Source organism: Oscillospiraceae bacterium, assembly GCA_035380125.1.
Lineage (GTDB): Bacteria > Bacillota > Clostridia > Oscillospirales > JAKOTC01 > DAOPZJ01.
Genome location: DAOSWV010000007.1, coordinates 57,672 through 112,599, shown reverse-complemented (window position 1 = coordinate 112,599; position 54,928 = coordinate 57,672). Strand labels below are relative to the sequence as shown.

The 54,928-nt window shown below is 50.8% G+C and carries 51 protein-coding genes (1 of these 51 running past the window's edge); 38 read left to right on the top strand and 13 right to left on the bottom strand.

What is annotated here, in order from left to right; genetic code table 11:
* Positions 1–95 precede the first annotated feature (95 nt).
* Both PK629_04025 and PK629_04020 read left to right on the top strand, forming a co-directional pair.
* Positions 96–1,706, top strand: a complete 1,611-nt coding sequence (locus PK629_04025; GenBank protein HOP10642.1) for a leucine-rich repeat domain-containing protein — start codon at positions 96–98, stop codon at positions 1,704–1,706.
* A gap of 147 nt (positions 1,707–1,853) precedes the next feature.
* Positions 1,854–2,918, top strand: a complete 1,065-nt coding sequence (locus tag PK629_04020) for a hypothetical protein (protein HOP10641.1) — start codon at positions 1,854–1,856, stop codon at positions 2,916–2,918.
* A 64-nt stretch (positions 2,919–2,982) separates the two neighbouring features.
* On the opposite strand, the gene argH is transcribed toward PK629_04020, so the two are convergent.
* The 4 genes from argH to PK629_04000 are packed head-to-tail and all read right to left on the bottom strand — an operon-like array spanning position 2,983 to position 6,874.
* Positions 2,983–4,374 (bottom strand): argininosuccinate lyase, encoded by a 1,392-nt coding sequence (gene argH, locus PK629_04015; protein HOP10640.1) that lies wholly within the window; start codon positions 4,372–4,374, stop codon positions 2,983–2,985.
* 30 nt (positions 4,375–4,404) lie between these two features.
* Complete coding sequence (locus PK629_04010) at positions 4,405–5,568, bottom strand: aminotransferase class I/II-fold pyridoxal phosphate-dependent enzyme (protein ID HOP10639.1); 1,164 nt, start codon at positions 5,566–5,568, stop codon at positions 4,405–4,407.
* On the bottom strand, positions 5,568–6,053 hold the full coding sequence (locus PK629_04005; GenBank protein ID HOP10638.1) for an Lrp/AsnC family transcriptional regulator: 486 nt from the start codon (positions 6,051–6,053) through the stop codon (positions 5,568–5,570). The genes PK629_04010 and PK629_04005 overlap by 1 nt, the downstream gene beginning before the upstream one ends.
* Positions 6,054–6,073: 20 nt before the next feature.
* Positions 6,074–6,874, bottom strand: coding sequence for a PHP domain-containing protein (locus PK629_04000; GenBank protein ID HOP10637.1), 801 nt, complete (start codon positions 6,872–6,874; stop codon positions 6,074–6,076).
* Positions 6,875–7,087: 213 nt separating this feature from the next.
* On the opposite strand from PK629_04000, the gene PK629_03995 reads away from it, so the two are divergent.
* The 8 genes from PK629_03995 (at position 7,088) to PK629_03960 (ending at position 16,248) form a co-directional block, all read left to right on the top strand.
* Positions 7,088–8,155: a uroporphyrinogen decarboxylase family protein gene (locus PK629_03995; GenBank protein HOP10636.1), complete on the top strand. Its 1,068-nt coding sequence runs from the start codon at positions 7,088–7,090 to the stop codon at positions 8,153–8,155.
* Positions 8,156–8,233: 78 nt separating this feature from the next.
* Positions 8,234–9,148, top strand: coding sequence for an effector binding domain-containing protein (locus PK629_03990; protein ID HOP10635.1), 915 nt, complete (start codon positions 8,234–8,236; stop codon positions 9,146–9,148).
* A 159-nt stretch (positions 9,149–9,307) separates the two neighbouring features.
* A complete protein-coding gene (locus PK629_03985) occupies positions 9,308–9,583 on the top strand; it encodes an IreB family regulatory phosphoprotein (protein ID HOP10634.1) in 276 nt (91 codons plus the stop codon).
* Between the two features lie 115 nt (positions 9,584–9,698).
* The gene (locus tag PK629_03980; protein ID HOP10633.1) at positions 9,699–11,255 is read left to right on the top strand and encodes a hypothetical protein; all 1,557 of its coding nucleotides are present in this window, start codon (positions 9,699–9,701) and stop codon (positions 11,253–11,255) included.
* Between the two features lie 177 nt (positions 11,256–11,432).
* Positions 11,433–11,879, top strand: a complete 447-nt coding sequence (gene mscL, locus PK629_03975; protein HOP10632.1) for a large-conductance mechanosensitive channel protein MscL — start codon at positions 11,433–11,435, stop codon at positions 11,877–11,879.
* Entirely contained in the window at positions 11,876–12,904 is a 1,029-nt protein-coding gene (locus PK629_03970) for a M23 family metallopeptidase (protein HOP10631.1), read from the top strand. The genes mscL and PK629_03970 overlap by 4 nt, the downstream gene beginning before the upstream one ends.
* Positions 12,901–14,562 carry a hypothetical protein gene (locus PK629_03965; GenBank protein ID HOP10630.1) on the top strand — a complete coding sequence of 554 codons (1,662 nt, stop codon included), beginning with the start codon at positions 12,901–12,903 and terminating at the stop codon, positions 14,560–14,562. The genes PK629_03970 and PK629_03965 overlap by 4 nt, the downstream gene beginning before the upstream one ends.
* Positions 14,563–14,577: 15 nt before the next feature.
* Complete coding sequence (locus tag PK629_03960) at positions 14,578–16,248, top strand: hypothetical protein (protein HOP10629.1); 1,671 nt, start codon at positions 14,578–14,580, stop codon at positions 16,246–16,248.
* Between the two features lie 12 nt (positions 16,249–16,260).
* On the opposite strand, the gene PK629_03955 is transcribed toward PK629_03960, so the two are convergent.
* From PK629_03955 to PK629_03945, 3 genes are all read right to left on the bottom strand, one after another.
* Positions 16,261–16,815, bottom strand: coding sequence for a hypothetical protein (locus tag PK629_03955; GenBank protein HOP10628.1), 555 nt, complete (start codon positions 16,813–16,815; stop codon positions 16,261–16,263).
* Between the two features lie 56 nt (positions 16,816–16,871).
* Complete coding sequence (locus tag PK629_03950) at positions 16,872–18,062, bottom strand: DNA polymerase IV (protein HOP10627.1); 1,191 nt, start codon at positions 18,060–18,062, stop codon at positions 16,872–16,874.
* 284 nt (positions 18,063–18,346) lie between these two features.
* Positions 18,347–19,969 carry a DUF4038 domain-containing protein gene (locus PK629_03945; protein HOP10626.1) on the bottom strand — a complete coding sequence of 541 codons (1,623 nt, stop codon included), beginning with the start codon at positions 19,967–19,969 and terminating at the stop codon, positions 18,347–18,349.
* Positions 19,970–20,177: 208 nt separating this feature from the next.
* On the opposite strand from PK629_03945, the gene PK629_03940 reads away from it, so the two are divergent.
* Complete coding sequence (locus tag PK629_03940) at positions 20,178–21,578, top strand: Ada metal-binding domain-containing protein (protein ID HOP10625.1); 1,401 nt, start codon at positions 20,178–20,180, stop codon at positions 21,576–21,578.
* 270 nt (positions 21,579–21,848) lie between these two features.
* Positions 21,849–23,543: an adenine deaminase gene (gene ade, locus PK629_03935; protein ID HOP10624.1), complete on the top strand. Its 1,695-nt coding sequence runs from the start codon at positions 21,849–21,851 to the stop codon at positions 23,541–23,543.
* Positions 23,544–23,627: 84 nt separating this feature from the next.
* On the opposite strand, the gene PK629_03930 is transcribed toward ade, so the two are convergent.
* From PK629_03930 to ispE, 4 genes are all read right to left on the bottom strand, one after another.
* The gene (locus PK629_03930; GenBank protein ID HOP10623.1) at positions 23,628–24,035 is read right to left on the bottom strand and encodes a PaaI family thioesterase; all 408 of its coding nucleotides are present in this window, start codon (positions 24,033–24,035) and stop codon (positions 23,628–23,630) included.
* A 12-nt stretch (positions 24,036–24,047) separates the two neighbouring features.
* Entirely contained in the window at positions 24,048–25,037 is a 990-nt protein-coding gene (locus PK629_03925; GenBank protein HOP10622.1) for an alpha/beta hydrolase, read from the bottom strand.
* Positions 25,038–25,077: 40 nt separating this feature from the next.
* A complete protein-coding gene (locus PK629_03920; GenBank protein ID HOP10621.1) occupies positions 25,078–25,239 on the bottom strand; it encodes a hypothetical protein in 162 nt (53 codons plus the stop codon).
* A 73-nt stretch (positions 25,240–25,312) separates the two neighbouring features.
* Complete coding sequence (gene ispE / locus PK629_03915) at positions 25,313–26,158, bottom strand: 4-(cytidine 5'-diphospho)-2-C-methyl-D-erythritol kinase (GenBank protein HOP10620.1); 846 nt, start codon at positions 26,156–26,158, stop codon at positions 25,313–25,315.
* 178 nt (positions 26,159–26,336) lie between these two features.
* On the opposite strand from ispE, the gene PK629_03910 reads away from it, so the two are divergent.
* From PK629_03910 to PK629_03790, 25 genes are all read left to right on the top strand, one after another.
* Positions 26,337–26,888: a DUF6106 family protein gene (locus tag PK629_03910; protein HOP10619.1), complete on the top strand. Its 552-nt coding sequence runs from the start codon at positions 26,337–26,339 to the stop codon at positions 26,886–26,888.
* A gap of 16 nt (positions 26,889–26,904) precedes the next feature.
* Positions 26,905–28,440, top strand: a complete 1,536-nt coding sequence (locus PK629_03905; protein ID HOP10618.1) for an NAD(P)H-hydrate dehydratase — start codon at positions 26,905–26,907, stop codon at positions 28,438–28,440.
* 94 nt (positions 28,441–28,534) lie between these two features.
* On the top strand, positions 28,535–29,911 hold the full coding sequence (locus PK629_03900; GenBank protein HOP10617.1) for a hypothetical protein: 1,377 nt from the start codon (positions 28,535–28,537) through the stop codon (positions 29,909–29,911).
* A gap of 261 nt (positions 29,912–30,172) precedes the next feature.
* Entirely contained in the window at positions 30,173–30,577 is a 405-nt protein-coding gene (locus PK629_03895; protein ID HOP10616.1) for a division/cell wall cluster transcriptional repressor MraZ, read from the top strand.
* A gap of 2 nt (positions 30,578–30,579) precedes the next feature.
* Positions 30,580–31,509: a 16S rRNA (cytosine(1402)-N(4))-methyltransferase RsmH gene (gene rsmH, locus PK629_03890; protein ID HOP10615.1), complete on the top strand. Its 930-nt coding sequence runs from the start codon at positions 30,580–30,582 to the stop codon at positions 31,507–31,509.
* Between the two features lie 66 nt (positions 31,510–31,575).
* Positions 31,576–32,154, top strand: a complete 579-nt coding sequence (locus PK629_03885) for a hypothetical protein (GenBank protein HOP10614.1) — start codon at positions 31,576–31,578, stop codon at positions 32,152–32,154.
* A 216-nt stretch (positions 32,155–32,370) separates the two neighbouring features.
* On the top strand, positions 32,371–34,650 hold the full coding sequence (locus PK629_03880; protein ID HOP10613.1) for a penicillin-binding transpeptidase domain-containing protein: 2,280 nt from the start codon (positions 32,371–32,373) through the stop codon (positions 34,648–34,650).
* A 39-nt stretch (positions 34,651–34,689) separates the two neighbouring features.
* On the top strand, positions 34,690–36,129 hold the full coding sequence (locus PK629_03875) for a UDP-N-acetylmuramoyl-L-alanyl-D-glutamate--2,6-diaminopimelate ligase (GenBank protein HOP10612.1): 1,440 nt from the start codon (positions 34,690–34,692) through the stop codon (positions 36,127–36,129).
* Positions 36,130–36,144: 15 nt separating this feature from the next.
* Complete coding sequence (gene mraY, locus PK629_03870) at positions 36,145–37,161, top strand: phospho-N-acetylmuramoyl-pentapeptide-transferase (protein ID HOP10611.1); 1,017 nt, start codon at positions 36,145–36,147, stop codon at positions 37,159–37,161.
* Positions 37,162–37,199: 38 nt separating this feature from the next.
* Positions 37,200–38,441: a putative lipid II flippase FtsW gene (gene ftsW, locus PK629_03865; protein ID HOP10610.1), complete on the top strand. Its 1,242-nt coding sequence runs from the start codon at positions 37,200–37,202 to the stop codon at positions 38,439–38,441.
* Between the two features lie 11 nt (positions 38,442–38,452).
* On the top strand, positions 38,453–39,580 hold the full coding sequence (locus PK629_03860) for a UDP-N-acetylglucosamine--N-acetylmuramyl-(pentapeptide) pyrophosphoryl-undecaprenol N-acetylglucosamine transferase (protein ID HOP10609.1): 1,128 nt from the start codon (positions 38,453–38,455) through the stop codon (positions 39,578–39,580).
* Positions 39,581–39,639: 59 nt separating this feature from the next.
* The gene (murA, locus tag PK629_03855) at positions 39,640–40,902 is read left to right on the top strand and encodes a UDP-N-acetylglucosamine 1-carboxyvinyltransferase (GenBank protein HOP10608.1); all 1,263 of its coding nucleotides are present in this window, start codon (positions 39,640–39,642) and stop codon (positions 40,900–40,902) included.
* Between the two features lie 19 nt (positions 40,903–40,921).
* Positions 40,922–41,743 (top strand): FtsQ-type POTRA domain-containing protein, encoded by an 822-nt coding sequence (locus tag PK629_03850; protein ID HOP10607.1) that lies wholly within the window; start codon positions 40,922–40,924, stop codon positions 41,741–41,743.
* Between the two features lie 116 nt (positions 41,744–41,859).
* On the top strand, positions 41,860–43,062 hold the full coding sequence (gene ftsZ, locus PK629_03845; GenBank protein HOP10606.1) for a cell division protein FtsZ: 1,203 nt from the start codon (positions 41,860–41,862) through the stop codon (positions 43,060–43,062).
* Positions 43,063–43,123: 61 nt separating this feature from the next.
* Positions 43,124–44,011: a serine/threonine-protein phosphatase gene (locus PK629_03840; GenBank protein ID HOP10605.1), complete on the top strand. Its 888-nt coding sequence runs from the start codon at positions 43,124–43,126 to the stop codon at positions 44,009–44,011.
* A gap of 107 nt (positions 44,012–44,118) precedes the next feature.
* A complete protein-coding gene (locus tag PK629_03835; protein ID HOP10604.1) occupies positions 44,119–44,640 on the top strand; it encodes a FumA C-terminus/TtdB family hydratase beta subunit in 522 nt (173 codons plus the stop codon).
* A 26-nt stretch (positions 44,641–44,666) separates the two neighbouring features.
* On the top strand, positions 44,667–45,290 hold the full coding sequence (locus PK629_03830) for an SIS domain-containing protein (GenBank protein HOP10603.1): 624 nt from the start codon (positions 44,667–44,669) through the stop codon (positions 45,288–45,290).
* 62 nt (positions 45,291–45,352) lie between these two features.
* Complete coding sequence (locus PK629_03825; protein ID HOP10602.1) at positions 45,353–46,324, top strand: helical backbone metal receptor; 972 nt, start codon at positions 45,353–45,355, stop codon at positions 46,322–46,324.
* Positions 46,325–46,345: 21 nt separating this feature from the next.
* On the top strand, positions 46,346–47,719 hold the full coding sequence (locus tag PK629_03820; protein ID HOP10601.1) for a potassium transporter TrkG: 1,374 nt from the start codon (positions 46,346–46,348) through the stop codon (positions 47,717–47,719).
* Positions 47,720–47,753: 34 nt separating this feature from the next.
* Positions 47,754–48,389, top strand: a complete 636-nt coding sequence (locus tag PK629_03815; GenBank protein ID HOP10600.1) for a TrkA family potassium uptake protein — start codon at positions 47,754–47,756, stop codon at positions 48,387–48,389.
* Between the two features lie 14 nt (positions 48,390–48,403).
* On the top strand, positions 48,404–49,075 hold the full coding sequence (locus tag PK629_03810; GenBank protein ID HOP10599.1) for an NAD-binding protein: 672 nt from the start codon (positions 48,404–48,406) through the stop codon (positions 49,073–49,075).
* Between the two features lie 28 nt (positions 49,076–49,103).
* The gene (locus tag PK629_03805) at positions 49,104–50,288 is read left to right on the top strand and encodes a hypothetical protein (GenBank protein ID HOP10598.1); all 1,185 of its coding nucleotides are present in this window, start codon (positions 49,104–49,106) and stop codon (positions 50,286–50,288) included.
* A 3-nt stretch (positions 50,289–50,291) separates the two neighbouring features.
* Positions 50,292–50,495: a DUF896 domain-containing protein gene (locus PK629_03800; GenBank protein ID HOP10597.1), complete on the top strand. Its 204-nt coding sequence runs from the start codon at positions 50,292–50,294 to the stop codon at positions 50,493–50,495.
* Complete coding sequence (locus PK629_03795; protein ID HOP10596.1) at positions 50,492–51,199, top strand: GNAT family N-acetyltransferase; 708 nt, start codon at positions 50,492–50,494, stop codon at positions 51,197–51,199. Before PK629_03800 ends, PK629_03795 begins: the two co-directional genes overlap by 4 nt.
* Positions 51,200–51,334: 135 nt before the next feature.
* The gene (locus PK629_03790; protein HOP10595.1) at positions 51,335–52,018 is read left to right on the top strand and encodes a hypothetical protein; all 684 of its coding nucleotides are present in this window, start codon (positions 51,335–51,337) and stop codon (positions 52,016–52,018) included.
* A 72-nt stretch (positions 52,019–52,090) separates the two neighbouring features.
* Here the strand turns inward: PK629_03790 and PK629_03785 are convergent, their stop codons facing one another.
* A complete protein-coding gene (locus PK629_03785; protein ID HOP10594.1) occupies positions 52,091–52,924 on the bottom strand; it encodes a sugar phosphate isomerase/epimerase in 834 nt (277 codons plus the stop codon).
* A gap of 31 nt (positions 52,925–52,955) precedes the next feature.
* Complete coding sequence (locus PK629_03780) at positions 52,956–54,368, bottom strand: MATE family efflux transporter (GenBank protein ID HOP10593.1); 1,413 nt, start codon at positions 54,366–54,368, stop codon at positions 52,956–52,958.
* A 163-nt stretch (positions 54,369–54,531) separates the two neighbouring features.
* Here PK629_03780 and PK629_03775 point away from each other — a divergent pair, with 163 nt between their 5' ends.
* Positions 54,532–54,928 carry the 5' portion of a DUF2804 domain-containing protein gene (locus PK629_03775; protein HOP10592.1) on the top strand. 602 nt of this gene lie beyond the right edge of the window, so the window shows 397 of its 999 coding nt (coding positions 1–397); it begins with the start codon at positions 54,532–54,534; its stop codon lies off the right edge, out of view.

Here is a 54,928-nt window from a genome sequence, read left to right as displayed (position 1 = left end):
ATGTAATGTTTTTCGATCCGCTAATCGTCATGCAAACAAACGGGGAGATTATAGAACTTATTAATGTCAATTAAAATGGAAGGGGAAATATAAGTTTGAAGAAGAGTTTTTTTCTGGTCGGGCTTTGCCTATTCATGATAACCGGCTGCGCGCAGCAGCCGGTTTCGGAGATTTCCGAAATTTCTTTTGTCTCTTCGTCAAGTCAGGCGGAAACAATTTCTTCGGAATCGACAGTTTCGGAGGAGTCATCCATTGCTCAGGAATCGACAGTTTCAAAAGAGTCAAGCATTATTCCAGAATCGAATACTGCTGTTTTTGAATACGGTGATTATGAATATGAAATTGTTGGTGACAGCATTACTATTGTGAAATACAATGGTGACGATGAGGAGCTTGTAATTCCTGATACGATGGACGGGCTTTCGGTGACCGTGATTGGAGAGGGCGCATTCAAAGAAAATGAAACCTTAAAAAGTGTGGTAATTTCGGACAATGTTATCCTAATTGATAAAGCCGCTTTTCGCAAATGTACAGAGTTGGAAAGCGTTCAATTTGGGGAAAGTGTTGAAGAGATAGGCGAAGGTAGCTTTTCGGCCTGTCAAAATCTAAAGCAGGTTATTGTAAATAATAATTTGAGAGTGATAAAAGATTCAGCTTTTTCTAGTTGTGATAAGCTTACAACTCTTGATTTACCGGAAAGTGTAGAAAGTATTGGCACAGGAGTCTTTTCACAATCAGGTATAAAGAATTTTAAATTTCCGCAAAAAATCAAGGAAATAGGAAACGGAACATTTTATCTATCGGATTTGGAAACAGTCACATTACCCGAAAATGTTGAAGTGATCGGAGGAGCATTTGCAGAGACGAAAATTACTGAGATATTTATCCCTGACAGTGTCATTTCAATCAGCGATTATGCTTTTGATGAGTGTCCGAGGGAATTGATTCTGCTATACGACAACAATTCACTCGTTCCGCAATATGCGGAAGAACACAACATTTTGTGTTTTCAAATAGATGAATATGATCCGGTTCTGGCGGTGGAATTGGTGAATGGAGAACCACTGAATGACGAAGAGGATCAAGGAATCAGTCAGGAGGACTATAACCTGGTTAAGAGGCGTAACAATACGAATGCTTATTTAAATATGTTCGATGTTTATGTTTCAAACGAATATATTAACTTTTGGTACAATGAAGAATTGACCGATGAAACGATTAAAGCAAAACTAACAAAGACAGCAACATTGCTTTATCAATGCGGAATCACAGATTTCGACCCGGCGGATATCGAAAATGCGGATTCTGATTATCTTGATAAGTTGGCGATCTTTACGATCTATACAAGATCAACTGAAGAAATTGAAGACGAGGATGAAAAAGGAACGTCGGGTGTTTTTTTTGAAAATGATAGGAAGTTTATTGCAAATTATACGATATTCTTTGGAATCGAACCCGATTTTTCGAAAATTACGGGTTATTCAGAGCAGCAAAAGGGGATTTGGTATTACCCGAAGGAGTTTTCGGAGGTGCAGACCGAGGTGTTGGCGTTTTCAGGCGACGCTGAGAAAATGGAATATACTTTGACGCTGCGTTTTACTCCGGAAACCGGAACGCCTATTGAAAAAACATTTTCTTTTATAATGGCGGAAGAAGATACGGTAGGCGGTGAACAATACAGGATTACTTTGACGGGGATTTATTAAATAAAGGGATTTTTCTTAAAGAAAACCACGAATGACGCCGGAGCATTTTGCTTCGGCGTCATTTACAATATGGGAAAATTATGCTATACTACAGGCAAGAGTTAGTGCCTTTTCATTGTTGCGAATTTGCGGAGTAGGGGATATTTGATGAAAAAAGCATTCTGTATATTGCTGATACTTATATTTCTTTGCGGATGCGCGGCGACAAATTCCGTATCTAGTTCTGAGAATTCTACAAGTTCGACAAGTTCTTCAAGTTCCGCAGATTCCACAAATGCAAGTTCTAAAAGTTCTTTAAGTTCCGAAAATGCAAGTTCCGCAAGTTCTGAAAATACTGAAGAATCCGAAGCAATAGATATGAGCTTAGATTCTGTTGGCGGTGAGAGCAGCGACGATGTCATTGATTTTATTAATAATCCCCGGGACAATCCGTTATATGAGGATATGCACATTATTTTTCGATTTGAGGAGCAAAACGGGCAGTTATTAATAACAGGTATCTCAAGTGGATTTGAAAAGCAAGGGCCGTTTCTTGCTCTCGATGACCCGGACAATATATGGCAAAAGTTCAATTCAAGCGAGTACTGCCAACGGGCGATTATATTTCTGTGTGATGAAGACACTATCAAAGAGTGTTTCCGGGAAAACGGCGTTGAGAACATCCAAGAGATTATCATTTTAAATTTAGATGGTATGGGTAATGAAGTGGGTTATGCCATAACAGCGATCACAGAAATGCAAGTGTATTTTATGACAGTACCTTTATCGAATGAGAAATACGGGGATTATATATTTCAAAAGGTCTATACACAGGATGAGTTTTTGAAAATTTTTGGTCCACGGCCTGCAAAAGTTTTTATAAATGAACAAGAAATAACATTTTTAACGACACCTTTATTGGGTTACGCTTACCTTGAAATGGATCTGTTTGAATTTTTAGATGCGTTGAGTGTTCAATATACTTATGACAAGGATAATAATATAATCAGCTCAAATGAAGTAACCTTACAAATAAAAGAATACAGTGGTGGTGCGTATAGTGTGGAGATATTTAAAGATGATAGCGAATATGCGGATGGTGAGGGCGGCGCTAGTTATGTAAATGGGAAATATATCGGAGATATGTTGTTTTGTATTGAATTATGCCGCGTTTTGGGATATGAAATGGATTTTCGATATGATGATTATAGCGTGCGGATTGCAAAAAGTTGATCGGCATTTGAAAATCAAACAAAAAAGCGCCATTACGGCGCTTTTTTCGTGCATTTTTCCCTTGTCAGCAAGACGAGTCGGAATATCCGTTCAGCTTGTCGCGCAGGTTTTTCAACTGAACGGCGACGGCTTCCGGAGCGGGACCGCCGTAACTCTTGCGTTTACTCACGCAGGTATCAAGTTTGATTGCTTCAAAAACGTCCTTTTCGAATTTCGGAGAGAAGGTTTGGTATTCTTTCAAAGAGAGGTCTTCAAGCCGTTTTCCGGTTTTGACGCAGTGCTTGACCAGCTCGCCCGTAACGTGGTAGGCGTCGCGGAAGGGCAGGCCTTTTCCGACCAGATAATCGGCGCAGTCGGTGGCATTGATAAAGCCGTCGGCGGCTGCGGCACGCATCTTGTCGGCGTTGACTTTTGCGGTCGAAAACATCGGTGTGAACGCGGTCAGGCAGGCGCAGACCGTGTCGGTGGCGTCGAATATCGCCTCTTTGTCCTCCTGCATGTCCTTGTTGTAGGCCATCGGCAGCCCTTTCATCACGGTAAGCAGCGCGGTCAGATCACCGAATACCCGTCCGCTTTTACCGCGGCAGAGTTCGGCGATATCGGGATTTTTCTTTTGGGGCATAATCGATGAACCGGTACACCAGGCGTCGTCAAGCGTCAAAAAGCCGTAGGCAACCCCCGACCAGAGGATGATCTCCTCGCAAAAACGCGACAGATGGGTCATGACCGCCGACAGGCAGAAGCAAAACTCCAGCGCAAAATCGCGGTCGGAGACGCCGTCCATCGAGTTTTCGCAGACCGCTGGCAGTTCCAGCAGTTCGGCTTCATAAAAACGGTCGGTGGAATAAGTCGTTCCAGCCAGCGCGCAGCTTCCGATCGGCGAAACGCAGGTGCGTTTGCGGCAGTCGGAAAGCCGGTCGATATCCCGTAAAAACGCCTGTGCATAAGTGAGTATATGGTGTGCGAAAGTCACCGGCTGCGCGGGCTGCAGATGGGTATATCCCGGCATGACGGTGTTGATGTTTTCTTCGGCTTTGTCGGCAATTACGGAAACCAGCGTTTTCAGCAGACCGGTGATCTTGTCGATGGAATCACGCTGCCACAACCGCAGGTCAAGTGCGACCTGATCGTTGCGGCTTCTAGCGGTGTGCAGATATTTGCCTGCGTCGCCGATGCGTTCGGTCAGCACCTGTTCGACGAACATGTGAATATCTTCGGCCTTCGGATCAATCGAAAGCGTACCGCATTCGAGGCCGTTTTTAATCTCATAAAGTTCCGCGACGATCTTTTCGCCGATTTCCGACGGGATGATGCCGCGGGCAGACAGCATTCTGGCATGGGCGATGCTGCCCTCGATATCCGCTTTCCAAAGCCGTTGGTCAAAGCGGATCGAGGAATTAAAATCATCGGCGATGCCGTCTTCATCGCGTTCAAAGCGCGCACCCCAAAGTTTCATGTAAAAAACCGTCCTTTTCGGATATATGAATTACAGTGTTTTGATAAAGGCCTCAATGCGGCCGAGCGCCGTAGCGAGATGGCTGATCGAATACGAACAGGAAATACGTGCGAACCCTCTGCCGCTTTCCCCGAACGCTTCGCCCGGGACGATGGCGACGTGCTGCTGTTTGAGCAGCTCCCCGCAGAAGTCCTCACCCGAGAGTCCGAATGCGTCGATTTTCGGAAAGACATAAAACGCGCCCTCAGGTTCAAAACAGGGGAAGCCCATCGAACGCAGTGTGCCGACGACCAGACGGCGGCGCATATCATATTGACCGCGCATGTCCTCGATGTCGGCGTCGCCGTTGCGTAGAGCCTCGATGGCGGCATACTGAGCTGTTGTGGGCGCGCACATGATGGCGAATTGGTGCAGCTTGGCCAGCTGTAAAGCAATTTCTTTGGGCGCAGCAGTATAACCCAACCGCCAGCCTGTCATGGCAAAAGCCTTGGAAAATCCGTTGACCACGACGGTGCGTTCCCGCATTCCCGGTAGCGCGGCAAAACTGACGTGTTTATGCCCGTAAGTCAGTTCGGCATAAATTTCATCCGAGAGTACGATGATGTTTGTGTCTTTCAGCACCTCGGCGATCTGTTTTAATTCGTCTTCAGTCATAATTGCGCCGGTGGGGTTATTGGGGAATGGCAGAATCAGCAGTTTTGATTTCGGCGTAATCGCGGCTTTGAGCGTCTCCGGGGAAAGTTTAAAATTGTTTTCCATTTTGCAGGGCAGAGTGACGACCTTTGCGCCGCACATTCTGGCCAGCGGTTCATAGCAGACAAAGCACGGTTCGGCCAGCAAGACCTCGTCGCCCGGATTGATAAAGGCGCGCAGGGTAATGTCGATAGCCTCAGAGCCGCCGACAGTGACGACCACTTCGGTATCCGGGTCGTATGTAAGATCAAATCGGCGCTTTAAGTACTTGGAAATTTCACCGCGCAGTTCGGTCATGCCCTTGTTGGCGGTATATTTGGTCTTGCCCTGTTGCAGGGAGTTGATGCCCGCCTGCCGAATGTGCCACGGGGTTTGGAAGTCGGGTTCGCCGACGCCCAGAGAAATTACGTCGTCCATTGCCTCGGCAAGGTCGAAAAACTTTCGAATACCCGAGGGTTTCAACGATTGCACCGTCGGGTTGAGCAGTTTTTGATAATCGATCACAGGATGACCTCTCTTTTCTCTTCCGAATCACTGTCTGTGAGGAAACAGACGCTGCTCTCTTTGTAGCGCTGAAGCACAAAGGTGGTATCGGTCGAGGTCACTGCACCGAGCGGAGAGAGGCGTGCCGAGACAAAATGCGCCACATCACGTAAATTTTTTGCCGACATCGACAGGGTCATATCATAGCTGCCGGAGACAAGATAAACGCTGTCCACCTCGGGCATCGCCATAATCTGACGGGCGACGGCTTCAAAGCCCTGGTCGGGCTGAGGAGTGACCTTAATCCGGATAAACGCCTGAATAAACTCCTTGCCTGCCTTTTCCCAATCGATGACAGCACGATAGCCGCAGATAACGCCCTTCGCGGTATATTCGTCGATTTTTTTCGCGACGGCGTCTTCGGTTTCGCCGGTCATCAGCGCCAGCTGAGCTACGGTCAGGCGCGCGTTTTGTTCGAGCAGAGAGAGAATGTTCATTGCCATGTCAAGTCAACTCCTTATTTTTAATCAAACCGTACTTGATGCGGTTCTCTTTTGTGATAAACGGTAAAAGATTCGAAACCGAGGGATTTGGCGAGTTCCGCTCCTACGCGGCAATGATCGGCGTACTGCGCCTTGTGGTCGTCGGTACCGATGGTGATCAATTTTCCGCCGAGGTCTTTATAAGCGGCTAAAATCTTTTTGGTCGGCATCGGCTCAAAACCCTCGGGGACAGGGGAGAGGTTGATCTCCAATGCTTTGTTGGCCTTAATCACCAGTTTTAAAACGTCTTTGACCGCATCGGACCAGCGGGTCTCGTCTACCTGCAGACCCTGCCGGTACATCTGGCGAAACGGATAAGTCATATGTGCCAAAACATCGAAATCGCCCCATGCGATCACGTCGCACAGCAGATTGAAATATTCATCTAAAAGCAACAGGTTTTTTCCGCCGGTAAAGTCCACAAAGTAAAAATCCTCTTTATGGGGAACTTCATGCTGGCTGGCCAATACCACGTCGAAGGGCAGGGCGGATATCAGTTCGGAGGCGTTTTCGGGACAAAAGACCGGCTGGCCGATCTCAATGCCGAACGCGATGTCAATGCCGTTGCCCTTTTGGGTCTCTAAAAATCGCTGCTGTTCGGAAAACTGCGTCAAAAAATTGTCGAGCCGGTTAATTTCGGGGTCGTCGGCGCTGAAGTCGGCGTGATCAGTGACAGCCATGTAATCAATTCCGGCCGTCCTGCGGCTTTCGATCAGCGTCTCGAGCGGGCAGTCGGAGTCGAAAGAGATATTTGTGTGGGTGTGATAGTCCTGCAGGGGCATAAAGTACCTCCGATCTTGGAACGCAACCATTTTAACATATTATCGCCGTATTTACAACATTAAAACAAAAGACCCGAAAGGTGCTTTCAAGACCGGGCTGTTCCAACAAGAACAGGACACCGGAGTACTTTCCGAGTCATATTAATCATATTGTCCGGCAATGGGTTTTGTGTTATGATAATAAAACAATCTCGAAAAGAAGGGATCACCGAAATGAAAGATTTCCGCAACAGTGTTTATAAAACCGATGCAGAAAAGGCACGGTTAGACACGCTGTTTCAAAAATGGCAAGATTTTTGTTTTGATTACGAAAAAGCGGAGCCCAAAATTATCACGCACGCGCCTCTTGCGTTAAAATACACCATCGGTGAATGCGTGCGCGATCCGGCGGCGTCGATGGAGAATCAGATTGACATTTTCAAATATCACGCCGAGGTCGGCGATGATTATTATCCGGCCTTGCGTGCCAATTTCGGTACTGTGCCGATTGCCGAGTCCTTCGGCTGCGAGATCTATCGGCGCGAAAACGAACAACCGTGCACCGAGAGCATCGTCGTCAACAACGCTGAGGAGATTGACGCGCTAGAGATTCCCGATGAAAAAAGCGGCAGTTTCCCCGAAATTGACCGACACTATGAGTTTTATCTCGAGAATCTGCCCTACGGCGTCGGTTTTATGCTGCCCGATCTGCAGGGGCCGTTCAACAACGCCCATCTGCTGCGCGGCAACGATATTTTCACCGATTTTTACGACGAGCCGGAATCCATCGAAATTTTGTTGGAAAAAGTGACGCAATATCAAATTTTAATGACCCGGCATTATCATGAACTGTGCGGCATCGGCAAGGGGATTTTATACGACTGGGGCGGCATTTGGCGGGGGAATCTGCGCATTTGCAACTGCACACTGCACAACGTCTCGACCGAATTTTATGAGACCTATATCAAGAAATACGACCGCATGCTGCTGGATGCGTTCACCGAAGGGCGCATCCATTACTGCGGCACGCACGACAACGGGCAGATGGCCTCGTTTTTCTCGATTCCGAATCTCTATGGCGTCGACTTTGACGGTGCGCACCACAGCATTTGGGAACTCGCAAAGCGCACGCCCGAGCGGGTCGCACTGCTGCCGTACATGAACCCCGAGCGGGTCGCGCCGATTCTGGCCGGAAAAATCCCCGAAAAGCGCAATGTTATTTATGAGATATACGCCTCCTCGGTTGAAGAAGCCAAGGTCATCTGCGCGGCGATGAAATCCGCGTTGGGCATAGCGAATTGATACCCACAAAACCCGGCGGTAAAAGTTGCGACTTATCCCCGGGTTTTCGCTATACTTTGATCGAAAGGAGGGACGATCTTGGATTGGCTGACCCGAATGAACGCGGCGCTTGAATATATCGAGGCAAATCTGGCCGGGGAAATTGACAGTGAGATTGTTGCGAAGAAGGCCTGCTGCTCATCTTCCAATTTTCAACGTATTTTTTCCTACATCACCGACCTCTCGCTGGCAGACTATATCCGCAAACGGCGGTTGACACAAGCTGCGGTCGAATTGCAAAGCAGCGACGTCAAAGTTATCGATCTTGCGCTCAAATACGGCTATGAATCACCGGTATCCTTTTCGCGGGCGTTTGCGGCGATGCACGGGGTCACTCCGACGGCAGCGCGCGCCGAAGGCGTCACCCTGAAAGCCTTCCCGAGAATCTCCTTTCAAATTACGATTAAAGGAGAAACCGAAATGGATTATCGTATTGAGACAAAAGAGGCCTTTCAGGTCTTCGGCATCGAAGAGGTATTTCGATCCGACGGCATGTTCCGTTTTGACGGAACAGGAGAACCGCCCAAAACCCCGCACGAACTCTGGGATCAATGTCAGTCGGACGGAGAATATGACCGGCTGGTCAAAAACGCAGGAGAGGTGCCCGAATTTGTCGGCAAAAATCGCTGTAGGGTGCATGGTATCTGTGACTACCGCAAAACCCCCGCCGACACGTTCCCGTATATGCTCTGCGCATTCCGGGGCAAGGACAGCGATATGAGCGGCTACACGGTCGCTGATATCCCCGCGTACACCTGGGCCATATTTCCGTCGAAGCTGTTTGACTGGAACGATGTTGGCAGCGTCATCAATACGCTGTATAAAAACTTCTTTTCGGGATGGCTTGCGACGGCGGAATACGAACAAGCAGACGGGCTCAATCTCGAGGTTTACGGCGGCGATGAGAAAAAGGGAACTGTCGAACTCTGGTTTGCGGTGAGAAAAAAAGTATAACCCTCTTCATGGATATCCGGGCGGTTTGATCGTTCGGATATTCTATTGTCTTGAATTGGATGATTGTGCCAAAAATTAAATCGGTATATTGCAATTCGGGCGGGCATAAGGTATAATAACATTATTCATAATAGCAAATGTCTCTGGGAGGTGCGATGCATGAATGAAAACAATACGGCTCCTCAGACCCCGTCCGAGCCGACCAAGCCCTTTTTAATCCCCGGCGATAAGGACGGCGAGATGAAACAGATTCTGACCGCTGTTTTTGACGCGATGGCGGAAAAGGGATATAACCCGATTAATCAGATCGTCGGCTATATCCTGTCGGAAGACCCCACCTACATCACCACCTATAAAAACGCTCGTTCTTTGATTCGAAAGATCGACAGGGACGAGCTGATGACGGCATTGATAAAATCTTATCTTGCTGATTAAAAAGGCATGCCGACGGAGCTGATATCAACCACAGTAAACGGCAGGCCTTTTCGGCTTGCCTTTCTCTTTGACGAGGTTGATTTGCGGATTTTCAATTAAGTAAAGGAGTGCCATTATGAGCGGAATTATTTTCAACGAGGACTGCAATCACTTTGTATACAGCCGGTTTCGCAGCCACATCAAAGTGGGTTTGAAGGAACTGCACGAATTTGTTGATCAATATAAAGATACCGGCATCACCGATTTTTTCTTCAACGTGAACGGCAGCATCGGCTGGTTCCCCAGTGAAAGCCGCGATAACGCCATCGGGAATTATGAGCGGATTAAAAAAGCCGGCGGTGATCTCAGCGGGGAATATCCTGACGCAAACGGCGGCTACATCGAGACACTCAAGGATATTTATTACGGCCAGGGTCTGGATATGTATACGATCTGGCTCGCCAGACTGCGTGAGATCGGCATCAATCCGTGGATATCCCTCCGCACCAACGACATCCATAACAATGACGACGAGGATAATTTCCTGCATTCGAGCTTTTTCCGCGAGAACAAAGAAAAACGCCGCGGACAGCACCATAGCGTCGGCGCCTGCGATTATTACGACAACGCGCTCGATTTTTGCTACCCCGAGGTTCGGGACCACCTGTTTGCGCTCGTGGCGGAAGTACTCCGAAAATTCGATATGTACGGTCTTGAGATGGACTGGATGCGCGAGATTTATTCGCTGCGCATCGGTTGTGAGGAACAGGGCGCAAAATTGATCACCGAGCTGATGGAACGCATCCGCAAAGAAGCCGATAAAGCCGAGAAAAAGTGGGGCCATCCGATTCAAATTGCCACGCGGCTGCCGGCCGACCCGCTGCTCGCTTTGCGGCTCGGGTTTGATTTCTTCACTTGGGCAGATGAAGGTCTTGTCAATCTGATCACGATCACCCCTCGTTGGGCGACTTCTGACAACGATATGCCGCTTGATCTGTGGAAAAAGATTCTGGCCGGAAAATCGGTAAAACTTGCCGCCGGACAGGAATTTCTGATTGATGCCATGTTCACCGAGCCCAAAAAGTCCATTATGGTCAACAGCGTTGAGACCGCACGGGGGACAGCCGCAGCCAATTTGGCGATGGGCGCCGACAGCGTATATTTGTTCAACTACATGGACGACCTCTCCGGACAAAAACCTTTGTTCAAGGGAGAACAATATAAGCAGCTGCTCTGCGAACTCGGTTCCGAAGAAATGCTCATGGGTAAACCGCGCCGTCATATCGTGACTTATTGCGATGTAAAAGCGCCCGGCGTGCCGCATAAAAATCCGCTGCCGGTGGAATGCGCGCGCAGAGGCAGCGGAAATCCGGCTTATGTCGGAAAGCCCGAATACAAGACCTTGCGCATTCCGGTCGGCAAGGTTTCTTCGGATGCGAAAATGCGCCTCGTGCTGGGCGTTGATGAGGGCAGGGGCCTTGCAGCAGAGGATTTCGACGTCTTCCTCGACTCCGAAAAATTAAGTTATATCGGAAAGGTCGCTTTACCGGCGCCGTATTATCCGGGTTTGGAATATCACGCGTTCGAAATCATCAACAAGCCCGGTATGCCCGTTGCACACATCGCCGAGATCGCAGCGATGCGCGAGCCGTTCACGATCAAGTGGGCAGAGGTTGCGATCAATATTCTGTAATACGAAGGGCAAAAAATCGTTCGGAATGGAAAACATTTTTGTCGATTTTGCCATATTTGTGGTTGACAAGCGGTCTTGAAACATTATATAATAATTTTACGCTTGTATGCGTATGCGTATGCGACACACGCGTGTGCGCGCGTGCGGTTTTCATCTCACCGGAAAGGGCTTGATCCGATGAAGAAGTTTTTCGGAGAATTCAAAGAGTTTGCGGTCAAAGGCAACGTATTCGACATGGCCATCGGTGTCGTCGTCGGCGCTGCGTTCGGGAAAATTGTCTCTTCCTTTGTCGCAGACATCATTACACCTCCGATCGGTGTGCTTTTGGACGGCGTAAATTTCTCCGAATTGAATCTCGTACTCAAAGAAGCCGTAGGCGATACGCCTGCAGTAACACTGAATTACGGCAACTTCATTCAGACGATTGTCGATTTCATCATCATTGCCCTGTGCCTGTTCTTTGTCGTAAAGGCTGTCAACGGTATGCGGAAGCTGGCCGAGGCGAGGAAAGAGGAAGAAAAGAAGGCGGAACCACCCGCACCGGCAGTACCATCCAAAGAAGAAGTCCTTCTCACCGAGATCCGCGATTTGCTGAAAGATCAAAAAGAGCTGCTAAAGAAATGAGACGTTTTGTCTTTGCGGCCGTAGCCTGTATGCTGTTCTTCTGCGGCTGTACAGCAAGCGGGACAACTTCTTCCCAAACCGGAAATCCCGTGATTTTACCGGCCTCGGAGACGCAGACCAAATCGAGTTATCCGGTATCCTCGGAATCGGAAATTCAAAGCCAGTCGTCCCAAAATATTTCTTCCGACACAACGGCTCCCGTCACGCTGGAGGTTTCCTCGGAAGAAATCCGCCCCGGAGAATTTTTGATCATACGGGTGGGAGGAAGCGGCGAAAATGCCCTTTGGGCACGGTTCAGCGAAGTGACCTCAAAGGTTTTTCCGCTGATTCAGGAAGACGGATTTTTCATCGGTTTCGTGCCACTGTCGAGCACGACCACCAAGACCGGGGATGTTGAGATCCTTCGGTCGGAAGACGGAGAATACGAGGTCATCGCACACAAAGCCATCCAATTTATTGACAGAACCTTTGACAGACAGGATTTAACGGTTGTTTCCGGTTCGTCGACAGCGAATGCGGGCAGCAGTTCAAATCTCAGCGACGATAAGGAAATCATCGAACAGGCGACGAAAACTTCCCCACAGGAGCTGCTCTTTACCGGCGGATTCGTCATGCCGGCCCAGGGGCGAATCTCCACCCAATACGGGATGCGCCGCTATACCAACGAAGAGTACAGTTCGGCACATTCGGGATACGACATCGCCGCCGATGAAGGCGATCCGGTCATTGCCGCCGGAGCAGGACGCATTGCATATGCGGGAAATTTAAAATTTTATGGCAATACAGTGATCATTGCTCACGGTTTCAACATATTTAGCTATTATAATCATTTATCGGTTATATCCGTCGAGACGGGGCAGACGGTCTCAACGGGTGAAAAAATCGGAGAAGTCGGCTCCACGGGATACGCCACCGGTCCTCATCTGCATTTCAATATCAAAGTAAATGGCGTCAACATCGATCCTGCGGTACTGATCGGTACCGATGACATATACACACAATTGGAAAGGATGATCAACCAATGAAAAACCCCTTGCTCTATCCCGCGAGCAAAGAACAAGTCACATTTGACGTTGTCAGACGGGATAAGAACATTCAAAACCTCAGATTGGAGGCATTGGTCGAGAATATGTTCCTCGGCACCGGATTTACGCTGTCGATTGAACAGCTGTACGACCTGACGACGAACGATGCCGATACGATCGCATTCCGCAACGGCATGATCGCCGACCTCATTGCCAACCCGAAGCTGGAAAAGGCCTTCTTCCTGATTCCGTCTTCTTTGGCCTATCTGAAGGAATTCACCCGCAAGATGGAGCACCGTGACAACATTATCTGCCAGATCGCTTTGAAATATCGCCGTCTGTCGCTGTATGCCAATCTGATGAACGCGCTGCGTGAAGCGTTTGCGGATCCCGAGGTAAAAACCTCTTCCGAAGCGATCGAAGTGCTCAAGAAGATGGTCAACGACTATTATGACAGAGACGAAATCGATCCCATGCTTAGCGATTTCTCAAAGGTTGATACATCCTGGCTCGATATCCGCGGTTTTGCTTTAGGTGCAAACCTGAAAAACGGTTTGATTCTGCAGTCGATGACTGTTGACGAGTTCTCACCCGAACAGTATGACAAGAGCTCGATTTTCGTCTATTGGAAAGACGAACCCATCAAAGGCGTTTCGAACTTGAAATCAATGCCGAACATCTCCAATCTCGGTCTGTTCCAGAACGAGGCGCTGAACATGATCCACGAATATTACAAGGGATCGGTTAAAGAGATCAAGAGCATTTGTTCCAAATACAAGCCGCAGGGCCTTCAGGAATTTCAGAACGTCGACGAGGCTTTCTCCTTCTACGCCGGCGCGCTCAATCTGGTTCGCCGCCTGCGCGATCAGGGCTTCACGATGTGCCAGCCCAAAGTGATCGATTCCGACAAATTCCTGCTTCATGCCACAGAGATGTATCCGATCCTGTTGGCGCTTGACCCCGATAACGATACCATTAAAAATGACATCAACTTCCCGGTCGAAGGTAAGTTTTATTTACTCACAGGTGCTAACAGTTCCGGCAAGAGCACCTACATGACCGCTACCGGCCAGTTGATTTGGCTGTTCCAGTTGGGGTTCTATCTGCCGGCTGATGAAGTCCAGATTTCTCCGGTTCAGTCGATCTTTACGATCTTCTCCGGCGGTGAGACCGACAACTACGAGGACTCCCGAATGGGTGAAGAAGTCCGTCAGATCACAGAGATGCTGCCGAATGTCACTTCGAACTCGATCGTCATCATGAACGAGCCGCTGACATCCACCAGCCCGATGGAAGGTTCCCAGATCTGCGCCGACTTAATCAAAACACTGCTTGACAGCGGCGTTTCCGGTATTGTGGCGACTCACTTCTACGAGTTGTACGACTTCCTTCCGGCGATTGAAAAAGCGCATCCGGGCAAAACCGGCAGCTTGATCACGCTGACTAAACCCAATCCGGACAGCGACATCGCAATCCGTACTTATAAGATCAAAGGGGGCGCCCCGCAGAAGAAGAGCTACGCGCTCGAAGTTGCGGCATCCCACGGTATCACTCTGCGTCAGATCATGCACAGATTCGAAGACAGAGACATCAAACTCGGCATCGATAAACCGACTATCATGGAACTGCATGAAGACGGCGACGCCGACATGAATTAAAGGGGGCACAACAAGATGTTTGATTTACTTTGGATGACGGAAGATCCTGTTGTAAACCGCGTACCAAGCTTCGATGATCTGTTCATCGAAAACCTCGACCTCAACTTCCTGGTCGAAGCCATGTTTGAAGGCATGGACAGCAAGATCAATGCACTGCATTTGTGCAATCTGTTTGCGTTGGACGCGAATATTGTCCGTGAGCGCCAGAACCTCATCAAGAGTTTGCAGCGTCATCCCGATTTGCTGCAGCTGTTCAAAGATCTCCTCAAAACAATCGGCGATTGGCAGGATTTCTTCTCAATCCCGAACATGGATGATTCCACCAGCGATCTTGAAGCGTTCTTTGCAATGAACAAATACGCTTTTGCGGAGACCTATTTCGAAATCCTCGAAAAACTCTATACCACCTTGGGCAAATATCAGGATGAAGAAGAACTCGGTTATGGACTCAAACAGTTTTACGCATACGTCAAAGAGTCTTATGAGAGCGACGGCTATAAAAAGATCATCGAGGCCTGGAAAGAACGCCTGCCGGCTCTGGATGAACCGAAGAGCATTACGCTGGGCTTCAACTTCAACGAGAGTTTCGAAATCACCCATGTCAAACTGCTCTCGGTCAATGAATATTGCTATATTGATTCCCGCGAACGTGAGCCGAAAAACGGCGCTCCGTTTAAACGTGGTCTGACTGATTCTTATCGTCTCAAGGACGACCTTGCAAACCATTCGGGCTTCAGCATGGGTGATATGACCAAACAAACCGCCAGCTCTCAGAGCGCAACCCATGCCAGTGAGGGTGTGAGAATGTCCAACTTCGTGCGCGGCGCACTCGGCGCCTGCGTCGGTGAAGCCGGCCTGCGCGTGCGTGACTTCTTGAAACAGTCCACAAGATGGATTTTGAACCTCAAACAGTCCCTTACATTCTACATCGGCGTCTTCAATTATCTCTCTAAGATCGAAGCCCTCGGCGGCGCCTATTGCTTCCCTGAGATCTACGACGACAAGAGATATTATGCCAAAGAGCTCTACCTGCCGCTGCTGCTGTTGGTCCTCAAAGGCAGCCGTCCTGTCATTCCTAACGACATCGACTTCGTTCCCGAGGGACAGTTCGCACTGCTTACTGGTGCTAACCAGGGTGGTAAGACGACCTTCCTACGTTCGGTCGGCGTCGGCCAGCTGATGTTCCAGCTCGGTATGCCGGTAGGCGCGAAAGAGGCCAAGATGGGTCTTGTCGACAACATCTTCACGGTCTTTGCGCTCAAAGAAGAGGTTTCCACCACCAAGAAGGGCAAGTTCGACCAGGAAATCGCCCGCGTCGGCAACATGATGAACTACATCACCTGCAATTCGATGGTTCTGTTCAACGAGCCGTTGACCGGAACCGGTACCGCAGAAACCCTGATCATCTCCCGCGAAATCACCAGCACAATCAAACTGCTCGGTGCGCGCGGTATCTGGGTTACCCACTTGCACAAATTGGCCAAGGATATCCACCGCCTCAATTCCATCCTCAGCGGTGCGCCGCTCAAGAGCTTGGTCGTTCAGATCAAACGCCACGAGAGCAATCAATATAATGTCCCGACCTATCACCGGATCGAGAAGGAACCGGAGGGCACCTCGCACGCTTATGATGTCGTCGAGCGTTTCGGACTGAAACTCGACCGCGTTGATGTCAACGATAAATAATCTGAAGCCATATCAAATAAACCCCCGGAGCATTTTGCTCCGGGGGTTTTCGGTTTTACCGGAAAAGCGGACAAGACCAGCCGCTGTAGATCGGCGGGAATCCGTTTCCGCCCATTTCTTCACCGGGTTCATCGTTATCGTCTGGGTCTCCATGACCTCCGGAGCCTCCATGACCTCCGGGGCCTCCGGGGCCTCCGGGGCCGCCAGGGCCGCCAGGGCCTCCGGGACCGCCAGGGCCTCCGGGACCGCCAGGGCCGTCAGGACCTCCGGGACCATCGGGGTCATTAGGGCCGAAAGGACCCCAAGGGTTGAACCTGCGGCAGCAGCAACAGCAGCAACAGTAGCAGCAGCGCGGGAAACAGTAGTGATGGTGATGATGGCAGGGATTCGGTCTCTTGTCTTTGCAGCAGCAAGGATCGTTGGGCCTTCTATCTCTGCATTGGATGCCTTGGCTGATAATCGGCATTCCTCCGCAGCAAACGGTGGGTTCGCGGAAAATCGGCATACCTCCGCAGCAGACAGTGCGGTTTTGATTGCAGCAATTAGCCATACAAATATCTCTCCCAAAATATTTGGCAGGCCTGCCGCTATATCATATGTGAACGCAGTAGAAAGGGATACAATCAATCAGTGTCGAGGGTGTTGGCATATCGGAGCGCATCACGGCCGTATTTTTTTCGGATACGGTCTTTTGTTTCCTCCAGTTCATGCATTTTTTCCCGTTTATAATCAGCTTGGGAAAACAGGGAAAGCTGTTCTTTGGCATCACAGGGGACGAGATTATGGGCGGTCACGGTGATTGACCGGATCAATTTTCCGTCGCGGTAATTTGCCGTGATGATCTCCATGGCGATCTCGATCAGTTCCTTGGTAATATCGGTGGGGTTTTTGGTCGGTTTTTGCCGGGAGATCGTATGAAACTGCGGATCCTTGAGCGCAACATTAACGGTTGTGCAGCGCATTCCACAGGCCCGCAGGCGTCCGGCGACCAGTTCACAGAGTTCCGTAACGCAGTTTCGCAGCTCCTGCGTCTTGGATAAATCATGGGGCAGGGTGGTGCCGTTACCGACCGATTTGACCTCGTGCGCATGTTCAAACGGAAGCACGGGGCTGTCATCAAGGCCGTTGGCAAAGTCGCAGGCAGCCGGACCGCCTTTTCCAAGCGTTTTATATAATAACTCACGGTCAGCCAGTGCGAGTTGTCCGATCGTGCGGATGCCGATTCTGCGCAGCGCTTCCGCAGCATTTCCCCCGATATAAATCATAGCATCGACCGGCAACTTCCAGACGATGTTGCGAAAATTTTCCCGAGTGATCACCGTGACCGCGTCCGGCTTTTTATAATCGCTGCCGAGTTTTGCAAAAATCTTATTAAACGAAACACCCACCGAGATAGTCAGCCCAATCTCGGATTTGATCCGTTTTCGCAGGGTTTCTGCGATATCCGGACCGGAGCCGAAGAGCTTTTGGCTGCCGGTGACGTCAAGCCACGATTCATCGACGCCGAACGGTTCGACCTGTTCGGTGTATTGCTGGTAGATGTCGTTGATTTTCAAATAGTATTTGTGATATTCTCCGTGTCTGGGCGGAACGAGCACCAGCCCGGGGCATTTTTTTCGTGCCTGCCAGATGGTCTCGGCCGTAACAACGCCGCTTTTTTTAGCCAATTCATTTTTTGCCAGAATAATGCCCGAGCGGGTTTGTTCGTCACCCGCAACCGCCATGGGAACGTCGCGGTACTGCGGATTGTGCAGACATTCGACGGAGGCGAAAAACGCATTGCAGTCGCAGTGCAGAATCACCCGATCACCCATCGTTTTTCACCTCCTTCGTCATTGCGAGGGGCTTCAGTCCCGTGGCAATCCAGACCGCGCGGTTAATCCGGATCGCTCGTTAATCTAGTTCGCTGGTTCATCCATACGCTTATTCTCTGGATTGCTTCGTCTGAGCGCGAGGCTCTGACTCGCGCTTTTCCTCTGCAAAGACGGAGCAAGGCCTCTTATGATTCATGGAAGGGTAATTTTTACTGAAGATCAAATTACGAATTTATTATAATGCAGTCAATGTCCTATATAACGGACACGTGTCCGCCGGACGTTTAGTCCGCTCTTTGCAGCACAATCACATGGTCGCCGAACCAGCGGTTGCGCGGCGGTGTCCAGCTGCCGTCCGCTTGCGGGGTGATTACACCGTAGTCCTCAGTTACCCCGGAGATCGGATAATAACGCATGGCTTTGTATTTCACATTCGGCTCGATGTTGGTAATCGTGTTCTCACCCCAGAAATCACCGCCGAAAAATGGGCAGAAAATTACACGGATTTCCCCGGGAATACCCGCGCAGAACATCCCGTCGAGATCGGTATAGGAGCAGGGCTTTTTAACCCACTCGGGATGCCGTTCAAACTTGTGCCACGGAAACTGCGTCAAAAATTTCTTGCTTTCACCGACCTGCTTGGAACCGGGCAGTTGATAGGCCTCCTGCCACGGGGTATCGCCCCAGGTGGCACCGTGCGGAGACGGGCCATAGGGTTTACCGATGCTGTTCAGCTGCCAGATGCCGTTTGCGCCGTAGGTGTGACCGCAGCAGCCCGTGAGCACATTGGCCCAAAAACAGTATCTCTGGATATCGGGCCCGCTCGAACCGCAAATGCCCTCGTAGTTGACTTCGGCGTCAATGACCGGCATTTTCTTGCGGTCGACTGCTGCTTTGACCTGTTTGATGGTCGGCAGCAGGGAGAGCGGCCCGGCGTGTCCGGTCTGGAGCATATCTAAATCGAGCAGGGTCTCATCCTCTAATTGCTCATGCCCGTTTTGGGTCGGGTGAATCGTAATCAGCCGCTTAAACGGGTCGTTTTCTTTGACATGGCGCGTCAATTCGGTCCATTCACGGCGGGCTTTTTGAATATATTGCTCATAGGTGATCTTGCCCGAGACTAGATCAGGGTCGTCATAAAACGCCATGTTGGCTTCGCCGGCGAGGCACCAGACGACCGGATAGGCCGCCCAGCGCGCAATCAGGTAATCCCAGTGCCTGCGGATGTTCTCAACGCCCGCGAAGCCCGTGAAAAAGCCCCAGCAGCCCACGATACAGGGTACGATGCCTTGTTCGATCAGATATTGAATCTTTTTATCAGCTGCATCAAAGTAGGCCGGATTGATCGCATTAAATTCCGGGTCCCACGGGAAACCCGCTTCGTTCGCGCCGCGCTCGTCGAACGGCTCCATGTCGGGATAAAGCCCCGCGATAATTTGAACCACCGAAAATCCCTTTTCGACGCGGTCGGCAGTCAGTGTTTTAAAACCGTCGGGCCAGTCGAGACGGGTCGTGAAGGCCATCCACCAAGTGTCTCCGAGCCAGAAAAAAGGCGTACCGTCCGCGTGTTCGAGGTATTTGTTGCCGTTGTTCTTTCGAATTGCACCGTGCAGATAGAGCGGATTCTTACCGATGTAGGGCGTTACTTCAACTTCACCCGTCACGCCGTTTAAGCCGGTATTTCCACCGTCGCTGCATTCCGTGACAAACCGATGTATCCCGATCATCGTCGAGCTGTACCGGATGCGCCAGATGTCGCTGCCCGCCCAAAAAGCCGAAACCTTTTTCATGCTGCCGTCGGGTGCGGTAAATACGGCAAACAAAGAGATTTCATTAAAAGGGCCTTGATATGTTCTCGCGGATTGCAAAGTGATTTCTGCGACTTGATTTTGATGGGTCCGGTACAAAAAAAATCCCTCCTGTGTTTTTGAACATCTTAAGCTCATTATAACAACCCTATATTTCTTTTTCAAGTCCGATTTATAAAGTGAAGTCCGTTTTATCGCCCACCTCCCGTGGTACTCTTAATCCCGTCATCAAAATTTGCTTCATCCGACTCACGGCGACAAAATGAGCGCTGCGGCGGTGGTATGACGAAATAGGGGGATTATCGGGATGAAAAAAGCCATAACGGTATTTCTGATTTTATGCCTGTTGCTTTCGGGATGTGTTCAGGCTGCATCGTCACAATCTCAAAATACAACGTTTTCGAATAAACAGGTCATGTCATCAGTGCCGGAAAGTGTGCTTCCTTCCGAAAATTCACTTGCGCAAAGCCGGACGTCTCACGATTCAAACTCGCAGTCCACACAGACGGATATAGGGTCAACCGAGAGCGGTTTTTGGATTCGTTTTTTAGATGTCGGACAGGCTGACAGTGCACTGGTCATGTGCGGCGGAAAATATATGCTGATTGACGGCGGGAATGCCGCGGACAGTAATTTGATCTATGCTTGCCTGAAGGATGAAGGCGTTGAGACGCTGGACTATATCATCTGTACACACGGTCACGAGGATCATGTCGGCGGACTTTCGGGCGCTCTCAACGCCTGCGGGGTTCAAACCGTTCTGTCGTCGTGCAAAAATTACGATTCCGAAGCTTTCCGCAATTTTTTAAAATATGTTGAACAGGCAGGCGCTCAAATTACGATCCCCGAAGTCGGAGACGAATATGCGCTTGCTGATGCGGTATTCACGATTTTATCCCCATCGAAGCAATATGAGGATGAAAACAATAACTCCATCGTGTTTCGGTTGGTTTATCAAGATACCTCATTTTTATTCATGGGCGACGCCGAGCGGGAAGCTGAAGCGGATATTCTCGACAGGGGATTTACGCTCGAGTCTGATTTCATCAAGATCGGACACCATGGCAGCGAAACCTCGACCTCATATGTGTTTTTGCGCGAGGTGATGCCCCAATATGCCGTCATCTCCGTCGGCAAGGACAATTCCTACGGTCACCCGGATGAAGCGGTGTTGAGCCGCCTGTACGACGCCGATGTCAAAGTATTTCGTACCGATCAAAACGGTGATATCCTTGTTGAGAGCGACGGGAAAACGCTGCACATATCCGCGGCAAAGAACACCACAGGATCGTCCCTTGCGGCGGTTTCGGTTGGAAAGACCTCCTCAGCAGCCGAGACCGGCGGTTATATCGGCAATATCAATACCAAAGTGGTGCATCTGGCCTCGTGCGGCAATCTGCCCGCTCCGGAGAACCGAGTATATTTTGCGACGCTCGAAGCGGCACTGGCACAGGGATATACACCCTGCGGGAATTGTCTTCCCGATACGGCTGCATCGGCGCAAAGCAGCGCAAAAACTTCTTCTTCGGAGACGCCGGTGATCAACACCGGGCAGACCGTCTTTATCGGAAATAAAAACACCAAAGTGGTACATTTGCCGACTTGTTCCTTTCTGCCCGATGAACAAAACCGCGTCTATTTCCAGACATATCAGGAGGCCGTCGCCGCAGGATACCGCGCCTGTCAGAAGTGCCATCCGGACAGATGAGCTTCTTTATAATGTAAAAATATTGAAAATAAAACGGGGATGTGGTATGATGGATTTATCATAAGGAAAGGCACATCCGAATATATTCACCCGGATTCCGGGGAATAGAAATAAGAATAAAACTCCCGCCGTTTGCAAATTGCAAACGGCGGGGTTATTTGCTGTCCCGATGTCTTTGCTCTTGCAATATTTTCGATTATATGTTATAATCCGAAAAATTCTATCAATAACATGGATAAGAGAATGGACTTTTCAAAAAGGAAGGACTCTATGAATAATACAATTCGGAAAAGATCAATCAATGAGGCAGCAGGAAAACAAAAAGCGGACAAGGTATTCAAGAATGCGCGGGCGGTCAACGTTTTTTCCGGCGAGATTCTGAAGGCCGATATCGCGGTTTGCGGTGATACGATTGTGGGCGTCGGTGCTTATAAAGGTGAAACCGAGATTGATCTCGGCGGTAAAATTGTCATCCCGGGGCTGATTGACGCGCATCTGCACCTCGAATCCGCAGCGGCCAGGCCCGAAGAGACCATATTGCTATGTATGAAGAGCGGGACACTCGGGTTTATCGCCGATCCGCATGAAGCCGCAAACGTCTCCGGCTGCGTGGGCATCGACTATATGCTTGACGCGACCGCCAACTTGCCCGCAGACGTGTTTATGATGATCCCATCCTGCGTACCATCCATCCCGTCCGAAGATAACGGCGGTATTCTCGACGCCGAGATGATGAAAAAATATTTCGACAATCCGCGCGTTTTGGGGCTTGCCGAGGTGATGGATATTCCGGCCGTTATCAATGGGGATAAGGCCATGGCCGACAAACTGAAACTGTTTTCGAACCGTATTATTGACGGACATGCCGGGGAAAAGGACGATAAAGAGATTGCCGCCTGCCGGGTGGCGGGCATTGAGACCGACCACGAGTGCTGTGATATCGACTCAGCCATCCGCCAGCTGCGCACGGGTTTTTGGGTGTTGATTCGGGAGGGCAGCGCGGCGCATAATCTCGAGGCAATTGTAAAGGGAATTCTCGATAAGAATCTGCCGACGGAGCGGTTTTGCTTCTGCACGGACGATAAGCACATCGCCGATATCAAGCGCGAAGGCCATATCATCGCCAATATCCGAAAAGCGGTTGCGCTGGGCATGGATCCGGTTACGGCAGTTAAAATGGCTACGATCAATCCTGCGGCCTGTTACGGACTGAAAGAGATCGGCGCAATCGCACCGGGCAGGAAAGCCAATTTTATCGTCGTCGAGGACTTAAAAGATTTTAAAATCCGGGACGTTTATTATCATGGAGAGCACATTTCAGATACCTCAGCGAAAAATAAGCAGGTGCCGACGGCATTGAAAAAGACAATCAATATCGCCAAAGTCAGCGCTTCGCAGCTTCGTCTTGAGGGTTCGGAACAAAAGGTGCCGGTCATTTGCCTCGTTCCGGGTCAGATTCTGACCGAGCGCGAAGATGTCGTTTTGCCTTGTAACGACGGCATTTTTATCCCTGACCGAATTTATAATAAAGTCGCTGTGTTCGAACGGCATAAGGCCACGGGAAAAGTCGGAGTTGCCGCACTAAAAGGCTTTGGCATTGAGAACGGCGCAATCGCCTCGACTGTGGCACACGATTCCCATAACCTGATCGTCGCCGGAGATAATGACCGCGATATGCTGCTTGCGGTATCGATGCTGATCGAGAAGCAGGGCGGGTATGTACTCGTAAAAAACGGCAAAGTCATCAACGCGGTCGGGCTTGAGATTATGGGCCTGATGCCGATGGCAGATGCGGATTTTGTGCAGAATGAAATTGCCCGATTGAAAAAAAACGCCCATCAAATGGGCGTAAATGCGGACATCGATCCGCTGGTGACTTTGTCGTTTTTATCGCTGCCGGTGATCCCCGAATTGCGCATCACCACCAGAGGGCTATACGACGCCGTCCGAGGCATGTATTTGTAGGGGCGGATATCATCCGCCCGCATGTATACTTATTCTGAATATTGAGTATGCGCGGATTTGTTTTCGGGCGGATATTATCCGCCCCTACATTGTTTTACAAACTTTTCTGAATCCGGTTGCCGAAACCGAGGCGACTTTGGTGCCCAGCTCGTCCGTGATCTCGACAATAAAATAACAGGTGCTCTTGCCGTCTTTGATGCAGTTCGCTTCTGCGAACAAGGTCTTGCCTTTGGCGACGTTCAGATAGGCGATCTGTGAAGTCAGCGACTGAGTCATCACCCCTCCGATATTGGCGGCGACTGCAAACGTGAAATCGGCCAGTGTGAAGATCGCACCGCCCATGACCGTGTTTGCCGCGTTCAGGTGTTTTTCTGTGACGTCAAGGCGGCATTTGGCATAATTGGGTGCGGCCTCGAGTATTTCGATGCCGGTTGTCTCGACGGCGTAGATGTCGGCTTTAAAAAAGTCCTTGGCTTTTTGCAGATAATCCATTATGATGTTCCTCTAATCAATATATTTTTTCAAAAATCCTTCGACCGCTCTGCCGTAGCCCTCGGGGTCGACGCAGCAGGCTTCGGCGTGTTTTGCGCCCGGGACGATCAATTTTTCTTTGGGCCCCATCGTTGCGGCATAGACCTTATCGATCATAAATGCGGGGACAAAATCGTCATCAGCCCCGTGGATAAACAACATCGGAAGATAATTCTTATTTAACTGTTTGACGGCGCTGGCCTGCCAAAATCCCCATCCTCCGCGGATTCGGCAGACGAGATTTGAGTATTGCAGAATCGGGAAGGGGACGATGTTGAAGAACGTCTTCATGCAATAGCCGAACTGTTCTGCCGCCGAGGTATAGCCGCAGTCCTCAATAATTGCCTTGACGTTGTCGGGCAGTTTTTCGCCGGAGGTCATCATCACGGTTGCAGCGCCCATGCTGATCCCGTACAGCACGATTTCGCAGCGGGGATTTTCCGAGACCAGCAGATCAATCCATTTGATGATATCGAGCCGGTCTTTCCAGCCCATACAGATCACATTGCCCTCGCTCTTGCCGTGTCCGCGCAAGTCGGGCATCAAAATGGAGAATCCGGTTTTATAAAAGTGCTTTGCCAGCTGCCGGTACATCAGATGATCGCCGCCGTAGCCGTGCACCATAATCACCTGTCGTTTTGCGCTGTTGTCTCCGAGTTGATAAGCGCGCAGCGTCAGACCGTCATAAGAGGTGATTTCGCGTTCTTTGCGCGTTTCGAATATCTCAGCCCATTCAGAGTCGGAGTCTTGCACAAACACATTCTGCGCCGGGCATTCCTGCGGAACCGTCTCAGAATCCTCTGAGGGTTGATTATTAAAATTGATGCGGTCATATTTACGGTTGAGCGCATGGTTATAGAGTAAATTTCCGAGCGCCAGACCCGGTACGATCGTAACGCCTGCCAGAATTCCGAGACAGCTGTGCACAATCAGTTTTCCCGTCGGAACTTTTTTCAATTCCATAATCGCTTTCTCCATCCTCATTGCAATCTTATGTATGGGTCTATCTTCTTCTGCGGCAGCGTCTTTCGGACAAAAACCGAAGGATGACAAAAATTAAAGCCCCGCAGATCAAAACCGCCCAAAACGGCGGAATTATAATTGCGATAATCACGCCGCCTGTAATTCCCACAGAGATCAAAACCCCGCTTTTCAAATCCAGCATAAGAATTCCTCCAAACATAACCTATGGTTACATTTTATTTATACCAAAGTATATGTCTGCAGGAAAACGGGTGTTAACCAAGAATGCTGACCCCCTTGCGTTCCGGTTTTGTGCGAATAACGTGATAACCCAGAAATATGAGATCACTTTCGCAGGGGGTATTCGGCTTTTCGAACATCGCAAACGCGGACGGACCGCTGCCCGAGAGTCCGAAGCAGATCGGGAAATACTGTTTTACGGCTGAAAAAGCTTTATCAAAAAGACCGCCGTACAGGGGCAGAAAATCATTGTGGACGCTGCGGCGCAGGGATCTAAAGTCGGATGTATCCGGTGTTGCGGGTTCGGGTTTTTCATTCGGAAACCGGCGATCATATTCAGAAAACATCTGCGCCGTGCCGGATTTGGTATCTTTAGAGAATATTAATAATTCACAGTCCGGAATCGGCAAAAGCGGTTGAACCTGTTCGCCGGCACCGGTTACCAGAGCGGTAGATCCGACGATGCAGAACGGAATGTCCGCACCGACGCCGAAACCGATTGCACACAGTTCCCGCAGCGAAAGCCCCGTGCAAAATAATTCATTCAAACAACATAATACCGCCGCACCGTCCGCGCTGCCGCCGCCGAGTCCCGCAGCTGCGGGAATGTGTTTTTCAATATCGATGCGCAATCCCGAATTTATAATACCGACAGCTCGGAAAAACGCGTTGGCGGCAGAGACGGTGATGTCGCTGTCGCCGAAGGTTCCCGTTCCGGGGGTGATCAAGCCGTCGTTGGTGCGGGTGAGGGTCACACGGTCACAAAGCGAAACGCTTTGCATCACCGAATGCAACTCATGGAGACCGTCGGCGCGTTTGGACAGGATCGAAAGCGATAAATTCAATTTTGCGAACGCAAGCGCCCCGATGGAGTTGTTCAAACAGACCCACACCTTTTATCAAAAAAATGATTAATATATTTATAAAACGGCTTGTTAAAAACAATTTTTTTGCGTTTTTAACGTAAACGAGCATATCATGAAAGGCAAAAAAAGTCAAGGTTGAAAATTGCTTGGAACTATGATAGAATACCTGTAATGAATGTCTTTGGAGGACAATATGGAGCAGTATTACGAACAAACCGTGCAAAGAAAACCGACAGCCGGAGAAAGAATAATGGCTGTGTTTGTATGGATCGGTGCCGTCATTATTGCCGCTGCCGGATTTTATCTGATGGTGTTCAAATATCCGCAATACGGCGGCACATTGTTGGCATTGATTTTTATGCTCATGGTTATCATGCTCGCGGTGTTGTACACTAAACGGCTGAGTCCCGAATTCTGCTACGAGTTCATCGAGGGAAATATCAACATTGATAAAATTCAAAAAAAAGGCGTTCGTGCTACGTTAACACGAATTGATTTTACACGCATCACCTCTTTCGGGCGATATACACCCGCCAAGAAACGCGAATACAAACCCTATCGCGTCTTCAGCGCCTATACCGGCAGTACCAAGGAGCTCTGGTATACGGTTTGCTTGGCCGATCGGGGCAGAAGAGACATGGTGATCTTTGAACCGGATGAACAGATGTTGGAACTGATCAAACGGACGCTGCCGATTCAACTGCGTCTGGCCGTGTTCGGAAAGGGAAAAGAGACCACGCCGTAAAAAGGGGGTCGTCACGTTGAAATTGCTCACCGCTTCCCAGATGAAAAACGCGGAGCTGCTCGCCGACTGCGAGGGGCTCTCTCAAGCCGTGCTGATGGAAAATGCGGCAAGGGCAGCTGCAGAATCGATTCATCAGCGTGTTGAACCCCGTAAAACAGTTGTGGTCTGCGGAAACGGCAACAACGGCGGAGACGGTTTTTTGTGCGCCTTATACCTTGCTTTGGCGGGATTTGAATGTTCGGTTATTTTGGGGCGGGGAAATCCGGGAACAGCGGCCGCTCAGCTGGCATTTGACAAAATCGGAGACAGGCTTGAAATTTTGGATTTTCGCGGAGACGAAGACGGTGCAACCGAGTTGATCTGTTCGGCGCAGGTACTTGTCGATGCGGTGTTCGGAATCGGCTTTCACGGCGAAACGGATGAAAAGACGGCGCGTCTGCTTGGAATCATGAATTCCTCGCACGCGCTGAAATTTTCTCTCGACATCCCGTCGGGCTGCCGCGCAGACGACGGAAGTGTCGATAAAAGCGCTTTTCGTGCTGATGTGACCATTGCGTTCGGGGCCTGTAAACCCGCGCATTATATCTGCCCGTCGGCTCAAAAATGCGGCGAAGTCGTTTTGGCAGATATCGGCATCAAACCGGAGATTTTCGAACAGTACGGAACCATCGAACTGACCGACGCGGCTTATATCAAAGAGCGGTTTCCCCTGCGTGAAAAATACACCCATAAAGGCGATTTCGGGCGCACGCTTGTATTGGCGGGTCAGCCGGGGATGTGCGGTGCGGCGAAACTGGCCGCAAAAGGCGCATCCAAGGCGGGTTCGGGCTTGGTTGAATTGTTTTCCGACAAGCGTATCGGCGGTGCAATTGCCGCTGATCTGACCATACAGATGACAAATTTTTATACGACCGATGCTTATGACACGATGGGCTACGGGCACATCGATGAGCGCGGTGCGCAAAGCATCTATGAACAGGCCAAACGGGCGACGGCACTTGTGGCCGGATGCGGATGGGGCAGCGGCAGCGACCGGGCCGATATCATCTTTGAACTGGCCGACCGCACCGATATTCCGATGGTGCTTGATGCCGACGCACTCAATTCCATCGCCGAATACCGCGAATTGCTTGCCCAGTACGGAAAACGTCTGATATTGACGCCGCATCCCGGCGAATTTTCCCGCCTGACCGGCATTCCGCTGGTCGAGTTACTGGAGAAAAAGCTCGAAGCGGCGCTGGATTTTGCAGGCCAAAACGATGTGACACTGCTGTTAAAAGGCGCGGATACGATCATCACCGACGGCGAGCGGATCTGCGTGGTTTCGGCGGGCAGTCCGGCGATGGCCAAAGGCGGCAGCGGCGATGTGTTAGCCGGCGTGATCGGCGGATTTGCGGCGCAGGGCGTCGAACCATTTGACGCAGCCTGTCTCGGTGCGTGGTGCTGCGGAAAGGCCGGGGAATACGCCGCAGAAAAATACTCCGTCACCGCCGCCGACGCCACCAACACCCTCGAAATGCTCTCTCAGGTGTTCTTGGAACTGGAGAATTAGATTACATATTTACAGCGATTCACCCAAAGGTGTTTTCGCGCCTTTTTCATCCCATAAAATGGATTCCAATCAAATCAATAAAAGGAGAAACATCATGAAAAAGTTCTTCGCAATTCTGACTTGCCTTGCACTGCTGTCGGCAATCCTGCCGCTGACCCTGTCTGCCGCCGGAGTCCTGATCGACGCTTCAAATTTTCCGGATCCCGTTTTTCGGCAATATGTTCAGCAGTTCGACCTCAACAAGGATGGCACGCTTTCTGAAAAGGAATGCGCGGCGGTCACGACGATTTCTCTCAATGAAATTACGGACGGAACGGTGATGTCGCTTGAGGGGATAAAAAACTTTATGCAACTTGAGCGGATTTGGTGTTATGGCAATAACCTGACGGAATTTGATCTCTCTGGGTTGACACAGTTACTATATGTCAACTGCTCGGATAACAACCTTGAGTCATTGAATCTCTCGGGATGTATAGCGCTGACGGGTTTGTATTGTGAGTATAATCAATTGAGTGAGATCAATGTCTCGGGCTGCGTGTCGCTTTCCGAAATCGAATGCAGCAACAACCGACTCGATCAGCTCAATCTCTCGGAGGCGGGAGAATTACAGCGCTTGTCTGCGTTTCAAAACAACATCTCCGCACTTGATCTGAGCGCGAACAGCAAACTTCAGTCCTTTTCTTTATCCTCGCAGATCGTCACCGCGCAGAAGACTGAACAGGGCGGTAAGTGGACGGTCGATCTCGGCACTTTGGTCGGGAAAGATAATCTAAGCAAGATCATCTCCTGCAGCAGCGGGACGCTGGATACCGCGACGGGCATTCTGTCCTTTGACAGTGAGCCGTCGGAATTCACTTATACATTTCTCACCGGGGCCGCTCCGGACCTCTCGGTGAAAGTATCGCTTTACAAAGGCGGCGCACCGGTCATCACGGCCAACAATCTCACGATTATTCAGCGCGATACCGCGTTTGACCTGAAATCCGAACCGGGGTTGAATCTGCGCGCGATCGATCCCGAGGACGGTGATCTGACCGATCAAATTCAAGCACATGTCAAGGTCATATCGTCTTACACGGCGGAATCGGGTGTAAATGCGGTATATGACACGATTCAGGCGGTCGACACCCGAACACTCGGGCGCTATACTATAACTTACACCGTGACCGACGGTGACGGAAACACCGCTTCGCTGAACGTGTATGTGTATGTTCAAAATAATTCGATAACCTCCCCGGCGCTGACCAGCTCTGAGATTTCGGTCGTCAACAGCGATCTCCGGGACATAAGCGATACCCAGACATCGCTGATCAGCGATGTCTCGGCTTTGAGTCAAACGACTTCGATGGTCGATGTTTCATCGCCGACGATGGGTGCGCAGAATTCAGGCGTCACAGTGGTACTGGTTCTCATGATAGTCTCGGCAGCCGCTGTTTTCTTAATCGTCAAACGCCGAGCAAAAGCCGGATGATACGACAATAGCCGACAATAAAGTCACACAAAAAGCGAGGATTTCACCTCGCTTTTTCTGTTTTGTGACAAAAATCACATAATCACAATAAATGTTAAGATATTACTATTTTTATCTTGATTGCCGTGCTTGCATATGGGGGCGAAATGCGGTATAATAGGGTCACGGTGGGTTAAATAGGTGAGCCGAGGTTGAAAGTGGTGAAAAAACCGCTCGAAACGGACACTTTGCCGTCGAAATTATACGAGAGGAGGAAGGACCTTGCTGATCGGCAGTTTTACGTACAATATCGACGATAAAGGCCGGTTGTTCGTGCCCGCGAAGTTTCGCGAGGAGATGGGTGAGTCCTTCGTCATTCTCATGGACGGCGACTCCGGGTGTCTGGCGGGATATTCCGCGGTGACTTGGGAGCGCGTAAAAGAGAACATCGAGAGCATGCCCAGAGACGTGCGTCTCGGAATGCGCGACATCTTTCGTTTCGCCATCGAGGTCACACCGGACAAGCAGGGACGCGTCACCATATCCCCGGAACTGCGCAAATTGGCGGGTCTCGAGGAAAAAAGCGAAGTCGTCATCATCGGCGCGATGAACTACATCGAGATCTGGAGCAAAGCCAAACTGCCCGAAGCGGGACCGTTCAAGATTCCGGGCAACATCGGGTTATAAAAATGGAATTCAACCACTACAGCGTGATGCTGGATGAATGCATCGAAGGGCTTGCAATCAAACCGGACGGCGTCTACGTCGACGCCACAGCGGGGGGCGGCGGACACTCGGAGCAGATTGCAAAGCACCTGACGACGGGTCGCCTGATTGCGATAGATCGTGACCCGGAGGCGGTGAAGGCGGCAAGTGAGCGGCTTTCAAAATACAACAGCGCAAAGGTTTACCATGACCGTTTCAGCCGGATGGCAGGGCTGCTTTCCGAGCTTGACATAGACGGCGTCGACGGAATCCTGATCGATTGCGGGGTATCGTCACATCAACTCGACGAAACGGGGAGGGGTTTTTCTTACAAAAACGAAGCAGAAGCTGACATGAGGATGGATCAAACGAGGGGTTTGTCCGCGCGGGAGGTTATCAACACCTATAAAAAAGAAGATCTCGAGCGGATATTTTACGAGTATGGAGAGGAACGTTATTCAAGAAGGATCGCCGCGGCGATCTGCGAGGTTCGGGCCAAGCGGGAGATAAAGACGACCACCGAGCTGGCGGATATTATAAAGAACGCCATGCCGGCTGCCGCCCGAAGCGAAAAAGGACATCCCGCCAAACGGTGCTTTCAGGCCCTCAGAATTGAGGTCAACGACGAGTTGGGAGAGCTCGCCGCAGGCATGGAAGCCGGATGGCAAAAATTAAACCACGGGGGCCGGATGGTCATTTTGACCTTCCACTCACTCGAGGATCGGATGACAAAGCGGTTTTATAAAGACAAAATCACCGATTGTATCTGTCCTCCCGAATTTCCGATTTGCGTATGCAATCACCGGGCAGAAGGCAAATTGATCACAAAGAAACCCATGCTGCCGTCTCAGAAGGAATTAGACGAGAACCCGCGTTCGCAGAGCGCAAAGCTGAGAATTATAGAGAGATTATAAAGTAAAGAAAGATAAAAATTCACGGGCACAAAATAAGGGATTAAAAGAAGAGAGGAATGGTCTGCCATGGCACAATACGACAATCTCGCGTACGACTTTTCGCGGTTTGACCGCGAGGCGCGTCAGCGCAGGCAAGCCGAGGCTGCCAAAAAGACCATTCAAGCGGACTTTACGCCAAAGTCCGCTGCGGACATTACACTAAAGCCGGTCAAAAAACCCACCTTGAAAACGCAGGTCTCCGAAATCCGGGGCATGGATGCATCAATCAGCCGGCTGCGTATGTCGAAGATCGCCAAGGTTTTTACGGCATGTATCGTGTTGATGATCATGTTCGGCGTAGTGGTTTACAACCAAGCAAAACTGAACGAGGTCAATCGAGAGATCACGCGTACAACCGCGAAGATCCAACAGTTAAAAACCGACTATCAGGAAATGAATCGGGAGCTTGAAGAACGGGTCAATATCCGCACCGCTGAAGACGTAGCCAAAAACGAATACGGCATGACGCCGATCAGCAGCGATCAGGTGAATTACATTACATTACCGGTTGAAGAAGCTGAAACCGGACTGCGCAGTGAAAACGGCATTTTTGCCACAATCGGCAGGTTCTTTGAGCAGGTCGCGGCATATATCAGCGGGAACTGAAATAAAATTAAAATTGAACTGAACATGGAGCCGACATCGGAAAGTGTCGGCTTTCATTTTAGAAACAGGGGCAAGTTTGTTGTGTGGAAGAAGTTTCATTTGACCAAACTATAAAATTTGAATTGAAACCTTGTCGCTGTTATTATAAAATAAATAACGCCTGAAAGGCGTCAACTCTTGCGAAAGGCGGCCAAAGGGATGGGCGGCGAAAAACAAGTGTCAAAAACAGAATTACCGGTCAGCGGCAGCAGTCCGAAAATGAAAAGGCGGCTGATTATTCTCGGCATCATCATCTGTGCGGTTATCGCGCCGGTGCTGGTGGCCAGTTTATTTAATATCCAATTTCTCGCCACCCATAACGGAAAGAGTTATGCACAGCTTGCTCTTGAAAACCAACTGAAGGACTATACCATCACGCCGATACGCGGAACGATATACGACCGCAATTACAAAGTGCTTGCGCAAAACGCCACCTGTTGGATGCTGGACCTGTATCCGTCGGAGATCCGAAAACTCGACGACGGAACCGCGGAAGGTTCGCAAAAAGCGGAGACACTGCGCAATCTTCTGGCAGACAACCTCTCGGTCATCCTTGATATGGATCGCGAAACGGTATATAACTATACTCAAAAAAATGTCAGCTATGTCTGCGTCAAGCGCAAAATCGAAAAAGAGCAGGCCGATCAGATCAGTGCATTCATTGCCGACAACAAACTCAGTTGTATTTCACTTGCAACAGATACCAAACGTTATTATCCCTACGGCAATTTTGCGGCAACGCTGCTCGGTTTTACCGGTACGGACAATCAGGGTCTGTACGGTGTGGAATTATATTATGATGAATTGCTGAAAGGAACGCCGGGACGCATTATCAGTTTAAAAAACGGTATCAACGTCAACATGCCCTCTGAATACGAGACGACGATTGATGCGGAGGACGGCGCCAGTTTGGTGCTTACCATCGACGAGGTGGTGCAGCTTTATCTCGAAAAGCATCTCGAAGCCGCGGTAGAGGATCACAACGTCACCAACCGGGCTGCCGGCATCATCATGGATGTCAATACCGGTGCAATTCTGGCGATGGCGACAAAAGGGGATTATAATCCGAACGAGCCGTTTACCATCGACAGCGAAGAAATTCGCGAAGAACTCACAAAACTGGATCCTGATAAATACAAAGCGGCTTTGAGCGTGGCGCAAAACGACCAGTGGCGCAACAAAATAACAAGCGAGGTCTATGAACCGGGCTCTGTCTTTAAAATTATCACCGCAGCGTCAGCGCTTGAGGAAGGTGTGGTGGATCTCGACGATACATTCACCTGCAACGGATATCTTCAGGTGGCCGACCGGCGTATCAGCTGTTGGAAGGCAGGAGGGCACGGAGTCCAAACTTTCGGCGAAGCGTTGGGGAATTCCTGTAACGTCGCGTTTATGCAGATCGGCGCACGACTCGGGGCAACCAAGTTCATGGAATATTATGAGGCTTTCGGGCTTACCGAAAAGACCGGCATTGATCTGTCGGGCGAAGAAATCGGCATCGCGCATGACGTTGAAGAAATGGGTCCGGTGGAATTGGCGGTATCGTCATTCGGTCAGACCTTTAAAGTCACCCCGCTGCAAATGATCACGGCCGTCTCGGCAGTTGCAAACGGCGGCAATTTGATGCAGCCCTATATTGTCAAGAGCGTCGTCTCCGCAGACGGCGTAGTCCAACAGACCACAACGCCCACGGTTCGGCGCCAGGTGATTTCGGAGGAGACCTCCGATACCATGTGTGAATTGCTTGAACAGGTGGTCAGCTCGGGCACCGGGCGAAACGCCTATGTGGCCGGATATCGGGTGGCCGGTAAAACCGGTACGTCCGAAAAAATTGACCTTTATGACGAGGAAGGCAACAAGCTCAACGAGGTCATCGCCTCGTTCTGCGGATTTGCTCCGGCGGATGACCCGCAGATTGCCATTTTGGTCATCCTCGACCAGCCGCACAGCTTTTCCAATTTCGGCGGTCAGATTGCAGCGCCGTTAGTGGCTGACATTCTCGGCGATGTTTTGCCGTATTTGGGCATCGAGCCGATTTATACCGAAGAAGAGCTTGCAAATCTCAGCGTCACTACGCCGGATGTCACCGGTAAGAGCAAGTCGGCAGCCGACAAGACGCTGACCAACAAGGGCTTGAAGATGCAGGCGGTCGGAAGCGGCGATACCGTGTTATATCAGGTGCCTGCGGCGGGCAGTTCCATTCCGAAGGGCGGCACGGTTGTCGTGGCCTTCGGCAGCGACTCGGTCAAAACGGTCGTTGTGCCCGATCTGACCGGCGATTCGGTCGGAACAGCCAACAGCAAGCTGACCAACCGGGATTTGAACATTTCAATTGTCGGTGCGCGTGCGGGCAGTTCCGAAGCGATTATCGCCTCCCAGAGCCCTGCGGCCGGAACCGAAGTGGAAATCGGAACAGTCGTTGAAATTCGCTTGCGTTATACCGACAGTGTGGAGTAAAATAGAATAAGGACGAATTCCGAAAGAACCTGCGAAAGGATGATCATAAGAATGCGGCTGTATCAATTATTGGAACGCGTGGATGTATTGTCGGTCTGCGATGACGGCGAGATCACCAGCATTGTCAGCGATTCACGCAAAGTCTGCCCGGGAGATCTGTTTGTGGCCATCAGCGGAATCCATTTCGACGGTCACAACGCCTGTGCCGAGGTACTGCAAAAGGGCGCGGCGGCGGTCGTCGTCGAGCGCGATTTGGGCCTGCCGCATCAGGTGATCGTCAGTGATACAAGGGCGGCTTTAAACAAACTCATCGCCGCTTATTACGAATACCCCAGTGAACGATATAAACTCATCGGTGTGACCGGCACGAGCGGCAAGACCAGCACGACGTTCATGGTCAAAGCGATGCTGGATCGTCTCGGAAAAAAGACCGGCCTGATCGGAACGGTCAAATGCATGGCCGGCAGCCGGGAATTTCCCGCAGACCAGACGACCCCCGAACCCGAGGAACTGCAGCGCCTGTTCAAGCTGATGGCGGTCGAGGGCTGCGAATATGTTGTCATGGAGGTCAGTTCGCAGGGCATTGCGCAGGGTCGGATCGACGGCTGCCGTTTTGAAGCGGCGGCGTTTACGAATTTTTCGCAGGATCATCTGGATTACCATGGCAGCATGCAGGCCTATCTGAATGCCAAAAAGCCGCTGTTCGCATTGGCGAAGACGGCCGTTTCAAACGCGGATGATCCCAAAGGTGTCGAAGGTATGGAATTGTTCGCGGGCAAACCGCTTTTTATCTCGGCAAAGGGAAAAGGTGCGATGAACGCATCCGATGTCGAATGCAATATTCAGGGTACGCAGTTTAATTTGGAATACAACAGCGAAAAGCGGCATATCAAAGTTCCGGTATTGGGCAGTTTTACGGTCTATAACGCAATGACGGCGGCGGCGCTGCTGGTACAGTGCGGGTTTGGATTTGACGAGGTCTGCCGATCCTTCGGTGCGGTTTCGACGGTACCCGGACGGCTTGAGATCATTCCGACCGGCAGGGATTTTACAATTTTGCTGGATTACGCACACAAACCCGACGCACTTGAAAAGGTCCTCAAAACCGTACGGAGTTTCTCGACGGGGAGAGTAGTTGTGGTGTTCGGATGCGGCGGCGACCGCGATAAGCTCAAACGCCCGCTGATGGGTAAAATCGCAGAGGAACTGGCCGATTTTGTCTATGTCACCTCCGATAATCCGCGCCATGAAGACCCTGAGGCCATTATCCGGGAAATTATTGACGGAATGAAACAACCCAAAAAGCGCAAGGTTATCTGTGACCGGCGCGAGGCCATCAGAACCGCAATTTTGGAACATCAGCCCGGTGACGTCGTGATTTTAGCCGGCAAGGGTCACGAGACCTATCAAAAAGTCGGCGATTCGGTGCTGCATTTCGATGAGCGTGAAGTCGCGGCGCAATTCCTGAGTTTATTATAATAAGGGGCAGATCCGATGAACAATACACTTTTAATTGGAACGGGCGCTCTGATCGCCTTTATCATCACCTGGCTGTCCGGGTATTTTATGATTCCCTGGCTGCATAAAATTAAGTTCGGCCAGCCGATCAAGGAAATCGGTCCGACCTGGCACGAAAAGAAGCGCGGAACGCCGACGATGGGCGGCCTGATGTTCATTTTAGCGGCGATTGTCGCTTTGATCGTGACGATGATTGCGACCGGCGGAGCCAATGATACTTACGGATCTGCCGAAGCCGTTGAGAGCGTCAATTTGAAATTGATCTGCGGCTTGGTCATGGCCTTGTTCTTTACATTCTGCGGATTTTTGGATGATTACGCCAAGGTCTCGAAGCAAAATAACGCGGGGATTTCCGGTTGGCAGAAAATCTTTTTACAGACACTTACGGCGGTGGCCTATCTTTCGACAATGGAATTGCTGGGCCTTTCCGACACCTTGCTTTGGGTGCCGTATGCGGGTTGGTTCGACATCGGGTTTTGGTATTATCCTTTGATGATCGTGCTGATCGTGGGAACGGTGAACGCAGTCAACATCCACGACGGTATCGACGGCCTCAGTTCAACCACCACGGCGATTTCCTCCGCTGCTTTTTTAGTGATTTTTTCGGTGCTTCACGCATTCGGTGGGCAGGTTTGGGCAGCGATCATTTTGGGCTGCTGTCTGGGCTTTTTAATACATAACCACAATCCCGCAAAGGTCTTTATGGGGGATCTAGGCAATCACTTTTTAGGCGGCGCAATCATCACAATGGCTTTTTATTTAGGAAAACCGCTGCTGTTGATTCCGATCGGCATTGTCTATTACATCGATATGCTGTCGGTCGTTTTACAGGTGGCTTCGTTCAAACTCACCGGTAAGCGGATTTTTAAGATGAGCCCGATTCATCACAGCTATGAGATGAGCGGTTGGAGCGAAAACAAGATCGTACTCTTATTCTCTGTCATCGGATTGGTCGGCGCAGTCGTAGGGGTGGTTCTCGCAATCAATGGGTAAAGTTAAAAATCAAAATCTGTGAAAGGTCATTCATAATCATGCAGAGGACAGGTCAGAATACGCCCTCGGTGCGAACGCCCTCGGGGCAACCGCACACGGTGCGGGGAAATCTTCGCACCATACAGGCGCCGAAAAAGAAGTCGTTTTTCTTCGGCATTGCCGCAAGGGGCTATTTTGACATGCCTTTTTTCTTTCTGATCATCATTTTATTGGCGTTGGGACTGGTGATGCTGTATTCGGCCTCAAACGTCTATGCGCTCCAACACGAGGGAAGCAGTGCATTTTATGTGATGCGCCAGCTGCGGTTCGCCATTTTCGGCGTGTTGTTTATGATGTTGATCTCTTATATCAACTACAACGCGCTCAAGCGTTTTGCTTGGATTTTTTATCTGATCGGACTTGCGCTGCTGGTTGTGGTTTTATTCATGCCGGCAAGAAACGGCGCACATCGGTGGATCTATATCGGCAGCTTCAACTTCCAGCCGTCGGAGTTGATGAAATTTTTTATCATCGTGCTGTTTGCAAAAATCATCTCCGATTTCTCCGAAAAAGCCGATTTTGAGCGCAGGATGCGCAGCTTTAAAAACGGTGTTTTGCCGTTTTTAATCTTATTGGTTCCCGTCGTACTTTTGATGTATAAAGAACCGCACATGTCCGGTATTGTATTGTTTGTGGCAATCACAGCGGTTATGATGTGGGTCGGCGGAACGCATTGGGCCTATTTTGTCGGAATTTTCGGCTCGATTGCGGTCGGCCTTGTCGCAGTGGTGTTGTCGGGTAACATCCAGTACATGCTTGACCGGGTGTCTTATTGGCTCGATCCATGGTCGGACCCGCTCGATAAGGGATATCAAACCATCCAGTCCCTGTATGCGATCGGTTCGGGCGGGTTATGGGGCGTGGGTCTCGGCAATTCACGCCAAAAGCATTTGTATATCCCAGAGCCGCAGAATGACTTTGTCTTTTCGGTGGTCTGCGAAGAACTCGGTTTCATCGGGGCAATTATCGTGATTTTATTGTTTGTTTGGCTGGTATGGAGGGGCTTTAAAATTGCCTTCCGGGCCAAGGATAAATTCGGCGCGATGCTGGCCGTGGGGCTGACCGTTCAAATCGGCCTGCAGGCGCTCCTGAATATCGCGGTTGTCACCAACACCATCCCGAACACCGGTATCTCACTGCCGTTTTTCTCTTACGGAGGGACGTCACTGATGATGCTGCTTGCCGAGATGGGCGTCGTGTTGTCGATATCCCGATCTACGACGATTGACAATGCTTTATAGGAGGTAAAACGATGCGGATATTGATTACCGGCGGAGGCACCGGCGGGCATATCAACCCGGCGTTGGCCATCGCGGGATATATTCGAAAATTACATCCGGATTGGGATATTGCCTTTGCGGGCGATCCCAATAAGATGGAGGGCCGCCTTGTGCCTGCGGCGGGTTACAAGATGTACCCGATTAAGATGGACGGGTTGGCAAGGCGTTTGACGTTTAAAAACATCGGTCATAATCTTAAAACTATTCAAACCGCTATGCACGCGCTCAAGGCCGCCGATAAAATTCTCGATCGCTTTCGGCCCGATCTTGTGATCGGGGTCGGCGGTTTTGTAAGCTGGCCGATTGTCAATCGCGCGGCAAAACGAAAGATCAAGACGATGATTCACGAACAGAATACTTTCCCGGGTGTGACCACAAAACTGCTTTCGGGCAAGGTTGATGTGGTGTTGCTGCCGAATTCCAAAGCCGGAGAGCGGCTGCCGAAGGCAAAATATAAAGTCGTCGTCGGCAATCCGATCCGGGATGAGTTTATCTATACCGAACGGGCGAGCGCACGCAGAAAATACGGCATCAAACCCGAGGAGTTTTTAATTGTCTCGGCGGGCGGATCTTTGGGCGCTAAAGTGTTTAACAAGGTTATGGCGGATTTTCTGGGGATGACAAAGACCTTGCCAAACTGCAGATTCGTCCACGGAACCGGCAGGGGCTATTATGAGCCGTTTGCAAAATCACTCAGCGAAGCGCATGTCCGGTTTAACAATCCGGAGGACCGTATCACGGTGACGGAGTTCATTGACGATATGCCGACACTGATGACTGCCTGCGATCTTATGATCAGCAGGGCGGGGGCTTCGACACTTGCGGAGTTGGCCGTCACAGCCACTCCGGCGGTTTTGATCCCGTCTCCCAACGTCACTGAAAACCATCAATATCACAACGCCAAACTGATCGAGCAAAACGGCGGCGCGGTGGTGATCACCGAGAACGAGCTGACGGCGAATCTGCTGTATGATACGGTCAAACGCATCATTTCCAATCGGGAGACCATGGAGAACATGCGCAAAGGGGAACAAACCTTAGCCATCTACGACGTCTGCGACCGTATCTACGAACAACTTCGGCGTCTTTTTAAACAGTAACAGCCTTCGGCCTTTCGCATATTATGGGTTGTACCCACAATATTCGAAAGGAACTCTATATGGCGGATTTGGCAGTCATCGGCGGTAAACGGCTCATCGGCGAAATTAAGGTTCAAGGTTCAAAAAACGGCGTATTGCCGCTTATATCTGCGGCTTACTTATGCGACGGGCCGGTAAAACTCACCAATTGCCCGCATCTGAGCGATATCGACAGCTGCATTGAGATATTGACCTCACTGGGCTGTGATGCGACGCTGGAAAACAGCGTCATGAGCATCAAACCGGCATCCGATCCGGGTTATACCATCGATGACGCGCTGATGCGGCGTATGCGCTCATCCTCAATCTTTCTGGGCGCGATGCTGGCAAAGACCGGACGCGCCGAAATCACCTATCCGGGCGGCTGTGTATTGGGCTGCAGACCGTTGGACATCCATCTGCACGGCCTGCGTGAACTCGGTGCAAACGTCAGCGACAGCGGCGGAAGAATTGTCTGCGTCGCCGAAAAACCCTTGAAGGGCGCAAAAATCTCTTTTTCGTTTCCGAGCGTCGGCGCGACCCAAAACATCATGATTGCGGCTTCAACGGCGGTCGGACATACGACGATCATCAACGCGGCACAGGAGCCGGAGGTCGAAAAACTGGCTGAATTCCTGAACACCTGCGGCGCAAAAATCAACCTGCGGGGCAGTGTCATCTCGATTGACGGCGTCAAGAAGCTCAGCGGCTGTGAATTCGAGAATATGCCCGACCGGATTGCAGCGGCGACTTTTATGGCCGCGACGGCCATCTGCGGCGGCGAGATCTACATCAGGGGCGCGGTCGCCTCGGATATGGACTCGGTGCTCTCGGCTTTTGAAACCTGCGGCGGACGGATTTTTTCCGGAAAGGACGGCATTTATTTTCGGTTTAAAAAGCCGCCGAAACCAATCCCGACTCTGCGTACGATGCCGTTTCCGGGCTTTCCCACCGACGCGCAGCCCTTACTTGGTGCGGTTTTGGCCTATGCAACCGGTACGTCGACGATCATCGAGACGATTTTTGAAAACCGCTTTAAATATGCCGACGAACTCAATCGGATGGGCGCAAACATGCGGGTCTATGACCGAACGGCGATCATCGAGGGCAAGCGGGTTTTGCAGGGCGCGGAGGTTGCGGCAAGCGATCTGAGAGCCGGTGCGGCGCTGGTCGCGGCAGCATTGGGCGCCGAGGGCAAGAGCATCATCCATAACACAGAGTATATCGCCCGCGGCTATGAGGATATCCAACGGGATTTTGCGGCAATCGGCGGCCGCATATGGAAAGAGTATATCGAGGATTAGTTCAGAGGGGAAGTTGAAAATGGCCGAAGTGAGAAATATAAAAAAAAGGAAAAAGAGGCGTGTAGTCCCGACTGGTTCACAGCCGCCGAAAAGGCGCAGGAAAGGCAAGCGCGGCCTCTATGCGGTTCCGATCTTTTTGATTGCACTGATCGTCGGGACCATTTTATGCTGCACGGTATTTTTTAAAATAGAGATGGTCACGGTTGAGGGCAACACACGTTATACCGCCGACCAAATTATTGCGGCTTCTGGCATAGAGACGGGTGAAAATCTGTTGCGTCTGAAAAAGGACCAAATCATCGAGGGCATCACGGACAACCTGTGTTATGCCGAAACGGTTACTATTAAAAAACAATTACCCAATGAGGTGATCATCACCGTCAGCGAGCCGCAACATACGGCAGTCGTCACATTGGGCGCAAGCAATTTATTGCTGATCAGCGGTAAAGGCAGGGTGTTGGAATACGGTTATTCCGGTGCGGGCATCCGATATGAGGGACTCACCGATTTGACGATTGAAAATGGGTATATAGCAACTGCCGAGATTGATGTTTTGGCCCGATTAAGCGCCATCAACGCGGCCTTTGAAGACGGAGGCTTTGGCGGGATTACCGCAGTCGGAACCACGAGCGCCACTGTCAATTATGCTGTTTGGGCGGATCGGATAAAGATTCAACTGGGTTCCGACGAAGATCTTACGCAAAAAGTGAAGTTCGCTAAATATTTCATCGAGAACGAACTCGGTGAAAACGAAACCGGGGTTGCAGACGTGAGTGCCGGTAAACAATTGTATTTTGATCCGGGTCCATGGACGGGCTCAGAACCCGAATCAGCGGAATAAGAATGTAAATTCCGACTGTGAAACGAGCCGGAAAGTATTGAAAACGGCGGTAATATCTGTTATAATCTATAGCAAGACAGATATTCGCCGGAAAAATGATGGGGAGGAAAAATCATATGCCGTTTGAGTTTGATAATGAAACCACCAGAGGCGTGAATATAAAAGTTGTGGGTGTCGGCGGAGGCGGCGGAAACGCCATCAGCCGTATGTGCAAATCCGGAATGACCAGCGCAGAATTTATCGCGGTCAACACGGACAAGCAGGCACTCGATTTTGTTCAGGCGACGCAAAAACTCCAAATCGGAGATAAAGTCACCAAAGGACTGGGTGCGGGTTCGATTCCCGAGCGGGGACAGCGTGCCGCAGAAGAGAGCCGCGACGACATCGCTGCGACGCTGCAGCGGGCCGACATGGTCTTTGTCACCGCCGGAATGGGCGGTGGCACCGGAACGGGTGCGGCGCCGATGGTGGCTTCGATCGCCAGAGAACTCGGCGCCCTTACCATCGGTATCGTCACCACCCCGTTTACATGGGAAGGCCTCAAGCGAACGAAAAACGCGGAAGCAGGCGTGGCGATGCTTCAGGAAACGGTCGATGCGTTAATTATCGTACCCAACGACCGGCTCAAACTGGTCTCCGAAGAAAAAATCACACTGCTGAATGCGTTTGAAATCGCCGATGACGTGCTCCGTCAGGGTGTTCAGAGCATCTCCGATCTCATTAACGTTCCGGGGCTTGTCAACCTCGACTTCGCCGATGTCTCGGCCGTCATGAAGGACGCCGGATATGCCCATATGGGTATCGGAAAAGCCACCGGCAAAGACAAAGCCATCGAAGCGGCTAACGCAGCCATCACCAGCCCGCTGCTCGAAACCTCCATTTCGGGTGCGCGTTCGGTTATCATCAACATCACCTCTTCGCCGGATATCGGACTTGAAGACATCGAAACGGCATCGACTATGATCGCCCAATCGGCGCATCCCGAAGCAAACATCATCTGGGGTGCCGCGTTCGACGAGATGATGTCGGATGAGATCAAAATTATCGTCATTGCCACGGGGTTTGCCCAGAGCGGCGTGAATTCGGTCGGTAAAGACATCTTCTCCGAACAGGTCAACGGATTGTTCTCCTCGAGCACCCCGAGGCCGCATACCGAATCGGCCAAAACGGTACCCAGCTTCGAACAAAAGCCGCTGCCCAAAACGACGCCGCCGCAGTTTAAACCGCAAACGCCCCAGACGGCTAAAAACGATAAAGCACCTGTCACAAGCGATGATGATTACTTCGACATCATGAACATCTTCAAACATAAAAAATGACAAAAAGCGGCGGGCTCTGCCCGCCGTTTCGCAATAAATGATTGTCAAAACGGAGAACAATGTGGGGAAAAAAGTAATTTTGGAAGCGGCCGCGCGTTCCGAAACCGGAAAGGTGCGCGGCAACAACGAGGATAACCTCTGTATCGACGGGGAACTGTTCAGCGCGATACAGCTTGACGAAGGCGTACGGTTTGCCGACGCCTTCGATTTTCCGTGTGTCTTGGGCATTTGCGACGGCATGGGCGGGCAGGATTACGGCGAATTCGCATCTGCAATCACGGCACAGGCGATTGCGGAGTTTCGGGATGCCCTGTGCGGAGACGACAGCGAAAAAGCAATCGCAGAATTCGCCAAAACCGCAAACACACGCATCTGCGGAGAGATTACAGCGACCGGTAAGCGCATCGGCACAACCGGTGCGGTCGTGATTTTCAAAACCGATTCGGTGATTTCCGTCAACGTCGGCGACAGCCGAATTTACCACTATCAAAACGGCAGTTTATTTCAAGTGAGCGTCGACCACACTGAGGCGCAGATGAAAATCAACATGGGGCTGATGACACCCGAACAGGCCGAAACCGACAGCAGCAGACACCGCCTGACGCAATACTTCGGAATGTTTGAGGAGGAGATGATCCTGACGCCCGCAATATCCGCAAAAACACCGGAATTGGGCGATATCTATTTGATCTGCAGCGACGGGCTCACCGATATGGTCTCGGATGTTTCCATCGCCGAGATCATCGGACACGGCGGCACCGCTTCTAAAATCGCAGATAATTTGGTAACAGCGGCGCTTGCCGCAGGCGGCGGTGACAATGTGACCGTGGCGGTGGCCAAAATCACCGAAGCCGAAGATGACCGTCCTTTGGTAAAGCGGCTGTTTTCGGGCAAAAAGACTCGATTGAATCCGAATACCAAACACCGTTCGATCTTTGACTTTCGTTGAGATAAGACTGACTGCGGTTGATTTTAACAGGCCGGTGTTGTATAATTCAAAGCGTACGGAGAACTTATATTCATAATGTTTTCGTACAACGCAAAGGAGGGGCTCATGTGACTGAGGTGACGACAAAACAGCTCGCCGAAAAGACGGTTGATCTGCACGCCGGAGACGATATTTTGCTGACCGGTACAATCTACACCGCGCGCGATGCCGCTCATAAACGCCTTGCGCAGCTGATAGAGGAAGAAGAGCCGCTGCCGTTTGAATTGAATGGCGCAATTATTTATTATTGCGGCCCGACCCCCGCGCCGGAAGGTATGGTAATCGGCTCCTGCGGTCCCACAACCTCCTCACGTATGGATCCTTATACGCCGCGGTTATATGGTTTGGGTCTCACCGCGACCATCGGAAAAGGGCGCAGAAGTTCCGGCGTAATCTCCGCAATTCAAAAGAACAAGGCCTATTATCTCTGCGCATTGGGCGGGTGCGGCGCTTTAATCGCCGACTGTGTCAAGAGCAGCGAAGTGGTGGCCTTTGCGGATCTCGGATGCGAAGCCATCCGAAAACTCGAAGTAGAAAATCTGCCGCTGATCGTCGGAATTGATCCGACGGGTGAATCGGTACTAAGATAAAAACAACACCGGAAAGGATTTTTAATATGGATATTCAGGATTTGATCAAACGGCACCCGCAGCTTTTATATTGCGCAGAGGATATTGATGCAGCCGCAAGAGAATTGAAAACCTGCTTTGTGGGCAGCGGACGCGTCTATGTCTGCGGCAACGGCGGCAGCGCAGCCGACAGCACCCACATCGTCGGCGAACTGGTCAAGGGCTTTTTGTCCAAGCGACCGCTGGACGATACGATGAAATGCCGGCTGGCGGCAGCCGATTCGGAACTGGGTGAAAAACTCGGTGAAAAATTGCAGGGCGGACTTCCGGCACACGATCTGTGCGAAAATCTTTCGCTTTCCACCGCTGTTGCAAACGACATCGATCCTGATATGATCTATGCACAGGAACTGATCGCCTACGGGCGGGCGGGAGATATTTTAATTGCCATCTCCACCTCGGGAAATGCCAAAAATACCGCTTATGCCGCTGTGACGGCGCATGCACTCGGTATGACCGTGATCGGGCTGACCGGCGAAGGCGGCGGTAAGTTGAAAGAACACAGCGATCTCTGCATCCGGGTTCCGGAAAAAGAAACTTATAAAGTTCAGGAACTCCATCTGCCGATTTATCATTTCCTCTGCGCCAAAGTCGAGGAAGAGCTTTTCTGAGCGGAATAACCCCATCAAACAGACAGATAATAAATAAAACCATGAATTTCGGGAGATAAACCATGAAAAAACTGTTCGCCGGGCTTCTTGTTATTCTGATACTTATATCGGGCTGTTCGAGACCCAAGAATTACCCCGTCACAGTCGGCGGAGCCGAGATCGCGGATTATCCGATGGCGGTCGTCACCCTCTCGCCTTATATCGGCGAAATCATCTACGGACTGGATCAATCCCAACTGCTGGTCGGACGCAGCGAGTACTGCGATTATAACGGAAACGTGCGCTTGCTGCCGAGTATGGGTACGGTCAATGAACCCGATGTCGACGCCATCATCGCACTTGCCCCGCAGGTCGTGTTTACGGCCGTGGAGCTGCCGCAGGAGGCAAGTGTTAAATTGGCCGAAAATAATATCCAAATCTGCGTACTGCCGATCCCGACCTCGATTGAGGAAGTCGAACAGCGGGTGAACGAAATCGCCAAAGTGCTGCGCGGAACCAATCGCGCAGAAGCTCTTGCACGTGACTATTTGGCCGATTTTGAGCAGAAACTCGACTATGTCGCTTACAAACTCAAAAATGTGGACGAGCCCACGGGCATCTTCGTGCTTTCGAATCAAGGTGCGGTGGCCACGGGCGACACGCTTGCGGGTGTGATCATGCAGCTTGCCGGCGTGACCAATATCGCGGCAAATCAACGGGGTTATACGATGTCGTTCGAAGAAATTTTAGCAGCGGACCCCGATCTGATCATCGTCTCGAATCCACCCGCAATTACCTATATCTACGACAGCGATTTTTCGCAGCTCTCCGCGGCTTCGGCGGGGAAAATCTATGAGATCGACAACAGCTTTGTCGAGAAGTACACGCCGTCGGTGACGGACATGCTTTATGCGTTGGCATATGCGATTCACGGTGACGCGATGGCTGCCGTTGACACGAGCAGCGCGCCTGAAAAACCGAGCGTCTCGGTGCCCGACGTCAATTCCGAACAGGCGGAGTCCTCGCAGGAAGTCTCCGAAGCGGTTTCCGGCTGAGTGAAGGAGTAAATATAAAACATGCTGAAAAAGAGGAAGAAAGGGATTTTTTCGTCGGTCTCACCAGCGGTATCGATCGTCGTCAGCTTTCTCGGTTTGATTTTACTGGGAGCGCTGCTTTTGATGCTGCCGATTGCGACTCGGCATCGTGTTGCCACCGGGTTCACCGATTGCCTGTTCACAGCCACTTCCGCGACCTGTGTAACTGGACTGGTGGTCAAAGATACATATAATTACTGGTCGGTTTTCGGACAGACCATCATTCTGGTATTGCTGCAGACCGGCGGTCTGGGGTTGATTACGATCACACTTTTCGTCGGCAGCTTTTTGAAGCGTAAATTCGGACTCAAGGACCTTTCACTCGCGTCGGAATCGGTCAGTTACAATTCTCTGCCCGAAGTCTGGACGATTTTGCGCATGGTTGTGATGTTTTCGTTTGTCATCGAGGCCATGGGTGCCATTATTTTAATGCCGGCATTTGTAAATCGATACGGTTCGGGCGGTATTTTTCGGGCGATATTTATCTCGATTTCGGCATATTGCAACGCCGGTTTTGACTTAATGGGCAGCGAAGGCGCCTTTTCCAGTTTGATCTCATTTCAGGATTCCCCGGTGGTTTTAATCACTGTTATGGCTTTGATCGTCATCGGCGGTTTAGGGGTGTTGGTCTGGTACGATCTGTTCGGTACGTTTAAAAAGCGCGGCATGATGCTGCATTCTTCACTGGTCTTTAAGCTCACAGGTGCTTTAATCCTGTTCGGCGCAGTGATCTTCTTCATGTCGGAATATTATAACCCCGGCACCATCGGTAATATGGATCTCGGCGGAAAAATTCTCAATTCGGTTTTCCAGTCGATCACGACCCGTACGGCGGGCTTTTCGACCGTGGGAGTCGCAAACTTATTTACGCGCACAAAAGTGCTGTTCTGCCTGCTGATGTTCATCGGCGCGGCACCGGGTTCCACCGGCGGCGGTATCAAGATCACAACCTTCTGGGTGGTCGTCATGACGATCTGGAGTTTTTTGCGCGGCAGGCAGGACACGGTGATCGGCGGCAAAAAGATTCGCAGTGATGTGGTCTACCGCGCTCTTACGATTATGATTTTGATGCTGGCAATGGTTTTCACTTCGGCAGCTATCATCTTCTCCAATGAGATTGTGGTGCAGGAGATCAGTCCCATGGACACGCTGTTCGAGGTGTTTTCCGCGGCGGGCACGGTCGGCTTGAGCTGCGATCTGACGCCGACGCTGTTGGACAGTTCGAAATATATTTTAATGGCGAACATGTTTTTAGGCCGCGTGGGGCTTGTGACGTTTGCATTAGCGGTAACAACGCACCGTGCAACCCGCAATAAAAACGAGATTCTGCCGGAGGGCAAGATCATCGTCGGATAATTTAGATGTCTTTGAGCGAAAGGACGGTCATGGTATGAATATTTTGATCATCGGATGCGGAAAAGTCGGCTCGGCGCTGGCGTCGCGTCTGTCGGAGGCGGGGCATGATATCTCGGTCGTCGACAGCGATGCGCGCAATTTTTTGCAGTTGTCAAGCGATTTCGCGGGAATGACTTTCGAGGGCTTCGAATGCGATCAGGACGTTTTACAAAGAGCCGGTATTGCCGCCTGCGACATTGTGGCGGTCGTCACGCACGACGACAACATCAACATTATGGCGGCTCAGATCGCACATAATGTATTCAATGTCCGGCGGGTGGTCACACGAATTTATGACCCCGAGCGTGAAGATGCTTACAACCGCTTTGGTCTGCAGACCATCTGCCCGACCAAGCTGACCATCGACGCGGTCTATTCGGCGACGGTAGAGGCGGAAATGGCGCACAAGACCCTGCACTTCGGTATGAGTACGCTCTCGTTTACCATTGAAAACCCCGACGAACATGAGACCGGAATGACCCTGGCTGAACTTGCAAAGGTTTACGCGCAGGAAGGTGTGCTGTTATTCGGAGCGATGCATGCCAGCGGCGATATGACCATGGTCGTGGAGCATCCCGAGCGTAAACTCGGCGCCAGCGACCGGCTGGTTGTCTCACATAAAGTGGATTAGGAGGGATGGATCGGATGACAGTTGTTATCGTCGGCCTGGGAAAGGTCGGATATAACCTCGCCAAGACCCTGATTGAGGGCGGGCACAAAGTCAAAATGATCGAGCTGCGGCCCGAGATCTGCACCAAAGTCGCAAACGATCTGCACCGGTCGGTCATCTGCGGTGACGGCAGCAAAATTGAAGAACAAACTGCGGCAGAGACCGATAAGGCGGATGCCTTTATTGCAGTTACCGGTAAGGACGAGATCAATTTGATCTCCTGTCAGCTGGCCAAAATCCGCTTCGGCGTCAAAAAGACGGTCTCCAGAGTCAACAATCCGAAGAATCTTCAGGTGGTGCAGAAATTGGGCGTGGATATTGCGGTCAGCAGCACCGGTTATATTGCAAACTTAATCGAACGTCAGCTTGACGATGCCGACAGCCGGTTTTTATCCACGGTCACAGCGGGTCAGGTCTCGATCAACGAGGTCACGGTCACCAAGGGTTCGCCGCTCGAAAACCGTATGATCAAAGAACTCGATCTGCCGCAAAATTGCATTTTGGTTTCGATTCTGCGTGAGGGAAAGATGATTGTCCCGCGCGGCAGCGTCGTGCTTTTAAGAGATGACGTCGTAGTCGCGGCCTCTCCGCCGGCCTATCGCGCCGAGGTCAAGCAGGCATTGAAAAAGGTCTCGGGAGCCACTTGAACAAAATTTTGAAAGGCGGAACACCGATATGGACAAGCTGACAGTGAACCCTGAACCGCGAACGGTCGATTATTCCACGCTGCGTGAGAATACGCCGTTCACTTGGAGTACCGGATCGACCGTCACGGCGCTGATCAAATTGTCGGGGATCAGTTATCGGGAATATTTTCTCGATGTCGAGAAAAATGTCCGGATGTATCAAGAGGGCGAGAAAAAGCTGGCCGAGTTATATCAGGGCTTTCCGATGCCTCAGATGATCACACCTGCAATCAGTTACGGGCATGTGAATTGCCTGGGCGCCGAATTGTTTTTTCCCGAGGACGGTGAAGTCGGTTTGCGTCATATCTGCTCATCGGTTAAAGAGGGCATCGAGCTGTTGAAATCCAAACAGGGCATTGACTTTTCAAAAGAAGGTATGTTCCCGCTTTATATGGAATTTGCCGAAAAACTCCGGGCAGCCTTCCCGAATCGTTCGGTGAGATTTGCGTTCGGTGTCGAGGGCATCATCACAACGGCTTATGAACTGCTCGGCGATCATATTTTCACCGAGATCTACGACGAGCCGGAGGCGACGCTCGAATTCTTTGATTTGCTCTCCGACAGCATCAACGACTATTCCGCCGCTGCCTGCCGTATCAATCATGATACGCCGTATCCGGACATGGAGGGCGGTTATATGGCTGACGACATCGCCAGTTTGATTCCCGACTCCATCTGGCCGGAATTTGTGCTTCCGTTTTGGGAAAAATATTACCGATTCCGCACCACAGGCAAGCGCAACATTCACATTGAAGGACTGCTTCCGAATCAACTAAAATTTCTCGAACAGGCACGTATCGAGCGCTACGACTCCTCGATTTCGCCGATGCTGACGCCGCCGATCATCGAAAAAACCTGCCGTGTGCCGTTCATGTGGCGGGTCGGTTCGTTCCATTTCCCGCAGATGAGCAAACAGGATACGGCGGATTTCGTCTATCTGGCGGCTGCGGACGGCGCAAGTAATGTGCATACCTATATCTGCGGAGATACCCTCGGTCCGGAGACAGTCGAAAAGATGCACATCTTCCGCGACACCGCGCAAAAAGTGCAGAAATTACTGGAAGACGGCATGCCGAGAGCGGAGTTAAGAAAATTCACCGGCTATTCCGACAGTGCCGAATATTGGGACAAATGGGGCGGCTATAAGGGCAAACCCCAAAGGAAAAGGACTTGAATTATGGTGACACAAAAAGAAATCGACCGGATCAACGAACTCGCCAAAAAGCAGCGCGAGGGCGGTCTGACCGAGGATGAAAAGAAAGAGCAGACCCATCTGCGTGCATTATATGTCGCGGCATTCCGCGACAGTCTGCGCGGACAGCTCGACGCCATTACGCTGGTCGACAAAGACGGCAATAAGAGAAAGCTGAAACATAAATGACCGATTTAGAGTTTTGCATTGCATACGCCGAAAATGATCTGCCGCACCGCGCTTTGCTGCTGTATTGCCTCAAAAGCGGCGCGGCTCAAATTTTGTACTGCGGCGAAGACGGCATTTTGATACACGAAGAAAACGCGGGCCATTATTTGCTGTCGGCAAAAGATCATAGGTCGGCGGGGAAACTGATTAAAAGAGTACCTGAAACGGATACAATATTGGCGCATGAGGAATTCTATGACGATATTCTGCGTGCGAAAAACCCAAGTGGGATCACGAGGTGCAATACAGCCGCTTACTTGAAAAAAGAGCCGCCCGAGGCAGTCGATGACGATATCCGCCAATTAACCGTTGTCGATCTGCCGATGATGATAGAGTATTATCACCTGTACACCGACGAGGAATACTTCACCGAGCGACTTGCGGGCGGGTTTATGTACGGCATCTATATTGACGGCAGCCCTGCGGGATTCATCGGTCGGCATGACAGCGGCGAGATGGGATTTCTGGAGGTTTTCGAACCGTACCGTAAAAAGGGACTCGGTTTGAAATTGGAAAAATTTTTGATTCGAAAAGTGCTTGCGGAGGGAAATCTTCCCGTCGGTGAAGTGATCCTCGGAAACACGGCTTCAATGGCGCTGCAGCGCAAAGCGGGTATGCAAATCGACACAAGCCAAACCGTGACTTGGTGGAATTTCGAAACGTAATGCCACAAATTGCATGAAAATTTTAAAGCTTCGGGGCATAATAAACGCGTACCGGATGTGAAACATCTAAAGATGCGAAAGCATCCGAAGATGCAAAAGCATCTTGTACAATTTCAGCAGAAACGATGCATTGCCATGAAAAAGGCACTGATGATCCTTTGCTGTTTGATTCTTTTGCAAGGCGCAGGTTTCACCGCATCAGCGAGCACCGGCGTGTCGTTTACTGTCCGAGAGGATAAAGTCGAGGACGAATCGGTTTCGTTTGTTTGGCGTCATCCCCGCATATACGGACTTTATGACACCGAAACCATGAAGATACTCAACCAGCTTCTGAAAGAGGAAGGACAACGAGCATATCTTGAGGTTCGCTATCGTGCGATGTCGAGCAATGAAAGAGCGACAGGCGAAGTCATTGTGGAAAATACCTGCAACAGCGGAAACATGATCTGTTTTTGCTTTCAAACCGATGCGATTGACGGCAGCGGAACGCGCTATGATTCAACGCGTTATCTCTGTTTGGACACAAGCAGCGGGAAACAGCTCGGTTTTTGGGATCTCTTTATCAAAGACGGCGCAAAGCGAGAAGCTGTCCTGGAGATTTTCGGACGTGAAGTACGCGAGCGCGGTGAACCCGAATCGCAATGGGTATTGAAAAAGATGAAAAGTATCGGCGCAATGTCCTATTTCGCGGACGATGAAATTGGCGTTTTAACGGTTTTATTCAACGACCAGAACGGGAACACTGTCCGAGTCAGCGTTAAGTTTTCCGATTTGACATTGTTTATGAAACCCGAATATACGTCGGTAACCAAACACTGAGAACACAAAAGGAAAAGGGAGGCGGCTTTTTGCCGCCTCCTTTCTCCGTTATTATCTATTCAAAGGGATTTTTTACACAGTCTCGAACTTCGATTTCAAAAAGGCGATGTCAATATCCGCGGTCGCCGGATCCGCGCCTTCGCGCAGCAGCCCAAGACCGGGGCGGCGGGCTTTCAGGTAACCCGAAAGCTTATCATAGTTGACCATGCCTTTGCCAAGCAGGGTCTCTTTCATATTCCCGTCTTGGTCGACTGTGATATCCTTGCAATGAAGCGCCATAATGCGTTCGCCGAATGCGTCAAAACAGCGGTCCAGCAGGTCGTCGTGATTGCGTACCAATTCGGGCGTGTTAATCAGATTGACCGGATCAAAGATGATCTGCAGATGATTGCTGCCGATGATTTCGAGCAGTCGTGCCGCCAATTCGGGGGAATTCAACGTATGTGCGGCAACCGGCTCAACGCCGACAATCGCACCGCATTTCTCGGCCTCCTCCACGAGTTCGCCGATGCTTTTCAATAATGTCTGGAAAGCCTTTTCACGGCCGCTCTCCTCGGCTCTGTAAAGCGTGGTCTCGGTTCCGACCACCAGTCCGCCCATCGCACGGGCATACAGCAGGTGCTCCTTAAAGCGGTGCAGATGCAGACGGCGTGTGTCCTCGTCAGGGTGTACCGGTTCGATGTAGCAGCCGATGACAGCAAGCTCGACGTTTGCCTCTGAAAAAGCCTGATTGATCTCATAACAGAGTCCGGGCGTTAGGCGTCCGATATCCTGCTCCATGCCGGTGATTCCCTTCGAAATCGCCAGTTGGGTGCTGCAAAAGCCCGCGTTCTTGATGGCCTGCGCGAGTTCGCGCGGGGTGCTGCGGCCGTAATCGTGACCGCGTACGCCGATTCTGAAATACATGATAAAACCTCCTGTTATATGTGAAATAGATTTATACTTTGATCGTCGACCATTTTCCGCTCGAAAACCGCCGATAGGTCAGTGTCAGGCGGATGCTCAGATCAATCAGCAGCGACATCCATGCGCCGATTAAGCCCCAACCGAGTGCCAATGCGAAGACATAACCGAGCAGCGGACGGATGATACCCACCGAGAACAGCATGACGTAAGCGACGTATTTGGTGTCGCCCGCACCGCGTAAACTGCCCGCCGAGACCACCGTCGAGGTCTGAAGCGGCACCGAGACCCCCGCGATAATCATAATGATAGCGCCGAGCGCGATGACTTCGGGATCTTGGGAAAACAACATCACCCAGAACTTACCCAGTGAAGCGAACAGAATCATGATCAGCAGCGAACCGGCCATGGCGATGCGTTGGGCGACCCGTCCGTAAACCGCGGCAATATCCGCCCGTTTTGCCCCTAGGTATTGGCCGACCAGCGTTGTTGCGCCGACCCCGAGGCCGTCTGCAAACGTAAAGGAGAGGTTGAGTGCCTGCATGCCGATCTGGTGGGTTGCAAATACCATTGTGCCGAGTTCGGCGACGACGCGTGCAAACATAAAAAATCCAAATCGCAGCACCATCTGCTCTAGCACCGCATTTCCGCTGACTTTGCCGATGGCGGAAAGGGCGTCTTTATTGATTCTCCAGCTCTGATGCCATCTCAGACGCAGATAGCCGTCTTTTGGCAGCAGAGAGATGACGGCAAGAACAAATCCGACCATATTGCCGATTGAAGTTGCGATTGCAGCGCCTTTGACGCCGAGTGCCGGAAAGCCCAGATGCCCGTTGATGAGCAAAAAGTTAAAAATGACGTTGACTACGTTGGCGGTCAGGTTGATGCGCATTGAAATTTTTGTATTACCGATACCGCGCTGTGCCGAAGTGATTGCCAGAGTGAGCGCCCGGAACATCAAGACCGAATTGATAATTTGAAAATAAATCGTGCTGTTTTCAATGGTATCCGCCTTGGCACCGGACAGTTCCATAAACCAACGGCCGAAAAAGATTGCGACCATCGACATAACCGCGCCCAAAACCAACGCAAGCAGCAGCGCCATCCGTAAAACCGTGTTGGCATCTTCTTGACGCTGTTCGCCTTTTCGCCTTGCGATGACGGCGGTGACACCGACGTTCAGGGCGATAAACAGTGCCAGTAAAACAAACGTGGGCTGTGTCGTGAGTCCGACAGCGGTGATAGCTGCCTCACCCAGAGAACTGACCATTGCGGTGTCGATGACCGAAATCAACGAAATCAACATCAATTCGACCACTGCGGGCAGGGCGAGTTTTATAAAAGTTGAATAGGCGGTTTTTGTATCCGGAAGTTCACCCTCAACGAGTTCCGGCTTTACCATACATTTCGGATCAAACAACCGTTTTACAAAGGATTTACAAGACAAAACAATACTCCGTTCTCGCGAGTCACGGCGAATGCGCTGCGGCGGTGTGAGTTAAGAATCATTATATAACGAAATCCCTCATATTTCAACCCGAAACCGGCTTGACAGCAGAGGCAAAAAAACTTATAATTTTCACTATGGCTTTACAAAAAGGAGGAATGGTATGGAAAGACATTTGACCGACATCGGTCCCGTCCTCGACAAGGACGGAAGACCCGTTCCGGGTTACAGCACGAAGAGTGTGCTTCGTTATGACCGAAAGGCCATCAAAGCCCCGCCGTGGCGAATCAAGGAGTGGGATTTTTACCAGATCACCGATGATCAAATTTGCCTGCAGTTTACCATCGGCCACGCCTCCTATGCCGGTCAGGTGTTGCTCATGGCTTTCGACTTCTCTAAAGGCGAAAAGCTGTTTGAATGCGGAACGCTGCTGCCGCTGCCGTTCGGTTCCCTGAATATGCCGCCTGACGCGGAGAAAGACGCCGTTTTATCCTGGGGAAAGGGCAGCCGCGTCATGAGTTTTGAGACGAAGAACGATGTGCGTACACTGCACTGCGTCT

Excerpts from the sequence above, each read along its gene's own strand:
- PK629_04020 (HOP10641.1), top strand. The coding sequence starts at position 1,854 with ATGAAAAAAGCATTCTGTATATTGCTGATACTTATATTTCTTTGCGGA.
- argH (HOP10640.1), bottom strand. The coding sequence starts at position 4,374 with ATGAAACTTTGGGGTGCGCGCTTTGAACGCGATGAAGACGGCATCGCC.
- PK629_04005 (HOP10638.1), bottom strand. The coding sequence starts at position 6,053 with ATGGCAATGAACATTCTCTCTCTGCTCGAACAAAACGCGCGCCTGACC.
- PK629_04000 (HOP10637.1), bottom strand. The coding sequence starts at position 6,874 with ATGCCCCTGCAGGACTATCACACCCACACAAATATCTCTTTCGACTCC.
- PK629_03995 (HOP10636.1), top strand. The coding sequence starts at position 7,088 with ATGAAAGATTTCCGCAACAGTGTTTATAAAACCGATGCAGAAAAGGCA.
- PK629_03985 (HOP10634.1), top strand. The coding sequence starts at position 9,308 with ATGAATGAAAACAATACGGCTCCTCAGACCCCGTCCGAGCCGACCAAG.
- PK629_03980 (HOP10633.1), top strand. The coding sequence starts at position 9,699 with ATGAGCGGAATTATTTTCAACGAGGACTGCAATCACTTTGTATACAGC.
- mscL (HOP10632.1), top strand. The coding sequence starts at position 11,433 with ATGAAGAAGTTTTTCGGAGAATTCAAAGAGTTTGCGGTCAAAGGCAAC.
- PK629_03970 (HOP10631.1), top strand. The coding sequence starts at position 11,876 with ATGAGACGTTTTGTCTTTGCGGCCGTAGCCTGTATGCTGTTCTTCTGC.
- PK629_03965 (HOP10630.1), top strand. The coding sequence starts at position 12,901 with ATGAAAAACCCCTTGCTCTATCCCGCGAGCAAAGAACAAGTCACATTT.
- PK629_03960 (HOP10629.1), top strand. The coding sequence starts at position 14,578 with ATGTTTGATTTACTTTGGATGACGGAAGATCCTGTTGTAAACCGCGTA.
- PK629_03950 (HOP10627.1), bottom strand. The coding sequence starts at position 18,062 with ATGGGTGATCGGGTGATTCTGCACTGCGACTGCAATGCGTTTTTCGCC.
- PK629_03940 (HOP10625.1), top strand. The coding sequence starts at position 20,178 with ATGAAAAAAGCCATAACGGTATTTCTGATTTTATGCCTGTTGCTTTCG.
- ade (HOP10624.1), top strand. The coding sequence starts at position 21,849 with ATGAATAATACAATTCGGAAAAGATCAATCAATGAGGCAGCAGGAAAA.
- PK629_03930 (HOP10623.1), bottom strand. The coding sequence starts at position 24,035 with ATGGATTATCTGCAAAAAGCCAAGGACTTTTTTAAAGCCGACATCTAC.
- PK629_03925 (HOP10622.1), bottom strand. The coding sequence starts at position 25,037 with ATGGAATTGAAAAAAGTTCCGACGGGAAAACTGATTGTGCACAGCTGT.
- PK629_03920 (HOP10621.1), bottom strand. The coding sequence starts at position 25,239 with ATGCTGGATTTGAAAAGCGGGGTTTTGATCTCTGTGGGAATTACAGGC.
- PK629_03910 (HOP10619.1), top strand. The coding sequence starts at position 26,337 with ATGGAGCAGTATTACGAACAAACCGTGCAAAGAAAACCGACAGCCGGA.
- PK629_03900 (HOP10617.1), top strand. The coding sequence starts at position 28,535 with ATGAAAAAGTTCTTCGCAATTCTGACTTGCCTTGCACTGCTGTCGGCA.
- rsmH (HOP10615.1), top strand. The coding sequence starts at position 30,580 with ATGGAATTCAACCACTACAGCGTGATGCTGGATGAATGCATCGAAGGG.
- PK629_03885 (HOP10614.1), top strand. The coding sequence starts at position 31,576 with ATGGCACAATACGACAATCTCGCGTACGACTTTTCGCGGTTTGACCGC.
- PK629_03875 (HOP10612.1), top strand. The coding sequence starts at position 34,690 with ATGATCATAAGAATGCGGCTGTATCAATTATTGGAACGCGTGGATGTA.
- mraY (HOP10611.1), top strand. The coding sequence starts at position 36,145 with ATGAACAATACACTTTTAATTGGAACGGGCGCTCTGATCGCCTTTATC.
- ftsW (HOP10610.1), top strand. The coding sequence starts at position 37,200 with ATGCAGAGGACAGGTCAGAATACGCCCTCGGTGCGAACGCCCTCGGGG.
- PK629_03860 (HOP10609.1), top strand. The coding sequence starts at position 38,453 with ATGCGGATATTGATTACCGGCGGAGGCACCGGCGGGCATATCAACCCG.
- murA (HOP10608.1), top strand. The coding sequence starts at position 39,640 with ATGGCGGATTTGGCAGTCATCGGCGGTAAACGGCTCATCGGCGAAATT.
- PK629_03850 (HOP10607.1), top strand. The coding sequence starts at position 40,922 with ATGGCCGAAGTGAGAAATATAAAAAAAAGGAAAAAGAGGCGTGTAGTC.
- ftsZ (HOP10606.1), top strand. The coding sequence starts at position 41,860 with ATGCCGTTTGAGTTTGATAATGAAACCACCAGAGGCGTGAATATAAAA.
- PK629_03830 (HOP10603.1), top strand. The coding sequence starts at position 44,667 with ATGGATATTCAGGATTTGATCAAACGGCACCCGCAGCTTTTATATTGC.
- PK629_03825 (HOP10602.1), top strand. The coding sequence starts at position 45,353 with ATGAAAAAACTGTTCGCCGGGCTTCTTGTTATTCTGATACTTATATCG.
- PK629_03820 (HOP10601.1), top strand. The coding sequence starts at position 46,346 with ATGCTGAAAAAGAGGAAGAAAGGGATTTTTTCGTCGGTCTCACCAGCG.
- PK629_03815 (HOP10600.1), top strand. The coding sequence starts at position 47,754 with ATGAATATTTTGATCATCGGATGCGGAAAAGTCGGCTCGGCGCTGGCG.
- PK629_03810 (HOP10599.1), top strand. The coding sequence starts at position 48,404 with ATGACAGTTGTTATCGTCGGCCTGGGAAAGGTCGGATATAACCTCGCC.
- PK629_03805 (HOP10598.1), top strand. The coding sequence starts at position 49,104 with ATGGACAAGCTGACAGTGAACCCTGAACCGCGAACGGTCGATTATTCC.
- PK629_03800 (HOP10597.1), top strand. The coding sequence starts at position 50,292 with ATGGTGACACAAAAAGAAATCGACCGGATCAACGAACTCGCCAAAAAG.
- PK629_03795 (HOP10596.1), top strand. The coding sequence starts at position 50,492 with ATGACCGATTTAGAGTTTTGCATTGCATACGCCGAAAATGATCTGCCG.
- PK629_03790 (HOP10595.1), top strand. The coding sequence starts at position 51,335 with ATGAAAAAGGCACTGATGATCCTTTGCTGTTTGATTCTTTTGCAAGGC.
- PK629_03785 (HOP10594.1), bottom strand. The coding sequence starts at position 52,924 with ATGTATTTCAGAATCGGCGTACGCGGTCACGATTACGGCCGCAGCACC.